55 protein-coding genes and 1 pseudogene (2 of these 56 only partly in view) are annotated in these 55,780 nt (G+C 71.6%); 25 read left to right on the top strand and 31 right to left on the bottom strand.

The window, feature by feature from the left end:
• Positions 1–11, bottom strand: the 5' end (the start) of a protein-coding gene (locus tag NQU54_RS07315) for a CoA transferase subunit A (RefSeq protein ID WP_372505814.1). The gene continues 853 nt to the left of window position 1, outside the view; 11 of the gene's 864 nt are visible here — the first part of the coding sequence; the start codon lies at positions 9–11; the stop codon falls past the left edge of the window.
• 6 nt (positions 12–17) lie between these two features.
• Positions 18–773, bottom strand: coding sequence for an enoyl-CoA hydratase family protein (locus NQU54_RS07320; protein ID WP_257630335.1), 756 nt, complete (start codon positions 771–773; stop codon positions 18–20).
• 78 nt (positions 774–851) lie between these two features.
• Between NQU54_RS07320 and NQU54_RS07325 the strand changes: the two genes are divergently transcribed.
• The 7 genes from NQU54_RS07325 (at position 852) to NQU54_RS07355 (ending at position 9,996) form a co-directional block, all read left to right on the top strand.
• Entirely contained in the window at positions 852–1,667 is an 816-nt protein-coding gene (locus NQU54_RS07325; protein WP_257630336.1) for an SDR family oxidoreductase, read from the top strand.
• Position 1,668: 1 nt separating this feature from the next.
• A complete protein-coding gene (locus NQU54_RS07330) occupies positions 1,669–2,583 on the top strand; it encodes an SDR family oxidoreductase (protein ID WP_257630337.1) in 915 nt (304 codons plus the stop codon).
• A gap of 132 nt (positions 2,584–2,715) precedes the next feature.
• Positions 2,716–3,894, top strand: coding sequence for a serine hydrolase domain-containing protein (locus NQU54_RS07335; RefSeq protein ID WP_257630338.1), 1,179 nt, complete (start codon positions 2,716–2,718; stop codon positions 3,892–3,894).
• A gap of 372 nt (positions 3,895–4,266) precedes the next feature.
• A complete protein-coding gene (locus NQU54_RS07340; RefSeq protein WP_257630339.1) occupies positions 4,267–5,844 on the top strand; it encodes a site-specific integrase in 1,578 nt (525 codons plus the stop codon).
• Between the two features lie 183 nt (positions 5,845–6,027).
• Positions 6,028–7,470 carry a hypothetical protein gene (locus NQU54_RS07345; RefSeq protein WP_257630340.1) on the top strand — a complete coding sequence of 481 codons (1,443 nt, stop codon included), beginning with the start codon at positions 6,028–6,030 and terminating at the stop codon, positions 7,468–7,470.
• Between the two features lie 134 nt (positions 7,471–7,604).
• Positions 7,605–9,779 carry an integrase gene (locus tag NQU54_RS07350; RefSeq protein ID WP_257630341.1) on the top strand — a complete coding sequence of 725 codons (2,175 nt, stop codon included), beginning with the start codon at positions 7,605–7,607 and terminating at the stop codon, positions 9,777–9,779.
• Positions 9,772–9,996, top strand: a complete 225-nt coding sequence (locus tag NQU54_RS07355; RefSeq protein ID WP_257630342.1) for a hypothetical protein — start codon at positions 9,772–9,774, stop codon at positions 9,994–9,996. Before NQU54_RS07350 ends, NQU54_RS07355 begins: the two co-directional genes overlap by 8 nt.
• An 87-nt stretch (positions 9,997–10,083) precedes the next feature.
• Here the strand turns inward: NQU54_RS07355 and NQU54_RS07360 are convergent, their stop codons facing one another.
• From NQU54_RS07360 to NQU54_RS07370, 3 genes are read right to left on the bottom strand one after another with little or no spacing between them, the layout of a single operon-like run.
• Positions 10,084–10,803 (bottom strand): GntR family transcriptional regulator, encoded by a 720-nt coding sequence (locus NQU54_RS07360; protein ID WP_257630343.1) that lies wholly within the window; start codon positions 10,801–10,803, stop codon positions 10,084–10,086.
• A gap of 20 nt (positions 10,804–10,823) precedes the next feature.
• The gene (locus tag NQU54_RS07365; protein ID WP_257630344.1) at positions 10,824–11,327 is read right to left on the bottom strand and encodes a flavin reductase family protein; all 504 of its coding nucleotides are present in this window, start codon (positions 11,325–11,327) and stop codon (positions 10,824–10,826) included.
• Positions 11,328–11,353: 26 nt separating this feature from the next.
• Complete coding sequence (locus NQU54_RS07370; protein WP_257630345.1) at positions 11,354–11,779, bottom strand: ester cyclase; 426 nt, start codon at positions 11,777–11,779, stop codon at positions 11,354–11,356.
• A 468-nt stretch (positions 11,780–12,247) separates the two neighbouring features.
• Here NQU54_RS07370 and NQU54_RS07375 point away from each other — a divergent pair, with 468 nt between their 5' ends.
• From NQU54_RS07375 to NQU54_RS07415, 9 genes are all read left to right on the top strand, one after another.
• Positions 12,248–12,874: an amino acid synthesis family protein gene (locus NQU54_RS07375; RefSeq protein ID WP_210567029.1), complete on the top strand. Its 627-nt coding sequence runs from the start codon at positions 12,248–12,250 to the stop codon at positions 12,872–12,874.
• Positions 12,871–13,422 carry an amino acid synthesis family protein gene (locus NQU54_RS07380; RefSeq protein ID WP_257630346.1) on the top strand — a complete coding sequence of 184 codons (552 nt, stop codon included), beginning with the start codon at positions 12,871–12,873 and terminating at the stop codon, positions 13,420–13,422. Before NQU54_RS07375 ends, NQU54_RS07380 begins: the two co-directional genes overlap by 4 nt.
• Before the next feature lie 6 nt (positions 13,423–13,428).
• A complete protein-coding gene (locus tag NQU54_RS07385) occupies positions 13,429–14,160 on the top strand; it encodes an alpha/beta fold hydrolase (RefSeq protein WP_257630347.1) in 732 nt (243 codons plus the stop codon).
• Positions 14,153–15,640, top strand: coding sequence for an aldehyde dehydrogenase (locus NQU54_RS07390; protein ID WP_257630348.1), 1,488 nt, complete (start codon positions 14,153–14,155; stop codon positions 15,638–15,640). The genes NQU54_RS07385 and NQU54_RS07390 overlap by 8 nt, the downstream gene beginning before the upstream one ends.
• 1 nt (position 15,641) lies before the next feature.
• Positions 15,642–15,923, top strand: coding sequence for a tautomerase family protein (locus NQU54_RS07395; RefSeq protein ID WP_257630349.1), 282 nt, complete (start codon positions 15,642–15,644; stop codon positions 15,921–15,923).
• Positions 15,920–16,066: an LLM class flavin-dependent oxidoreductase gene (locus tag NQU54_RS07400; RefSeq protein WP_257630350.1), complete on the top strand. Its 147-nt coding sequence runs from the start codon at positions 15,920–15,922 to the stop codon at positions 16,064–16,066. Before NQU54_RS07395 ends, NQU54_RS07400 begins: the two co-directional genes overlap by 4 nt.
• A 21-nt stretch (positions 16,067–16,087) precedes the next feature.
• Complete coding sequence (locus NQU54_RS07405; RefSeq protein ID WP_257630351.1) at positions 16,088–16,963, top strand: LLM class flavin-dependent oxidoreductase; 876 nt, start codon at positions 16,088–16,090, stop codon at positions 16,961–16,963.
• Positions 16,964–17,230: 267 nt separating this feature from the next.
• On the top strand, positions 17,231–18,670 hold the full coding sequence (locus tag NQU54_RS07410) for a purine-cytosine permease family protein (protein ID WP_257630352.1): 1,440 nt from the start codon (positions 17,231–17,233) through the stop codon (positions 18,668–18,670).
• Between the two features lie 586 nt (positions 18,671–19,256).
• The gene (locus tag NQU54_RS07415; RefSeq protein ID WP_257630353.1) at positions 19,257–19,823 is read left to right on the top strand and encodes a cysteine hydrolase family protein; all 567 of its coding nucleotides are present in this window, start codon (positions 19,257–19,259) and stop codon (positions 19,821–19,823) included.
• Here the strand turns inward: NQU54_RS07415 and NQU54_RS07420 are convergent.
• Positions 19,820–20,845, bottom strand: a complete 1,026-nt coding sequence (locus tag NQU54_RS07420; protein ID WP_257630354.1) for an SGNH/GDSL hydrolase family protein — start codon at positions 20,843–20,845, stop codon at positions 19,820–19,822. The genes NQU54_RS07415 and NQU54_RS07420 overlap by 4 nt on opposite strands.
• A gap of 182 nt (positions 20,846–21,027) precedes the next feature.
• Entirely contained in the window at positions 21,028–21,567 is a 540-nt protein-coding gene (locus tag NQU54_RS07425) for a hypothetical protein (protein WP_257630355.1), read from the bottom strand.
• Positions 21,568–21,629: 62 nt separating this feature from the next.
• On the opposite strand from NQU54_RS07425, the gene NQU54_RS07430 reads away from it, so the two are divergent.
• Entirely contained in the window at positions 21,630–22,403 is a 774-nt protein-coding gene (locus tag NQU54_RS07430) for a PE-PGRS family protein (RefSeq protein WP_257630356.1), read from the top strand.
• A 292-nt stretch (positions 22,404–22,695) separates the two neighbouring features.
• On the opposite strand, the gene NQU54_RS07435 is transcribed toward NQU54_RS07430, so the two are convergent.
• The gene (locus tag NQU54_RS07435) at positions 22,696–22,920 is read right to left on the bottom strand and encodes a zf-HC2 domain-containing protein (protein WP_257630357.1); all 225 of its coding nucleotides are present in this window, start codon (positions 22,918–22,920) and stop codon (positions 22,696–22,698) included.
• Between the two features lie 49 nt (positions 22,921–22,969).
• Here NQU54_RS07435 and NQU54_RS07440 point away from each other — a divergent pair, with 49 nt between their 5' ends.
• A complete protein-coding gene (locus tag NQU54_RS07440; RefSeq protein ID WP_257630358.1) occupies positions 22,970–23,596 on the top strand; it encodes a sigma-70 family RNA polymerase sigma factor in 627 nt (208 codons plus the stop codon).
• A gap of 246 nt (positions 23,597–23,842) precedes the next feature.
• Here NQU54_RS07440 and NQU54_RS07445 read toward each other — a convergent pair whose 3' ends face one another.
• Genes NQU54_RS07445 through NQU54_RS07455 form a run of 3 tightly spaced genes read right to left on the bottom strand, consistent with a single transcriptional unit; the run spans position 23,843 to position 27,029 of the window.
• Positions 23,843–24,367 (bottom strand): copper chaperone PCu(A)C, encoded by a 525-nt coding sequence (locus NQU54_RS07445; RefSeq protein WP_257630359.1) that lies wholly within the window; start codon positions 24,365–24,367, stop codon positions 23,843–23,845.
• The gene (locus NQU54_RS07450; protein ID WP_257630360.1) at positions 24,364–26,742 is read right to left on the bottom strand and encodes a heavy metal translocating P-type ATPase; all 2,379 of its coding nucleotides are present in this window, start codon (positions 26,740–26,742) and stop codon (positions 24,364–24,366) included. The genes NQU54_RS07445 and NQU54_RS07450 overlap by 4 nt, the downstream gene beginning before the upstream one ends.
• The gene (locus tag NQU54_RS07455; RefSeq protein ID WP_167505501.1) at positions 26,742–27,029 is read right to left on the bottom strand and encodes a hypothetical protein; all 288 of its coding nucleotides are present in this window, start codon (positions 27,027–27,029) and stop codon (positions 26,742–26,744) included. The genes NQU54_RS07450 and NQU54_RS07455 overlap by 1 nt, the downstream gene beginning before the upstream one ends.
• Before the next feature lie 354 nt (positions 27,030–27,383).
• Between NQU54_RS07455 and NQU54_RS07460 the strand changes: the two genes are divergently transcribed.
• Complete coding sequence (locus NQU54_RS07460) at positions 27,384–27,569, top strand: hypothetical protein (RefSeq protein ID WP_257630361.1); 186 nt, start codon at positions 27,384–27,386, stop codon at positions 27,567–27,569.
• A gap of 4 nt (positions 27,570–27,573) precedes the next feature.
• Here NQU54_RS07460 and NQU54_RS07465 read toward each other — a convergent pair whose 3' ends face one another.
• Together NQU54_RS07465 and NQU54_RS07470 are read right to left on the bottom strand one after the other, a co-directional pair.
• Positions 27,574–29,061: a sensor histidine kinase gene (locus tag NQU54_RS07465; RefSeq protein WP_237288166.1), complete on the bottom strand. Its 1,488-nt coding sequence runs from the start codon at positions 29,059–29,061 to the stop codon at positions 27,574–27,576.
• On the bottom strand, positions 29,058–29,792 hold the full coding sequence (locus NQU54_RS07470) for a response regulator transcription factor (protein WP_069860679.1): 735 nt from the start codon (positions 29,790–29,792) through the stop codon (positions 29,058–29,060). Before NQU54_RS07470 ends, NQU54_RS07465 begins: the two co-directional genes overlap by 4 nt.
• A 159-nt stretch (positions 29,793–29,951) precedes the next feature.
• On the opposite strand from NQU54_RS07470, the gene NQU54_RS07475 reads away from it, so the two are divergent.
• The 3 genes from NQU54_RS07475 (at position 29,952) to NQU54_RS07485 (ending at position 32,639) form a co-directional block, all read left to right on the top strand.
• Positions 29,952–31,316, top strand: a complete 1,365-nt coding sequence (locus tag NQU54_RS07475) for a ferredoxin reductase family protein (RefSeq protein ID WP_257630362.1) — start codon at positions 29,952–29,954, stop codon at positions 31,314–31,316.
• 62 nt (positions 31,317–31,378) lie between these two features.
• Complete coding sequence (locus NQU54_RS07480; protein WP_257630363.1) at positions 31,379–31,864, top strand: FMN-binding protein; 486 nt, start codon at positions 31,379–31,381, stop codon at positions 31,862–31,864.
• A 43-nt stretch (positions 31,865–31,907) separates the two neighbouring features.
• The gene (locus tag NQU54_RS07485) at positions 31,908–32,639 is read left to right on the top strand and encodes an FAD:protein FMN transferase (RefSeq protein WP_257630479.1); all 732 of its coding nucleotides are present in this window, start codon (positions 31,908–31,910) and stop codon (positions 32,637–32,639) included.
• An 18-nt stretch (positions 32,640–32,657) separates the two neighbouring features.
• Here NQU54_RS07485 and NQU54_RS07490 read toward each other — a convergent pair whose 3' ends face one another.
• Positions 32,658–35,237, bottom strand: coding sequence for a cation-translocating P-type ATPase (locus NQU54_RS07490; protein ID WP_257630364.1), 2,580 nt, complete (start codon positions 35,235–35,237; stop codon positions 32,658–32,660).
• Between the two features lie 233 nt (positions 35,238–35,470).
• Here NQU54_RS07490 and NQU54_RS07495 point away from each other — a divergent pair, with 233 nt between their 5' ends.
• Complete coding sequence (locus NQU54_RS07495; RefSeq protein ID WP_257630480.1) at positions 35,471–36,349, top strand: universal stress protein; 879 nt, start codon at positions 35,471–35,473, stop codon at positions 36,347–36,349.
• A gap of 85 nt (positions 36,350–36,434) precedes the next feature.
• Here NQU54_RS07495 and ppk2 read toward each other — a convergent pair whose 3' ends face one another.
• The 13 genes from ppk2 to NQU54_RS07560 all read right to left on the bottom strand — a co-directional run bounded on the left by ppk2 (position 36,435) and on the right by NQU54_RS07560 (position 49,133).
• Positions 36,435–37,316, bottom strand: coding sequence for a polyphosphate kinase 2 (gene ppk2 / locus NQU54_RS07500; protein WP_257630365.1), 882 nt, complete (start codon positions 37,314–37,316; stop codon positions 36,435–36,437).
• Between the two features lie 5 nt (positions 37,317–37,321).
• Positions 37,322–37,990, bottom strand: a complete 669-nt coding sequence (locus NQU54_RS07505) for a CBS domain-containing protein (RefSeq protein ID WP_257630366.1) — start codon at positions 37,988–37,990, stop codon at positions 37,322–37,324.
• Between the two features lie 93 nt (positions 37,991–38,083).
• Positions 38,084–39,073: a hydrogenase expression/formation protein HypE gene (gene hypE / locus NQU54_RS07510; protein ID WP_257630481.1), complete on the bottom strand. Its 990-nt coding sequence runs from the start codon at positions 39,071–39,073 to the stop codon at positions 38,084–38,086.
• A 64-nt stretch (positions 39,074–39,137) separates the two neighbouring features.
• On the bottom strand, positions 39,138–40,259 hold the full coding sequence (gene hypD / locus NQU54_RS07515) for a hydrogenase formation protein HypD (protein WP_257630367.1): 1,122 nt from the start codon (positions 40,257–40,259) through the stop codon (positions 39,138–39,140).
• Positions 40,256–40,555: a HypC/HybG/HupF family hydrogenase formation chaperone gene (locus tag NQU54_RS07520; RefSeq protein ID WP_069860689.1), complete on the bottom strand. Its 300-nt coding sequence runs from the start codon at positions 40,553–40,555 to the stop codon at positions 40,256–40,258. The genes hypD and NQU54_RS07520 overlap by 4 nt, the downstream gene beginning before the upstream one ends.
• 18 nt (positions 40,556–40,573) lie before the next feature.
• Complete coding sequence (gene hypF, locus NQU54_RS07525; protein ID WP_372505815.1) at positions 40,574–42,985, bottom strand: carbamoyltransferase HypF; 2,412 nt, start codon at positions 42,983–42,985, stop codon at positions 40,574–40,576.
• 108 nt (positions 42,986–43,093) lie between these two features.
• Positions 43,094–43,606, bottom strand: coding sequence for a hydrogenase maturation protease (locus tag NQU54_RS07530; RefSeq protein WP_257630369.1), 513 nt, complete (start codon positions 43,604–43,606; stop codon positions 43,094–43,096).
• On the bottom strand, positions 43,603–44,955 hold the full coding sequence (locus tag NQU54_RS07535; protein ID WP_257630370.1) for a Ni/Fe hydrogenase subunit alpha: 1,353 nt from the start codon (positions 44,953–44,955) through the stop codon (positions 43,603–43,605). The genes NQU54_RS07530 and NQU54_RS07535 overlap by 4 nt, the downstream gene beginning before the upstream one ends.
• Positions 44,952–45,794, bottom strand: a complete 843-nt coding sequence (locus NQU54_RS07540) for an NADH-quinone oxidoreductase subunit B family protein (protein ID WP_174883394.1) — start codon at positions 45,792–45,794, stop codon at positions 44,952–44,954. The genes NQU54_RS07535 and NQU54_RS07540 overlap by 4 nt, the downstream gene beginning before the upstream one ends.
• 1 nt (position 45,795) lies before the next feature.
• Positions 45,796–46,608, bottom strand: a complete 813-nt coding sequence (locus tag NQU54_RS07545; RefSeq protein ID WP_257630371.1) for an FAD/NAD(P)-binding protein — start codon at positions 46,606–46,608, stop codon at positions 45,796–45,798.
• Positions 46,605–47,060: a cyclic nucleotide-binding domain-containing protein gene (locus NQU54_RS07550; protein WP_079260162.1), complete on the bottom strand. Its 456-nt coding sequence runs from the start codon at positions 47,058–47,060 to the stop codon at positions 46,605–46,607. The genes NQU54_RS07545 and NQU54_RS07550 overlap by 4 nt, the downstream gene beginning before the upstream one ends.
• Positions 47,057–48,214, bottom strand: a complete 1,158-nt coding sequence (locus tag NQU54_RS07555; RefSeq protein WP_257630372.1) for a 4Fe-4S dicluster domain-containing protein — start codon at positions 48,212–48,214, stop codon at positions 47,057–47,059. Before NQU54_RS07555 ends, NQU54_RS07550 begins: the two co-directional genes overlap by 4 nt.
• 205 nt (positions 48,215–48,419) lie before the next feature.
• Complete coding sequence (locus NQU54_RS07560) at positions 48,420–49,133, bottom strand: SDR family NAD(P)-dependent oxidoreductase (RefSeq protein WP_100805213.1); 714 nt, start codon at positions 49,131–49,133, stop codon at positions 48,420–48,422.
• 174 nt (positions 49,134–49,307) lie between these two features.
• Between NQU54_RS07560 and NQU54_RS07565 the strand changes: the two genes are divergently transcribed.
• Positions 49,308–49,916: a TetR/AcrR family transcriptional regulator gene (locus tag NQU54_RS07565; RefSeq protein WP_257630373.1), complete on the top strand. Its 609-nt coding sequence runs from the start codon at positions 49,308–49,310 to the stop codon at positions 49,914–49,916.
• A gap of 168 nt (positions 49,917–50,084) precedes the next feature.
• Here NQU54_RS07565 and NQU54_RS07570 read toward each other — a convergent pair.
• A pseudogene (locus tag NQU54_RS07570) lies at positions 50,085–50,860 on the bottom strand (FadR/GntR family transcriptional regulator).
• 132 nt (positions 50,861–50,992) lie between these two features.
• Between NQU54_RS07570 and NQU54_RS07575 the strand changes: the two are divergent.
• On the top strand, positions 50,993–52,615 hold the full coding sequence (locus NQU54_RS07575) for a phytoene desaturase family protein (protein WP_257630374.1): 1,623 nt from the start codon (positions 50,993–50,995) through the stop codon (positions 52,613–52,615).
• Here the strand turns inward: NQU54_RS07575 and NQU54_RS07580 are convergent.
• The 3 genes from NQU54_RS07580 to egtC form a co-directional block, all read right to left on the bottom strand.
• The gene (locus NQU54_RS07580; RefSeq protein WP_257630375.1) at positions 52,605–53,828 is read right to left on the bottom strand and encodes a transglycosylase family protein; all 1,224 of its coding nucleotides are present in this window, start codon (positions 53,826–53,828) and stop codon (positions 52,605–52,607) included. The two genes, NQU54_RS07575 and NQU54_RS07580, sit on opposite strands and share 11 nt — an antisense overlap.
• Before the next feature lie 391 nt (positions 53,829–54,219).
• Positions 54,220–55,185 (bottom strand): L-histidine N(alpha)-methyltransferase, encoded by a 966-nt coding sequence (egtD, locus tag NQU54_RS07585; RefSeq protein WP_257630376.1) that lies wholly within the window; start codon positions 55,183–55,185, stop codon positions 54,220–54,222.
• Positions 55,182–55,780 carry the 3' portion of an ergothioneine biosynthesis protein EgtC gene (egtC, locus tag NQU54_RS07590; RefSeq protein WP_257630377.1) on the bottom strand. 157 nt of this gene lie beyond the right edge of the window, so 599 of the gene's 756 nt are visible here — the last part of the coding sequence; its start codon lies beyond the right edge, outside the window; the stop codon is at positions 55,182–55,184. Before egtC ends, egtD begins: the two co-directional genes overlap by 4 nt.

The following is a 55,780-nucleotide window of genomic DNA, read 5'->3' on the forward strand; positions in this document are numbered from 1 at the left end:
TTGTCGGCCAACGCCGCTCACCCCTTCCCGTTGCTTCCGGCGATGAACGCGTCGCGGTGCCCGTCCGACAGGCCCGCCAGATTGGCCTCGAAGGTGAAGCCCTGCTCGAAGCGGTAGCTGCGGCGCACATCGACCGGGTCGATGCCGTTGATGGCCGCCTTGGCCAGGCGCAGCAGCGCGCCGTCCTTGGCGGCGATCTCACCGGCCAGCTCCAGCGCCGCCTCCCGCAGCTCCGCGCGCGGCACGACCCGCCACACCGAGCCATGGCGGCGCAGCTCCTCGGCGGTCGCGGTGCGCGAGGTGTAGTACAGCGCGCGCATCAGATGCTGCGGCACCAGCCGGGCCAGATGGGTGGCAGCGCCCAGCGCGCCGCGGTCCAGCTCGGGCAGGCCGAACGTGGCGTCCTCGCTGGCCACGATCGCGTCGGCGTTCCCGGCGAGACCGATGCCGCCGCCCAGGCAGAAGCCGTGCACGGCGGCGACGACCGGGACCGGGCAGTCGTAGACGGCGGCGAACGCCTCGGAACATCCGTGGTTGGCGCCGATGAGCGCCGTATGGCCCTCGGCCGCCTGGATCTCCTTGATGTCCACGCCCGCGTTGAATCCACGGCCCTCGGCGGCCAGGACCACACAGCACACCGACGGGTCGGCGCCCGCGGTGCGCAGCGCCGCGGCCAGCTCGTACCAGCCCCGTACGGGGAGGGCGTTGACGGGTGGGAAGTCCATGGCGACCAGACGGACGCCGGTCGCCGGGGCGGAGGTGGAGACACCCATGAGCAGATCCGCTACCTTTCCACCAAACATTTGTTAGGTAGAAGGTAGCAGCGCTCATCGCGCAGCGGGAGGTGTCTCGTGGCCGTCACCATCGATCTCGCCGGGCGCGTGGCCGTCGTCACCGGCGGCACGCGGGGTGTAGGAGCGGGGATCACTCGGGCCCTGCTCACCGCCGGGGCCGAGGTGGTGATCTGTGCGCGCCGCCCACCCGACAAACCCATCGAGGTGGACGGGCGCACGGCGCGTTTCGAATCGCTCGACATCCGGGACGTGGACGCGGTCGCCGCGTTCTTCGCCGGGCTGCGCCGCTCCCACGGGCGGCTGGACCTGCTGGTCAACAACGCCGGAGGAAGCCCCTACGGACTGATCGCCGAGGCCGGGCAGCGCCGCGCCGCCCGTATCGTGGAACTCAATCTGATCGCCCCCATGACCGTCTCCCTGAGCGCCTACGAGCTGATGCGCCATCAGGAGGGCGGCGGCTCGATCGTGATGATCGGGAGCGTCAGCGGCACCCGGCCGTCCCCCGGCACCGGACCCTACGGAGCCGCCAAGGCGGGGCTGGAGAACCTCGCCCGCACCCTGGCCGTGGAATGGGCCCCCGCGATCCGGGTCAACACCCTCGTGCTCGGCATGGTCCGCACCGAACTGTCGCATCTGCACTACGGGGACGAGGAGGGCATCGCCGCCGTCGGCCGGACCGTGCCGCTCGGGCGGATGGCCGAGCCCGTCGAGGCCGGTGACGCCTGTGTGTTCCTCGCCTCCGGGCTGGCCGGGTACATCAGCGGCGCCAGCATCGCCATCCACGGAGGCGGGGAGCGCCCCGCGTTCCTCGACGCCGCCAACGTCAACCGGCCGACCCCCGGCGCCGGCCGGGCAGAACCACGGGAGGACTGAGATGAGCGGACTGTGCGACGGGCGCGTCACCGTCGTCACCGGAGCGGGCCGGGGCCTCGGGCGGGCGCATGCGCTCGCCTTCGCCGCCGAGGGCGCGAAGGTCGTCGTCAACGACCTCGGCGTGGCCCCGGACGGCGCCGGGGCGTCGGCGGGCCCGGCCCAGGAGGTGGTCGAGGAGATCCGGGCCGCGGGCGGGGAAGCGGTGGCGCACGGCGGGGACATCGCCACCACCGGCGGCGCCGCCTCCCTCATCGCCACCGCCCTCGACGCCTACGGCCGGCTCGACACCCTCGTCAACAACGCCGGATTCCTGCGCGACCGCATGCTCGTCAACCTCGGCGAGGACGACTGGGACGCGGTGATCCGAGTCCATCTCAAGGGTCACTTCCTGCCGCTGCGGCACGCCGCCGCCCACTGGCGCGCCGAGGCGAAGGCGGGCCGCGCACCGGCCGCCCGGGTGGTCAACACCAGTTCCGGGGCCGGGCTGCTGGGCAGCGTCGGACAGGGCAACTACTCCGCGGCCAAGGCCGGGATCCTCGGCCTGACCTCGGTGGCCGCCGCCGAGTTCGGCCGCTACGGAGTCCAGGTCAACGCGATCGCCCCGGCGGCCCGCACCCGGATGACGGAGGCCACGTTCGCCGGTGCCATGGCCGCGCCGGACGACCCGGACGCCTTCGACGCGATGGCTCCCGGCAATGTCTCACCGCTCGTCGTCTGGCTCGGCTCGGCCGCCTGCGCCGGTGTCACCGGCCGGGTCTTCGAGACGGAGGCCGGGCGGATCACCGTCATGGAGGGCTGGCGGCCGGGCCCGACCGCCGACCGGGGCGCCCGCTGGACCCCGGCCGAAGCGGGCGAGGCGGCGCGGAAACTCCTCGCCGGGGCCGAGCCGCCACGACCGGCCCATGGGGCTCCCTGATGGGCCGAGCGGCCCCCACGGGGTGGGGACAACCCCCGTAAGGCAGGGGCGGCAGCGGGATGGGAGCCCGGCGCGCACGGCGGCACGATGAACCACGAACGGCACAGGGGAACGAGGCGAGGAGCGAGGTTCGTGGGGATTCGGGTGAGGGCCGTGGCGCTGTGGGCGGGGATCGGCGCGGTGGCGGTGACGGCCACCGTGACCGTCGCCACGGCCCAGGGGCAGCCGGCCGGGCCGTCGGCGCCGTCCGGCTTCGAGGAGGCCGTCGGCCAGACGGTGCGGGACGGCTTCCCGGGCGCGGTGGCCTACGCACGGCGCGGCGACGACGAATGGCGGACGGCGGCCGGGGTCGCGGACAAGGCGACCGGCGAACGGGCCCGGCCGGAGCAGCGGTTCCGGGTCGCCAGCAACAGCAAGGCGTTCGTCGCGGCGGTCCTGCTCCAGCTGGAGGGCGAGGGGCGGCTCTCCCTCGACGACAGCGTGGAGAAGTGGCTGCCCGGCGTCGTCCAGGGGAACGGCAATGACGGTAAGGCCATCACCATCCGTCAGCTGCTCAACCACACCTCGGGGATCCACGACCCCACCACCGAAGCCTCCTTCTTCGCCCCCTATCTGGAGGACGGCGACCGGGCCCACATCATCACCCCCCGCGAGGTGATCGCCCGCTCGGTCCGGCACCAGCCCGAGTTCGCCCCGGGGAAGGGCTGGTCGTACTCCAACACCAACTATCTGCTCGCCGGGCTGGTGATCGAGGCGGTGACCCACCGCTCGGCGCCCGCCGAGATCCACCGCAGGATCCTCGCCCCGCTGGGGCTGAAGCACACCTCCTTCCCGGTGACCGACCCCGAGGTGCACGGCCCCCATCTGCACGGCTACGACCTGAAGGGCCGCGATATGACGCGGTTCAGCCCCTCCTACGACGGGACCGCCGGAGCCATGATCTCGACCGTCGACGATCTGGCCCGGTTCGAGCGGGCGCTCTTCGGCGGCACGCTGCTGCGCCCCGCCCAGCAGCGCGAGCTCACCACCCCGGTGGAGTTCCCCGACGCCCCCGCGTACGGACTCGGGGTGCAGCGCATGGAGGTGCCGTGCGACACCGGCGCGCGGCGGAAGGCCGACCCGCTGACCGCCTGGGAGACCGACGGCGCCGGACCCGGCTACACCAGCGTCTCCCTCACCACCGCCGACGGGGAGCGTCAACTCGTCCTCGCCGCCACCGTCTACGACCTCACGGCCGAGCTCGAGGGCGAGCCGCCCGTACCGCGGAGCAAGGGGCTGCTGAAGGCGCGGACGGCGGTCCTGGGCGACTGAGCGCCGTCCGATGGCGGACAGAGCGCCACCGGCATCGGCACACAGCCGGCCCGGCGCAGAAGGGTGGTGAAGCGAGAGGCGAGGACCGGATGGCCGGCGGCCGCGGGATGCAGACGGTCGGAGCCCTCGGGCTCCAGCATCAGCCGCGTACAGGCGGGGCCGAACACAGCGGGGCCGTGGAGGTGGTGCAGTCGTGTGTCGCCGTGGTCGCGCAGCAGCGTCACGGCGCGGCGGATATGTGCCCGGCACTCGCGCATCGTCAGCCCCGAAGGGCCCGGCACCTCCTCCCGCTCGGGCGCGGTGATCGTGGACATCACGGCAAACCATCCCTATTGAATCGGCGCGTTGAAGCCGATCTGACAGGGTGGCGCGATGAGCAAGTGGCGTGTGTTCTGGGTCCCCAAACCGGCACCGATCGCCCCGCCGCGCCTAGCTGTCCTGGCGGGATGGGCGGACCTGGCGGAACGCGAAGCGTCAACCGGGATCCGCCCGGGTGACCCGATTCTGCTGGCGCCGGACTACCGCATCGACGAACTCCTCAGCCTGTACACGCGCAGTAGCCCGTTCCGCAGGTACACGAAAGAGACGAAGCGGAACTACATCACGGACCTGTGCCTGTTCTTCAACTTCCTGTGGCGGCGCGGAAAGGTCTGGACGCAGGCAGCGGAGTCCGATGTCGACGACTTCCAGTTCTGGCGCCAGAGGTCCCCAGAGAACCCGGTGAGGGTGGGCGGGAACAAGTGGAACCGCGAACTGGCCGCGCTGATGAACCTGTACACCTGGGCGACGAAGCCGGGCAATCAGTTCCTGACGCGTAACCCTGTGCCGGTGCATCGGGTGGTGGGCCGCCACGGGCAGGTCGTCGACGTGCCGGACGGGAAGGCGAAGGACGCCCGGGGCAGCAACGTCCACTGGCTGACACCGCGGACGTTCCGTCTGTGGGTGAATGTCGGCCTGCGCGGGTACGTCGCTGACGGCCTACCCTCGCCGAGCTGGTTGGGCCGAATGGAAGGCCGCAACGTTGCTTTTGTGCGCTTATTGACCTCTTCGGGGATGCGGCGACTGGAGGGCGCCTCGCTGTTGACGTTCGAGGTGCCGTCACTGCGCCTGCAGGGTAGTCGTTACTACACGGGGCGCCTCGCGGCGGCAGTCACGCGTTCCAAGAAGGCCCGTACCTACTACGTCGAGGCCCAGGTGGTGGGCGATATCGAAAGCTACGTCGAGTCCTCACGCGCCGATGCCATTCGCGCGGCCCAGACCCGGGGCCGGTACAACGCAGTGCCGAGCTTGCGGCTGGTCACCCGGGCGAGCCGGGGACCGAAGCCGACGGTGTACTGGCGCGACCGCCAGGGCGTCAACGGCCGCATCGCGCTGACGGAGGCAACCGCGGACGAACGTATGACGTGGTACACCGAAGGCCCGGCGGGACTGGAGCCGTTGTGGCTGTGGCTGAACGAGATGGGGCTGCCGCTCCAGCCGCACTCTTGGAACAACGTCTTCACGGCAGCGAACCAGCGGTGCCGGGCAGTGCTGGATCCGGAGCCGGAGCGGCACCTGGACCCACACCACAGCCGGGCGCCGTACGCGACGCCGCATTCCTGCCGACACGGCTTCGCCCTCTACATGCTGGTGATCCTGCACCACTTGATGGACCAGCGGTTCGGTCTGAGCCCGCAGGAGCGGCGGGACTACCGGCTGCTGTACGGGGATCCATGGCGGATGGTGCAGGACCTGCTAGGTCATGCGTTCCTTGAGACGACCCGCGAGCGGTATCTGGCCCCAGTCGCCGACCTTCAGCTCCGGTCGCTGCTTACCACCGCACCCCTGTTCCGCGAAGGTGAACGGCCGGCGCTGGAGATGGATGAGGTGTTCGGGCGTCTGGCCCGGGAAGCCGAGGGTATCCAGGACATCGACACCAAGCTGCGGGTCGCCCCGCAGGCGGCGGGATGAGCCGGCGCGGGCGTACGGCGCCGCTGCCGACAACGACGGTGCGCAGGCCGCCGGTTCTGATGGACGACGGTCTCGTCGTCGAGCACCGTGACCGCACGGGCGCCGTCGCGGTCTACGACTTCCGTACCTTGCCGGTCGCGGACGCTCTGCGCCGGTCAAGACGTCGACCAGCTGACTGCGGGGATGTGGAAGCAGTGGAGGCTCAGCCGGCCGAACACCCGGCTCGGCTACAGCCAGGTCACCACCGTGCGGGGTCTGCTGCTGGACGACCCGCGACTGTCCGCAGTGGCACGGGAAGCGCTCGCCCGCCGCGTCCTGTCCCCCACTGCGAAGGAAGTGTCCTTACAGGATGCCGAGTTCGACGCGATCGTCACCACGGCGCGGCGGATGTTCCGTGCAGCGCATCTGAGGATCACAGACAACGCCGACCAGCTCGCCCAGTGGCGGTCGGGGACGTTCGCCCGCGGCAGCGAGGCATGGCTGCTGGGTGAGGCGCTGGACTGTCTGGCCCGGACCGGTGAGGCGCCCCACGACACCCGGGTTCGCCAGCGTGGCCGGGTGCTCGCCCGCTATGCGCGGGTGCTGGGCGGGGAGAGGCCCGAGCACACGTGGCAGCGGCTGTTCTTGACCCGGATGGAGACGGTCGCTCTGGGGGTGCTGCTGCTGGCCGAGCACGGCTGGAATCTGTCGGTGATCATCCGGTTGAAGGTGCCGCAAGCGGCCCCGGACGCTGGTGGCAACGGGCCGCGGATCTACCGGGTCGAGCTGGAGAAGCACAAGCGGGGCGCCGGACGGCACTTCGAGACCCGCAACCTCACTGACGACGGGGCCGCCTCCCCCGGTCGGCTCATCACGCAGGCGCTGGAAGCCACCGTGTTCGCCCGCGCGGCCGTGCACACGCTCAGCCCCGGCACGGACCGTTTCCTGATCTGGCGCTCCGCCAAGGCCCCGCTGAACGACCGAGCGCAAGACGCGACGGGCAAGAAGTCGGGCATTGGGGTGTTCGGGTTCGGCATTTCCGGCTGTACGGCCCATCGCTGGGCAACCCAACAGGGCTTTACCTCCTCGCCGTTCCACCGGGGCCGGCGGACAGTGAACACGCTGCACCGGCGCGCGCCCGGACAGAACAGCCAGGCCACCCACGACCGTGTCTACGCCCTGACCGATCCCCAGGTCCGCCAGGCCGCGATCCCGGTCATCGCCGAGGCAGCCGAAGCCGTCGTGTCCAAGGCCCACGCCACCGTGTTCGCCGCTGCCCTGCGCGAGGAAGCCGATCCGGGCGACCAGCAGACAGCCACCGCCGACTGTCATGACTACGGCAACAGTCCCTATATCGGCCCCGGCGCAGGCTGCACGGCCTCCTTCCTGCTGTGCCTGGCCTGCCCCAACGCCCGGATTCACCCCGCCCACCACAGCCGCCTGGCTCACCTGCACCACGCGCTAGGCAACCTGCGCACCGCCATCGAGCTTGGCCAGTGGCACAGCCAGTGGGCGGACGGGCACGCCCGCCTGGAACACCTCAAGGGCCAGCTCGGCACCGCTGTGTGGACCCGCGCCCTGGCCGACGTGACCATCGCCGACCGCGAGCTCATCGCCCTGCTACTCAACGGAGACCTCGACTCGTGACGGCCACCCCAGCCCCTGCTCCACCCCTCGTTCTTCCCGGCCCGGACACCCCCGTCATCCCCGCCCACCTGGTCATCGACGGCTACCCCGGCCTCATCGCGCGCTACGCGGCGCCGGCCTGGCCGCTGATCCCCATGAACGCCAACCCGGGTGTCACGCACAGCACCATCCACTGGCCTACGTTCCCCGACACGTTCCGGGAGGAGATGCGGCTGGCCGCCTGGACCTTGATCAACGGCGAACTGCCCGCGGTGTTCCTGCGTGAGCGGCATCCCACCTGGCGCTCGCGCCAGGCGCCCAAGGCCCTCTGCCAGACGATCAGGACATGGTGCCGACTGGCCGTGTGGCTCGCCGACCGGGGCATCAGCACGCTGAACGCCTGCACCTCGCAGGTGCTGGGTGAGTACGGGCGTCACGTGCGCGAAAGCGGGGCGGCCCGCACCACGGTGCATAGCGTGCTGTCGTCGCTGACCCGGCTGTGGGTCTTCGACCAGCTCAGCGGTCGTCCCAGCGGGATCAGCTGCCCACCGTGGGAGATGGAGGGGGTGGACGACTACCTGCCGTCGGCGACGCCGGGCGGCGAGAACGCCACCGAGGCGATCGCCGAGCAGACCATGGGCCCCTTGCTCGTATGGGCGATCCGCACAGTCGAGGAGTTCAGCGACGACATCCTGGCTGCCTGGGCGGAACGCAACCGTCTGCGTGAGCTGGCCGCCGCCAACATCGCCACGCCCGCCTCACGCTCTGCTCTTCGGGCCTTCATGGACCGCATCGACGCCGGCCAGCTGCCAATTCCGATCACCCGGTGGCTGGGCCGAACCACGATCGCGGGTGCTTATATTGCCGCTCTCACGGGTGCCTCCCTGGGGCAGGTCTACAGCGCCACCCGTGATCACGGGTGGCGGCAGGCTGCCCTGGAGCGGCCCGGCCCCTGCCCGCTGCATGTCCCGGTCACCGGCAAGCTCGACGGCGTCCCCTGGAGAGAGGCCGTCGATTACACCGAGGCAGGGTTCCTGATGCGCCAGTTGGGCACGGCGTGCTTCATCGTCATCGCCTATCTGACCGGGATGCGTCCCGGCGAGGTGGCCGGGTTGCGCAGCGGCTGCTGCCCCGCCCCAGAGCCGGACGGCGCGGGGCGCACAGGGCGGCACTTGATCACGAGCACCGTGTACAAGACCGCCCGCGATGAGGATGGCAACCACCGCTCCGAGGGCGAGATCCGCGATGTTCCCTGGGTGGCCATCGCCCCCGTCGTGAACGCCATCCGGGTTCTGGAACGCATGGTTCCCCAAGGTCAGCTGCTGTTCGACCACCACGCCCACGACCTGCGCGGCACCCGCCCCAACACTGGCTCCCTCACCGTCCACAGCCTGGGCGTCCGAGTGGAGGACTTCGTCACCTGGGTCAACCAGGAGGCAACTGCCCGCGGGCTGGCCCACGAGGTCATCCCGCCGGATCCGCACGGAAGGATCGGCACCGAACGGTTCCGCCGGAGCCTGGCCTGGCACATCGCCCGCCGCCCTGGCGGCCTGATCGCGCTCGCGATCCAGTACGGCCACCTGCGGACTTCCGTAGCGGCCGGATATGCCGCGCGCAGCCGGGACGGCATCCACGACCTCCTCGATATCGAGACGGCCCGCGCCACCATCGACACCGTTGCCGACCTGAATGCCGCGCTCGAGGACGGCCTCGGCATCTCCGGACCCGCCGCCCGCCGGGCCGTCAAGGCCGCGGCCACCGCGCCCCAGTACAGGCGCCGTCATCACAGCCCGGCAGGCCCGCCAGATCCTCGCCAACCCCAACCTGGTCGTCTACGACAATCCCCACACGCTGCTGATGTGCGTCTACAAACGCGACAAGGCCCTGTGTCATCGCGACCTCAAGGACACGCCCAGCCTCGACCAGTGTGTCCCCGCCTGCGCGAACATCGCCCGCACCGATCAGCACGCCGTCGGCCTCCGCCTCCGCGCCACCGCGCTGGACCAGCAGGCAGGCCACGTCCCCGGCCCGCTGGGCGAGCGACTGCGCGACAACGCCACCCAGCTGCGCGACCGCGCCAACGCCCACCACCGCACCCGCATCACCCTCCAGGACGGCACCGTATGAGCCCCGCACCCGACGAACGCGACCGTATTCGCGCGGCCATGGACCGCATCCTGCAGGGAACCGCGCAGCCACTCCACCGGCGCGCTGACGATCGTCGCCCTGGCCCAGGAAGCTGGCGTTCCCCGCAACGCGCTCACCCAGCGCCACCTCGACCTCAAGAACGACTTTTACGCGAAGGTCAGGGAACGCGGGCAGTTGCCTGACTCCGAGATCCGCCTGCGCCAGCAGATCGTCAAACTCAGGGAGCTTCGCGCTAAAGACGCCACCGAACTGACGCAGCTGCGAATCGACGTAGAGCATCTCGTTCGCGCCGTCAACCAGCTGACCGCGCACAACCGGCAGCTCCTCCTCGCTATATCCCAGTCCAACCCCCCGGTCCGGGCGCTGCCGCCCCATCCGCACCCGGTCCGAAGGTACTGAATCGGGCCCGCCTGCAGTACACCAACACTGTCTGGACTTTTGACCGTTGGCATGCCGGGAGGCGCACTCCAATGGACGGGTCCGGGATCAGGAACTTGCCGTGCCGAACTTCCCTTGCCCGCCGCTGATGGGCAGGCTTGCCAGTAGAGCGCGTCGGCTGGCCCTGACATGCTCCCGCATCACCTGCTCGGCACTGTCACCGTCTTTTGCCAGGATCAGCTCCAGAACGAGGTGATGTTCGCGGTCGGACTGGGTGGCGCGGCCTGGCTGGCTGAGCGAGGTGTTCACCAGCCGGGAGTACGCCAGCTGATTCATCAGCATCCGGTAGTGGGCCTCCAACTTGCTGTTGTCGGCGCCGGCTATGAGCAGGTCATGGAACTCCTGGACCAGCTCTGCGTACCGTTCCCGGTCGTCCCGCTCCACCGCTTCATCGGCCTCGCGCAGGTTTCGCTCGATCAGATCGATCTCCGGCACACGGCCGCGCTGGGCGAGCAGGCGGGCTGCGGCACCCTCGATGAGTTCCTTCATCTCGAAGAGTTCCGTGATCTCACGGCGGGAGGGGATGGTGACGAACGTCCCGACGCGGGGCCGGATCTCGACCAGCCCCTCGGTCTGCAGCTGCTTGAGGGCTTCGCGCACTGGAGTACGGCTCACGCCGAACTCGTCCGCGAGGGCGAGCTCTGAGAGCGGAGCTCCGGGTTCGATGTCGCCCTTGATGATGCGCCGGCGCATTTCGGCGATCACGGTGGCCTGCATCGACCCGTTCTTCGGTTCACTCTTCGCCCGATTCACCGAGTGCTCCTCCATCTCCCGTACTCCCCGCTGCATCATCCCAGAGGTGTGAGTGCGCCGCCGTCGAAGAACTTGCCCGCGCTGTAGACCATGGGGTGGCGCTCGGCGACTGCGGCGTGCACGACTCGGCAGATGAAGATCGTGTGCGTACTGGCCTGGAGTCGCTCGCGGATCTGCACTTCCATCTGCGCGCTGCTTCGAGCGATCAGCGGGCTGCCGAACGGGCCGCTCTCCCAGTCGAGGTCCTTGAACTTGTCAGCGGCTTTGCTCGCGAACGTGCCGACGACGTCGAGCTGGTCGATGGACAGGATGTTGATCGCGAGGTGGTCCGCCCGGAACAGACAGTCATGGGTGGACGAGGTGTGCTGGACGCACACCATCACCGTGGGAGGGTCGAGCGAGATGCTCGAGAACGCGTTGACGGCCAGCCCTCTGGGGGTCTCTCCATCCATCGTGGTCACGACCGTGACGCCGGTGACGAACTGCCGGTTGACCTGCTTCATCACGTCGATGTCGGGGGTCGGGGCAAGCGCGGCCATGAGGGTGCTCCTTGTCATTTTGATCGTCAGTCCTGTCCCACGCTGATGATGCCCAGCGCCGAGAGGAGCGCCCTGGGGTCCCACGTCACGTGCTCCTCGACGACCTGGTCCCTCTCGAAGCGGGCGAACGTGGCGCCGCTGACTTCGACGCGCCGCTTGGTGGGCGGGACGCCGAGGAACGAATTCACATGGGTTCCGCTGCTGTGCCAGCGGATCGCGGCCCCGTCGCCTTCGACCACGATGTCGTCGATGGCGGTGGTCAGGTCCGGGAACGCCGCCCGCGTGGTGACGATCGCCGCCTTGAAGGCGTCCCGGTTCTGCGGGTGCGGGTCCGTCCCGTGGCGCAGGTAGGCCGGGCTCAGCAACGCGTCGAGGGCGTCGACGTCGCCCTGCCCCCATGCCTGGGCCCATACCTTCTCGATGAGTTCTCGGCGGGCGTCGGTGTGCGCCATCTCTTCTCCTCTCACGGTGGCGGCAATGCGGAGTGCAGTTGGTCCGCCGGCAGGAGCCGGAGTGCCGGCACGCTGCCGGAGGCACCGGGCTGGACAGCGGAAGCGGAACCACGCTCGTCCTCTTCGCCGCCGCCCTCGGCTGTCCCGTTCATGGTGGCTTCTCCCCTTGCCCCGATGGCTGCGGGGCACAGTTTCGCACCCGCCCAAAGGTGAATGGATACGAAACCTCTTGGGACCACGAGGCGGACACCCGGCCCCGCACTGGCATACAAGAAGCAGTAAGACATGCCACAGGTGGAGCGTCAAGGGTTCGCGGGCGTCGGATCGCACCCCAACTTCACCGAACATATAAACCTGCAGTTCAGAGGGCATTTCGCGGTTGCCGACGCAGTCACGTGAAGGCCCAGCGAAAGCCCTTCGGCTCAAGCCCTTGACTGACTCGAAAGTGCGCACCTATCGTCCTGTGCCATGCAAGAGAGCTTGGAACAAACTGACGAGAGCATCGGTCTCCGCAAGCTCGTGCTCTACCGCGATGTCGTCTTCACCGAGGCAGGCGAGGTACCCGCACGGCCCGTGCAACGCGCCAGCGTCGCTGCGGTCATACGGAATCCATGGGTGGGCTCCGGCCCTTCTACCGACCTGTCCATGGAACAGGCTCGCTTCGCTCCGGTACTCGCGAAGCTGCTGACCGACCGGCTCATGGCATCCATGGGCGGTGTGCACAAGATCGAAGCGTTCGGCAAGGCTGCCATCGTCGGCACGGCGGGCGAAATCGAGCACGCCGGGGCACTCATCCACACCCCGTACTTCGGGAACCTGGTGAGAGAGTTCCTCCAGGGCGAGTCCATCATCTGTTTCGCCGACACGCGGGCCGAGGCCGGAGAGACACTCATCGTCCCCCTCTGGCACAAGACCCATGCCGCGACACGTAGCCACTACCAGACCATCAGCGCCCGCGTACCCGACGCGCCGCGTGCGGACGAGATCGTCGTCATCGCAGCCGCGTCGACGGGGCCCCGGCCGCACCCCCGTATCGGGGACCGCATGACCGACCCCGTCGTCACCACCGAAACCCTGGAGGTTGTCCCCTCATGAGCGTCCGCAAGATCGTGACCATCGTCGAAGAGATCCGCGCCGAGGGTGGCCGAGAGGTCAACCGCCCCGCTCGCATCGCTGTCGTCGCAGCGGTGATCGAGAACCCCTGGGCCGGTCAGGGCTTCGTCGAGGACCTCGGCCCCGGCATCGATTCGACCGCCTCCGACCTCGGCGCGCTGCTGGCTCCGGCGGTCCTCGACGCCCTCGGTGAGCCCGCGGAGGCGTACGGGAAGGCCGCCATCGTCGGCTTGGACGGCGAGATCGAGCACGGCTCGGGGCTGATCCACACCCTCAAGTTCGGCGATCACTTCCGCAAGGCGGCCAATGCGACCACCCTGCTGCCCGCGGTCGAGAAGCGCGGCCCCGCCGGCGTGGTCTTCGACATCCCGCTGAAGCACATCACCGACGCCACGATCCGCTCGCACCACCAGAGCTTCGAGGTCCGCATCAGCGACGCCCCGCACCCGAACGAGATCGTCATCGCACTCGCCGCCGCCGCTCAGGGACGCCCCCAGCAGCGCCTGGCGCCGCTCACGACCGAACAGTAGGTGCTCATGAGCAAGCCGACCGTGGTCCTGCTGCACGGCGTCGGACTCGACCACACCATGTGGGAGCCCACCGCCGCACTCCTGGCCGACCGCTTCACCGTGATCACCCCCGACCTGCCGGGCCACGGCACCCGCCCGCCGGTGAACGATCGTGTGATCCTCGCCGACCTTGCCGACGGGGTAGCCGGCGAGATCCCGGCCGGCTCACACCTGGTCGGATTCTCCCTCGGGGCGCTGGTCGCCCAGCACCTGGCACTACACCGCCCCGAGCTGGTGGCCACCCTGACCTCGGTCAGCTCGGTGTGCCGGCGCACGGCCGAGGAGCGGACCTCGGTCCTCGGCCGACTGCGCACCGCGGAAGCCGACTTCACTGCCAGCGCGGCCGCAAGCCTGAAGCGGTGGTACGACGGCACGGACGTCGACGCCGAGTGGGTGGCTCGCACCGAGGCCACGCTGCTCGCCAACGATATTGACTCCTTCCTCGGCTGCTATCGCGTGTTCGCCTCGGCGGACGCGGAACTCGGGTCGTACCTGGGCCGCATCTCCGTACCCGCACTTGCTGTGACAGGTGAGAACGATCCGGGCTCCACCCCCGAGATGACCCGGCGGCTCGCCGCGGCGCTTCCGGACTGCCGTGCGGTGGTCGTCCCCGAGGCGCGTCACATGCTGCCCGTCGAGCGTCCCCAGGCGCTCGTCGACTCCCTCACCACCTTCCTCGGAGAGTGTCCTCATGTCTGAGCTCACCACGTTGCGGCACTTCATCGGCGGGGAGTCCGTGGAGCCCGCGTCCGGCGAGTACTTCGAGAGCACCAACCCGGCTACCCGCGAGGTCCTCTACCGGGCCGCGCGCGGCGACGCGAGCGACATCGACCGGGCCGTCGCCGCCGCGAGGAGCGCCTTCGAGGACCCGCGCTGGCGCGACCTCAGCCAGACACGCCGGGGCCACCTGCTGCGCCGCCTCGGTGAGCTGATCGCCGAGAACGCCGAAGAGCTGGCCCGGATGGAGACGCGGGACAACGGCAAGCTGCTGCGTGAGATGCGGGGGCAGCTGGCCACCCTGCCGGAGTACTACCACTACTACGCGGGGCTCGCCGACAAGATCCACGGCGACTTCATCCCGACCTCCGACCGCCGGGTGCTGAACTACACGGCCCGGGAGCCGCTGGGCGTCGTCGGAGCGATCACGCCCTGGAACTCCCCGCTGACGCTGACCAGCAGCAAGCTGGCCCCGGCGCTCTGCGCCGGCAACACCGTCGTGATCAAGCCCTCCGAGTACACGTCGGCCACCGTCCTCAAGCTCGCCGAGCTGGCACTCGCCGCCGGGTTCCCGCCGGGCGCGGTGAACGTCGTCACCGGATTCGGGGCCGAGGCCGGGCAGGCCCTGGTCGACCACCGCGACCTGGCGAAGATCTCCTTCACCGGCAGCACCGCCACCGGGGCCCGCATCGCCGCGGCGACCGCGAGCCGGTTCATCGGCTCCACGCTCGAACTCGGCGGCAAGTCACCCAACATCGTGTTCGAGGACGCGAACATACCGAACGCCGCGATGGGTGTCGTCGCCGGCATCTTCGCCGCCGCCGGACAGACCTGCATCGCCGGCAGCCGCGTCTTCGCCCACCGGTCGGTCTACGACGAGCTGCTCGAGCGCGTCGCCGAACGCGCCAAGACCATCCGTATCGGCGACCCCCTGGACGAGCAGACCGAACTCGGCCCGCTGGCCTTCGCGGACCAGCGCGCCAAGGTGGCCGGATACGTCGACCTCGGACGCAGCGAGGGCGCCCGGGTGCTGACCGGTGGACACACCACCGACGGCGGGCTCGGCGGCTACTTCTACGAGCCCACCATCCTCGTGGACGTCGACAACAGCATGCGGGTCGTGCGTGAGGAGATCTTCGGCCCTGTCCTGGCCGTCATGCCGTTCGACACCGAGGACGAGGTCGTCCGCCTGGCCAACGACACGGACTACGGACTCGCCGCCGGCGTCTGGACCACGAACCTTGCCCGGGCACACCGGATGGCGGCGCGCCTCGACGCGGGGACCGTCTGGGTCAACACCTACCGGGCCATGTCCCCTATGTCCCCGCGGCAGGGCTTCAAGACCAGCGGCGTCGGCGTCGAGCACGGCACCGAGACCATCAAGGAGTACACGCGCCTCAAGAGCGTCTGGATCAACACGAGCGAGGAGCCCGTGGCCGATCCGTTCACCATGCGGAGCTGACATGCCACAGGTCGCCATCACCCTCGCCGAAGGCCGCACCCCGACCCAGATCCGGGACCTGCTGCACGAAGTCCACGCCGCGGTCCTGCGCACCACGAACACCCGCCCCGAACACATCCGTGTCGTCGTCCACGAGGTGCCCCGCTCCCACTGGGCCACCGGCGACGTCACCCTCACAGAGATGGACACCGCCGGCACGGGACCGTCCGGCGCGACCACCGACGGCAGCGGCCGGGACACGAGCCGACACCCGACCGGTCCGCAAGCCAAGGAGCAGTCATGAGGTATTCGTTGTTCGTGCACATGGAGCGTTGGGACGAGGAGGTCAGCCACCGCCAGCTCTTCGAGAATCTCACCGAACTCGCCCTGATGGCCGAGGCCGGCGGGTTCGGCACCGTGTGGATCGGCGAGCACCACGCGATGTAATACACCATCTCCCCCAGCCCCATGCCGCTTCTCGCCCACTTGGCGGCGAAGACCTCAACCATCCGCCTTGGCGCCGGGACCATCATCGCCCCGTTCTGGAACCCGATCCGGGCCGCCGGTGAGTGCGCACTGCTCGACGTCATCAGCAACGGCCGGATGGAAGTCGGCCTCGCCCGGGGCGCCTACCAGTTCGAGTTCGACCGGCTGGCCGGCGGCCTGTCGGCCCGCGACGGCGGGAAGCACCTGCGCGAGCTGGTCCCGGCTGTCCGGGCACTCTGGCAGGGTGACTACGCCCACGACGGCGAGATCTGGCAGTTCCCGACCTCGACCAGCGTCCCCAAGCCGGTGCAGCAGCCCAACCCGCCCATGTGGATCGCCGCCCGCGACCCCGATTCCCACGACTTCGCCGTCGCCCAAGGCTGCAACGTCATGGTCACCCCGCTGATGAAGGGGGACGAGGAAGTCGTCGACCTCAAGCGCAAGTTCGACACCGCGGTCACCAACCACCCCGAGGTGTCGCGTCCCGAGCTGATGGTGCTACGGCACACCCACGTCCACTCCCCGGACGAGCCCGAGGGATGGCGGCCGGCTGCGGAGGCGATCGGCCGGTTCTACCGGACCTTCGACGCCTGGTTCGGCAACAAGACCACCCCCCAGAACGGATTCCTCGCCCCCAGCCCGGAGTCGAAGTTCGAGAGCCGGCCCGAGTTCGAACCGGAGTCGCTGCACAGGACGGCGATGCTCGGCACCCCTGCCGAAATCATCGAACGACTGCGCACCTACGAAGAGCTCGGCGTCGACGAGTACAGCTTCTGGATCGACACCAGCCTGCCGCACGAGGAGAAGCGCAAGTCGCTGGAGCTGTTCATCAAGGAAGTCATGCCCGCGTTCCAGTAACACCAGACTGCCCGGCGCCTCCGTGGCCCAGGAAGGTCGCCGCGCACTGCGAGGCGACCACTCTCCGTTCGCCAGCTGTCGAACCGCAGCTTGTCGGGCTTCCTCGGGTCGCAGCCCGGCCGGGGCGCCGTCACCCGCAACCCCGCCCGGCTGGTCTACAGCCGAATTCGTCCGACATCTAGCGACGACCCGCCGTCGTGAGCCCCCTCGGCAGTCGCACTCTCACCCACTGAAGCAGCCTCCTTCCTCCGTCTCCAGGAGCACGCCATGACCCACGATGCCTCGGCACCGGTGTACGGCAGCGCGGTAACAAAGGTCGAACCCTTCGGGGTCGACCACATTCCCGAAACCGAGCGGCACGGAAAGCCCAGTTCGCAGTTCTTCGTCTGGTTCGCCGCCGGACTGAACTTCCCCATCATCCTGCTCGGATTCAGTGCCGCCTGGTTCGGACTGAGCTTCCCGGCCGCTGTCACCGCCATCGTCATCGGGGCGGCACTGGGCTCCCTGCTCATGGCCGTGATGTCCCGGATGGGCGTGCGGCTCGGTGTACCACAGCAGATTCAGGCCCGCGGACCGCTGGGCTTCTTCGGCAACTTCATTCCCGTCGCCTACATCAATGTCTTTGCCGGCATCGGCTGGGCGGCAGTCACCGTCATCCTCGGCGGCAAGGCGTTCGCCGGGCTGACCCATATGCCGTTCTGGCTGTGCGCCGGCCTGCTGACACTGATCGAGATGGTCGTCGCCGTCTTCGGCTACAACATGATCAACTTCCTGCAGAAGGCGCTGACTTACGTCCTGACGCCCCTGTTCGCGCTGATCACCGTGGTAGCCGTCGTACGCGGCGGAAGCATCTTCCACGCCAACCCCGACGCACAGGGGTACATCGGCTCCACCGGCGGCTTGGTCACCTTCGGCGGCTGGTTCCTGTCCTTCCTGGTGGCCTGGGCTCCCTTCGCATCAGACTACTCCCGCTACCTGCCGGACACCCCCGCGGTCATCACACGCACCGCCTGGTACACCGGCCTCGGCAACTTCGTCACCATCTGCTGGCTCGGCATCCTGGGCGTGGTCGTCGGCGGCAGCGCAACCAGCTCCGACTCGATCACCGCCCTGCACCAACTCGCCGGCCCATTCGCCCTTCCCGCCTTGCTCGCGGTCGGACTGTCAGCACTGGCGCAGAACTTCCTCAACGTCTACGGCGGCGCCATCTCCATCCAAACCCTGAAGGTGCCCGTCACCCGCAGCCAGGCAGTCATCGGCATCTGCGTGCTGGCGTACGCCCTCAGCCTGTGGGGCGAGTCCGGGACCGAGGCCAAGTTCAAGGTCTTCCTGAACCTCACCGCGTACTTCATCGCCCCCTTCGTCGCGGTGCTGTTGCTCGACTACTACCTGGGCGGCCGCTCCGACGCGAGCCGCATCCCCGAACTCTACGACCGCTCCCGCGTGCTGGACTGGGGCTTCGTAGCGTGGGCGGGCGGGGTCGCCGCATCCGTACCGTTCTGGCAGTCCGACTTCTACACCGGACCGTTCTCGGTGGCCCATCCGGGCGCCGGCGACCTCAGCATGTTCGTCGCAACCGGAGCAGGCGCGGCCTTGTACCTGCTGACCTACCGGCTCAAACCGCTGTGGGTGAAGGGCGCCGGCGAGACACGCCGCCCCTCAGGCGAACAGGACCGTTCCAGGACGATGGCTTCGCGCAATCACTGACGAAACGCCAACTGGGGGGGCGGCCGTACATTCGGGGCGCCGCCCGCCGCTGATGGACCCGTTGGTCAAGGAAGGCGTCTACTCCACGAACCTGATCGAGTCGAGGATGGCGTGGCTACCCCCGATCTGGGCGACGGCATGATGTTGGCCGACTGTGGATCCCTGGGCCGGTTCTGCGCAGGGTCCGGCAGAAAGCGAGCGGAGAAGTCCGCGATGACAAGGCTGCCCAGACGGGCCCCGCCGCCGGGCCTTCGATCGCCGCATACGGCGTGGCGCCACCTGGCGGTTTCAGTCATCCCCCACACCTCTTGTCCTTCCTTCGCTCGAGAGCAAAGAACATGCCGCACTCGCTTCCCCCATGGGCTCTGCAACGAGTCGCAGCCGCACTGGATACCCAACGCAAAGGAGGCTCGACTTCGGCGAACGCCGCCGAACTCGCCCGCTCCACAGGGCTGAGCAGGGGGCTGGCCAGACAATGCCTCCGCCACGTGCAGCAGACTCACCTTCGACCTCGCAACCATTGACACGCAGAAGCGATATTCATCGCGCCGTACCATACAAAGGCTCAGATCCGAGAAGGGCGCACATGAGCACGGACACCCTCACTCAGCCGTGGCTTGTCGTCATCGACATGCAAACAGCGTTCGCCGAACCTGACAGCGTCTGGGGCATTCCCGACTACGGCACGATCGAGCCGGTCGTCTCGGAGCTGTGCGAGCGGTTCGCCGGGCGCACGGTCATCACCCGTTTCGTTCCAGACCCTGAGGAACCAGGGCAGTGGGAGGCGTACTACGACCGGTGGCACTCCATGCGCTGCTCCGCGAACTCGCCCCTGTGGAACGTCACCATCCCGGTGCGCCCGGGCACACCGGTGGTAACCCTTCCGACATTCAGCAAGTGGGGTGACCAACTCGACCGCATAACCGCCGGCGCCCCGCTGACGATATGTGGGGTTGCCACGGACTGTTGCGTACTCTCCACCGCTCTCGGCGCTGTGGATGCGGGGCGCGCGGTGACGGTTGTCTCGGATGCATGCGCTGGTGTCAGCGAGGAGCATCACAGAGCTACTCTCGCGTTGCTGGATCTACTCTCCCCGATGATCGAGATCCACAGTGCTTCTGAACTCATTGGTAACACGGTTCGTTCCGGCTAAATCAGCCATCCCGGTGAGCAAATGCAACCCCTCACGCAAGGGGACAACTGAACCGTTCCGAGTTCGGTAGAGATCTCAGATGTTGGTTGCGACCTGGGGTTTCGTGGTTTCCCGGTAGTGGTTGTTTCTCGTACTCGACGGGTGGGGCCGCCACCGACGGCAGCGGCCGGGTGTCCGGCCAGATGGGCCAGCCGCCAGTCGGACGCTCTTGCCTCAACACGCGGCACTTGACAGGGAACGAACGGGGTCGTGGGATGGCCCTCGCGCACGGTGCGGACGAAACCGACGAGCGCCGAGACCAGCGCGTCGCGGTTGTGGCTGCCGAGCGCCTGGACGTTGGCCCCGACGCAGAGGGTGAGGAGATCGGCCGGCAGATCCCGCATCAGCCGCGCGGTCATGGGCTCCAGACAGCTGGACGCGCCCAGGGCCAGCGAGGTGAGATCCCATCCGGCCCGCCGGGCCACCAAGGCGGTCCAGGTCCGGCTGGGGGACGCGGCGCCCCGACCCTGTGAGATGGAGCTGCCGCAGTGGATCCAGCGCGGCTGCCACCCCGGGCCGTCATCCTCCAGGGCCGCGCCCGCCGCCACGGACAGTCCGCGCAACCGGAACTGATGGTAGAACGGCAGCCACAGCTCGACCGTCGCCATCCGACCCGGCAGCCCCTCGCACCGGAACTCCGCGTCCCCGCCGTGGGTTTCCAGCTCCACGGTGGTGGCCCGCCGCCCGTCGCACAGCACATCGAGGCGCGCCCGCTCCCCGGGCCCGTTCAGCCTGGGCGCGGGGTCGGCCTGGTAGCGGCAGACGAGGGAGGCGCTGTCGGTACGCAGCGCCACGCGCACTCCCGACGGCATCGCGGCCCGGCCCAGCCCGCCCTCCGGCAGATACAGCGCGGCCTCCGCACGCGGCAGCCGCCACGGCGCGGTCCACCCGGGGCCACGCTCCAGGGACACCGCGCCCCGGTAGCGCAGCCGGGGGTCGTCATGGCGGATGTCGAACGCGGCACGGGCGGGGCGGGTCTGCATGGCCGTGAGTCTGACATCCGCCTCCGACACGTCCGCTGAAGTGGTGCCTCCGCTGAATCCGATCAGCGGAGGCACCAGGCTTCGCGCTCCGCGTGGCGTCATCCGGCTCCGTCATGCGCGGATCGGACCGCACAAGCGGTCGCGACCGGGCCCGAGTTGCCGCCAGGCCCTACCGGACGGCCCTACCGGACGTGGACGAAGACCGGGTTCGAGTAGAACCACAGGTCCTCCCACGGGGACTCCTTGCCGTCGGCGAGCGGCTCGGCCTCGTCGGTGCTGGTGCCTCGGACGCGGGCGTACATATCGGTCTCCACATTGCGCAACGTGTGCTTGATGACGTAGTACTCGCCCTGCTTGCGCCAGTCCCGGGGGCCGAAACGGCCAACCACCCTGGTGGTCGGGTTGGTGTCCGCGTCGAGGTCGGCGGACGGCCCGGTGATCTCGCCGACGATCAGGTCGACGCGCCGGACCTCCGGGCGGTCACCATTGTGGTTCACGCCGTCCAGCGGCCGGAACCTGATCTCGATCTCCACGTCGGTGCGCTGTCGGCGGCTCACCGTGATGGTCTCTCCCACGGCGGCCTCCTTGCCCTGGCCGCCGGCGGTGAGGTCGAGGCTGGTGATCAGGTCGCCGGTGGTGACCCAGATCCGACGTGCCCGAGACGTACCGGCGCCGCCCCGGTCGGCGGGCGGCACCCGGACCCTGCGGGCAGGCCCGGTCACCGTGGATCTGGTCGCGGACTTCCGTGGCCCCGGGTGTCCCGCGCTCCTGCCCCGCTGAGACGATGAGCGGCATCATGCGTGCGGGGCAGATGCTCAAGACGGTGCGTGCCGCGGTGTTCGCGGTGGTCTGCGTGCTGCTCACCGCGTTGGGGCACGTGGTGATGTCCGGTGTTCCGGTGCCCTTGCCGACCTTGCTGGGCGCCTTGGCGGCGACGGCCGCCGTGGCATGGTGTTTCGCCGGCCGGGAGCGCGGTCCGGTCGTGGTGGGGCTGCTCACCGTGGGCACACAGGCGGCGCTGCACACCGCGTTCTCGATCGGCCAGGCTCTGGACGGCGGCGGGTCCCGGCCGTCACCGGCCCAGCGCTGGGCCGCCGCCCTGTTGTGCGGGCCGGAACGGGCCTCGCTCTCCGGGAGCGAGGCCGCGCGGGTGGCCCGGAGCGCTGGGCTGAGCGGGCATCTCCGCGACGCGGCCCCGGCCATGGCCGAGCATGGGCACCTTGGCGGCCGGATGGCCGGCCATATGGGCCGGATGCCGCATGCCATGGGGCACGACGCCATGCACGGAAACACGACCGGCATGGTGGCCGCGCACCTTCTGATCGCCGTCCTGAGCGCATGGTGGCTGTGGGGCGGCGAACGGGCCGCCTTCCGGCTGGCGCGCACGGCGGCCGCCCGGTGGTTCGCACCGCTGACGGTCGTCTTCGGCGTGGTGATTCCCGAGGCTCCGCCGTCCGTCGGCGCGGTACGGGAGAAGCCGCGTCGCACCGCCCGCGAACCGCTGCTCGCCCACGCCATCTCCCTGCGGGGTCCTCCGCCGCGACCGGCTGTCCGCTGACAGCCGGTCCACTTCCCGCCAGGGCGCGTCCGGACGCGCCATCGCGTCGCCGAGAGCCGCCGCGCCCTGGTCACTCATTGTGCCGGTGCCGTACGACACGGTGACCGGATCACGCGAAGGACTCCCGATGATGACTCCTGTCCGGATGCCGAGAGCATCCGTACCCGAAACCGCGCTCTTCCCCGAGAGGTGTCCGCGGCCGCGCCGATGCCCCGGGGCGCCCCGACCCCGTAGTGGGACGGCCGTCGGCCCGTTCGTCCGCCGTGCCGTCCGGGCCACGCATGTCCGAGTGTCAGAACGCCTGCCGTGGTGGCCCCGGCGCTTCCCCACCGGGGGCGGTCCCCGCGTCCCGCAGTCGCGCGACGTTCTCGTCGAGCCGCCGCGCCCGGGTCTCCCACAGCCGGCAGGCGGCACACTCCTCGAGATGGGCTGTCAGCTGTTCCACGGTGACGCCCGGGGGCAGTTCCTCACCGTCGAGGCGGGCGGAGACGGCCGTTCGGATCCGCGAGCAGAGCATGCCGCCATCCTCCCCGATAAGAGCGGTGACCGGCACGGGGAGGGCGGGCATGCGTGACGACGCCGCCGTGACGTCCTGGGCGCTCGCGGCCCGCGACGGTGACCCGGCCGCCGTCGAGGAGTTCGTCCGCGCCACCCGTCCGGACGTCCGCCGCTATGTGGCGCACCTGAGCGGTGATCCGCAAGCGGTGGACGATCTGGTGCAGGACACCTATCTGCGCGCTCTGCGCAGCCTCCCCCGATTCGAGGGCAGGTCGTCGGCGCGTACCTGGCTGCTCGCGATCGCGCGCCGGGTGGTGGCCGATCGGATCCGATGGCTGTCCACCCGTCCCAGGCCGGCCGGGACCGATGACTGGCAGGGGGCCGCGGAACGGAATCAGCCGCGCGGTGTACCGGGCTTCGAGGAGAGCGTCGTACTGGGCGAACTGCTCGCGGCGCTGCCCGAGCCCCGGCGGGAGGCGTTCGTGCTCACCCAGTTGCTGGGGCTGACCTACCCGGAGGCCGCCACCGTGGCGCGATGCCCGGTCGGCACGATCCGCTCCCGCGTGGCCAGGGCCCGGGAGACCCTGATCGCGCAGATCACCTCCGAGGAGGAGGAACCAGCCGGTACGGAACCGGCGGTGGCGGGCCGTACCGGCTCCCCCCGTCCACCGGTCACGGCCGAAGCCATGGCCTGACCGACGTCCGGCGGCGGACCCCCGGGTGCGGCGGCAGGCGATGCGATCGCCTGCCGCCGCACCCGGGCCCTCGGCTCTGCGTCGTGCCGGATTTTCCGTCGCCGCTGCCGGGCGCTCGCCGAACCGGGCGCCAGGGAGGGGGAGTCGCGGGTGCGGGGCGGTGTGGCCACGTCGCGGGCTGACGGTCGCCGCGCCCTGACGCCGGGCGTGCGGTCCGCCGCCCGGCGCTGTCGGCGGTACGCCCGGTCACCGGCCGGGGCGTACCGCCAGGGCCCGGGTGGTGATCGATGGGCTGTCCCGGAAGTGCAGCACGAGGGTGAGCCGGTCGCCCGGAGCTATCCGGGGCGGCGGTTTGAGCATCACGTCCACGGCGTCCGCGGTCATGCGGAGGGCCCCGCCCGCCGGTACGGTGACGGCGGAGATCATCTTCATGTGGCGCGCGCCCTTGCCGGTCGGGACGCTCCGGCTCAGCATGGCGCGCTGTCCGCCCGGTGCCGTGACGCCGGTCAGCTGATCGTCGCTGTCGCCGCGGTTGACGATGGTGAAGAAGGCCGCCGTCGCCTCGGGGTTCGTGGGCGCGAAGACACGTCCGTCGCGAACGCTCAGGGCGGCGGGGGCGCCCGCCCCGCCCGCGGCGGTCCACGCGAGGAGAGTGCCGAGGGTCAGCAGGCAGGCCAGCACCGGAACCGCCGCCGCGCGCAGCGCCCACCAGTGCGTACGGTCCGAACCGAGCGCGGCGATCCGCACCCCGCCAGCGGGTCGGGGAATCACGATGCCGTCTCCCATCCGGTCGCGGTGCGGGGCCGTCCGGAGCCGTGGCCGAAAGCGCGTGGCCGGGAGGGTTTCCAGGTGCGCAGGCGCAGGCTGTTGCCCACGACCAACAGCGAACTGGCCGACATGGCCGCGGCCGCGATCATCGGGTCGAGCCGGCCGACCGCGGCGAGCGGCAGGGTGACGAGGTTGTAGCCGAAGGCCCACACCAGATTGGTGCGAATGGTGGCCAGGGTGTGCCGGGCAAGCCGCACGGCGTCGGGAAGGGCCTGGAGGTCCTCGCGGACGAGGGTGACATCGGCGGCGCCGATCGCGGCGTCGGTCCCGCCGGCCATGGCGATGCCCAGGTCGGCGGCGGCCAGCGCGGCCGCGTCGTTGACACCGTCACCGACGACCGCCACCCGGCCGCCGTGGCCCTGGAGCGTGGCGACGAGCGCGGCCTTGTCCTCGGGCAGCGCCCCCGCGTGGACCTCGGTGATGCCCAGCCGCCCGGCGATGGACCGCGCGGTGGCCTCCCGGTCCCCGGTGGCCAGAATGGGGCGCAGCCCCAGCCGGCGCAGATGCTCGACCGCACGGTAGGCGTCGGAGCGCAGGGTGTCGCCCACGGAGATGACCGCTCGTGGGACGTCCCCGACGCGGACCAGTACCGCGGTGTGACCGGCGGTCTCGGCGGCGTGGACCGCCTCCCGCAGACGACCGGGGATCCCGCTCAGTTCTCCGGGCCGCACCACGGCCACTTCCTCGCCGTCCACCACGGCGCTCACCCCGGAGCCGGGCGCGGCGGCGAAACCGACCGGCCGTGGCAGTGGGCGTCCGTCCCCCTGACGGTGGGCATGGGCGACGATGGCGTGCGCCAGCGGATGATCGGACCTCTGCTCGACGGCGGCCGCCAGGCGCAGCACCTCGCCCGCGTCGGCATCGGCATCGGCATCGGCGGGCACGGTGACGGCGATGACGCTCGTCCGGCCACTGGTGAGGGTTCCGGTCTTGTCCAGGACCACGGTGTCGATGTGTTTCAGACGCTCCAGCGCCTGAACCCCGCTGACCAGGATGCCCAGCCGCGCCCCGCGCCCCGTCGCGGCCAGCAGCGCGGTGGGGGTGGCCAGGCCCAGCGCGCACGGGCAGGCGACGACCAGGACGGCGACCGCCGCGGTGATCGCGGCCTGCCGGTCGGCTCCGGCACCGAGCCAGAAGCCGAGCACCGTCACGGAGACGGACATCACGGCGGGCACGAAGACGGCCGCGACGGAGTCGGCGAGCCGCTGGACGGCCGCCTTGCCGGTCTGGGCGTCCTCCACCAGCCGGGTGATCCGGGCGAGTTGGGTGTCGGCGCCCACGGCGTCCGCCCGTACCTCCAGCAGACCACCGGAGTTCACCGCGCCGCCGATCACCGGCGAACCGGGCCCGGCCTCGATGGGGTGGCTCTCCCCGGTGACCAGGGAGAGGTCCAGGGCCGAGCTGCCCTCGACGACGGTGCCGTCGGTGGCCACCCGTTCCCCGGGCCGGACCAGGAACACATCGCCGACCGCCAGATCAGCCGCCGGAATGCGGCGCTCCACACCGCCGCGCCGCACCGCCACGTCCTTCGCCGCGAGTTCCGCCAGGGAGCGCAGCGCCGACCCGGTACCCCGGCGCGCCCTGCCCTCAAGCCACCGTCCCGCCAGGATGAACAGCGGTACGCCGACGGCCGCTTCCAGGTACACATGGGCCACGCCGTCGCTCGCGGAGGGCACCAGGCTCAGCGGCATGGTCATCCCCGGCTCACCCGCCCCGCCCAGAAACAGCGCGTACGAGGACCAGGCGAAGGACGCCGCGACACCGAGGGACACCAGGGTGTCCATCGTCGCCGTGCCGTGGCGCAACCCGCGCAGCGCGCGGTGGTGAAAGGGCCACGCTCCCCAGACGGCGACCGGCGCGGCCAGTACGAAGCACAGCCACTGCCAGTTGCGGAACTGCCATGCGGGCACCATCGACAGCACCAGCACCGGGGCGGCCAGCAGTGTGGTGACCAGGAGCCGGTCACGCTCCTGCCGTTCTTCCGCGCCGCCGCTCCCGGGTGGCCCGTCGGGCGGCCGCCGGTGCTCACCCGGCCGTATGGGGTCCGGCGGCCCGGCGGGGGGTTCGGCGGGCCGTGCCGTGTAGCCGGCGGACTCGACCACGGCCACGAGTCCGGCGACGGACACCGAGGCCGGATGGGAGACCTTGGCCCGGCCGGTGGCGAGATTCACCGTGGCGCTCACCCCTTCGAGGCGGCCGAGCTTCTTCTCGACCCGGCCCACGCACGCGGCACACGTCATGCCTCCCACCACCAGGACGGTGGAGACCGGATCGTCCGCGGGGACGGGGGAAGCGGTGGGTGATGGCCGATCCGCCATCACCGGCTCCCGCCCCGCTCGGCGCCCTCGACAGGATCACCTATGCCGCCCATACCGTGCATGCCGCCCATGCCACCGGGATCGGCAGGCCCGCTCCGGCCCGGTCCACCGCCGTCCGAGGGACGCATCCCGGGTGCCACCGGTCCCGCGAGCCCGCCCACCGCGTACGCCAGTGTGAACAGCAGGCCCAGCAGCACGACGAAGCCCGCGACCGGCCATGCGGGCCGCGGTCGTTCGCCGGCGGGGAGAGGTACGGGCCGGACCTGACCGGCCGTGGAGGAGGTCATCGTCGCTCCAAGTGTGGGCGGAATGGAAATCGCCGGGGAATTCGCACATGCCAGATCACTTCGATATACGAAACGCCCCCGGGACGGACCACGGTATAGCCACCACGGCATGCGGAATTCCCGCCCCTCGCGACGGAACCACCCCGCATTCCACGACGACTTCCTCAGCGGGCCCCCGGGATGGCGCCGAGTCACACCTGATGAGGCAGGAGAAACCACATACCTGAAGGGTCGTGGGCGAGGAGGTAAAAGTTCCCGGAGTCGGGCCGATATTCCCCTTGATGACAAATGGTTTTGGCGAACGATGGCTTTCGGGCAGCATGGCCGGGGACACGGCGCCCACTGCCGCTGCCCGTGAGCGGCTCCGCGCTCAACGCCGGAATCGCGCTGGGCCCCCTCGCCGCGGCGCCCTTCGTGCCGAACTCCTCGGCCGGGCTCTTCACCGCCGTCGCCGTGCTGTTCGCGGCCATCACCGAGGGCACGCCTCCGGGAGTCGGCCGGGGTCCGGCAGGGCACGTGGTCGCCCGACTGCGCTGGTGATCAGTCAGCCCGGATCGGGCGCCGTGGTGCGACGGGGGAGCCGGGCCCGGAAGACGGTGGCCCCCGGTCTGCTGGTCAGTGTGACCGTGCCGCCGTGTGCCGCGGTGACGGCGCGGACGATCGCCAGGCCCAGTCCGGTGCCGCCCGCGGTCCGCGCCCGCCCCGGGTCGGCGCGGGCGAACCGCTCGAACACCTCGTCCTGGAGCGATTCGGGCACCCCCGGCCCGTCGTCCGCCACGCTGAACTCCACCCAGTCCTCACCGGCCGGTGCCAGCCGGACCGTGATCCGCGTTCCGGCCGGGGTGTGGGTGCGGGCGTTGGCCAGCAGATTGCCCACCACCTGCTGGAGGCGGTGCTCGTCGCCGAGCACCGTCACCGGCTCCTCGGCCAGCTCCAGCCGCCAGCGATGGCCCGGCCCCGCCGCCCTCGCGTCGCCGGTCGCGTCGAGCACCAGCCGGGTCAGATCGACCGGTCTGCGGGCCAGCGGCCGTCCCGCGTCGAGCCGGGCGAGCAGCAGCAGATCGTCCACCAGGGTGGACATCCGCTCCGATTCGGCCTGGATCCGATCCAGCGCGTGCCGCACCTCCTCCGGCACCGGCCCCGGATGGCGCAGCGCCAATTCGGCGTGGCCCCGGACGGAGGCCACCGGCGTGCGCAGCTCATGGCTGGCGTCGGCGGCGAAGTGCCGCAGCCGCTCCTCGCTCGCCTGACGGCGGGCCAGCGCGTCCCCGACGTGGCCGAGCATCCGGTTGAGCGCGGTGCCCACCTGACCCACCTCGGTGCGCGGATCGGTGTCCGGCACCGGCGGCGGCATGGCCACCTCACCGCTGGCCAGCGGCAGCTCGGCCACCCCGGCGGCGGTCGTGGTCACCCGCCGCAGCGGCCGCAGCGACAGCCGTACCCACAGCGCCCCGGCCACCCCGGTGACCAGCAGCGCGCTGCCGAACACCATGGCCTCCACGATCTCCAGCCGGTGCACCGTCTCCTCCACCGGGCGCAGCGGCAGCCCGGTGATCAGGACATCGCCGTCGTCCCCGCGGACGGCGACCACGCGGTAGCCGCCGAGCGCGGACAGCCGCACGTCGTGGCCGCCGCCGTTCACCGGCACCTCCGCCAGGACCCGCCGGTCGGCGCCGGTCAGCGGTACGGCGGCGTCCGTCTGGTCGTGCACCACCGCGGCGTCCGTCGTCGTACCGCGCAGCAGCCGGGCGCCGAAGGTGCGGTCCGACTGGCCACGGGTGTCGGGCGCGTTGTCGGCGTCGGGGCGCCGCTCACCGTGTTCCAGACTGGCCGGGAACCGGCCACCGGCCGCCGTGAGCTGCTGGTCCACCCGGCGCACCAGAAACCCCTCCAGCGCGAACACCGTGGTCAGCCCCACTGCCAGACTCGCCACCGCCAGCAGCACCACGAGACCGGCGGTCAGCCGGGCGCGCAGCGTACGGGGCAGCCACCCGGACAGCCACCTGGTGAGCCTCGTGCGCGGCCGCGTCACGAAGCCTCCGCCTTCAGCACATAGCCGACCCCGCGCACCGTGTGGATCAGCGGCGCTCGCCCCGCGTCGATCTTCTTCCGCAGATAGCTGATGTACAGCTCGACCACATGGGCCTGGCCGCCGAAGTCATAGCTCCACACCCGGTCCAGGATCTGCGCCTTGGACAGCACCCGCCGGGGGTTGCGCATCAGGAACCGCAGCAGTTCGAACTCGGTGCGGGACAGCTCCACGGCCACACCTCCGCGGGTCACCTCCCGCGCCTGCTCGTCCATCACCAGATCCCCGACCACCAGCCGGTCGTCGCCCGGCTCCCGCGCCATCCCGGCCCGGCGCAGCAGCCCGCGCAGCCGGGCCAGCACCTCCTCCAGGCTGAACGGCTTGGTCACATAGTCGTCACCGCCGGCCGTGATGCCCGCGATCCGGTCCTCCACCGCGTCACGCGCGGTCAGGAAGAGCACGCACACATCCGGCAGCTCCGCTCGGACCGCGCGCAGCACCGTGAGCCCGTCGGTGTCCGGCAGCATCCAGTCGAGCACCACCGCGTCCGGGCGGAACGCCCGCGCGGCGTCCAGCGCGGACGCGCCGTCGGCGGTGGTACGGACCTCCCAGCCCTCGTAGCGCAGCGCCCCCGACAGCACCTCGGTCAGATCGGGCTCGTCGTCGACGACGAGCACGCGGACCCGGGCGCCGTCGGGCCGCAGCAGAAAACGGCCGGTGGAGTGCGTATCCATGATGGATCCAGCATCCCTCGCGGTGCGCGGTGCCGCGGTCCCCCCTTCCTTTGATTTTCCTCTGAGTTTCCTCTGAATCCGAAGGTGTCCGCCCGGGTTCAGAGGGTCCTCAGAGCTTCGCCCATGACGCTGACCGGGCACGCCGCCGAGAGGACAGCCATGACCAGCACCACGCCACCGGCCCCGGCCATGACCCGCCCGTCCCGGTCGGCACCGCGCCGGCCCAGCCCCGTCCCGCTGCTCGCGCGCCTGATCATCTGGGGCGGGGGCGCCGCCGTCCTGGCCCTGTGGTGGCGCGACACCCCTTCGGTCGTCGGGGCCGCCGGCTGGCTGACCGGAGCGGGGCGGATCACCGGGCTGCTCGCCGGTTACGCATGCGCGGTCCTCCTGCTGCTGATGGCGCGCGTACCGCTGCTGGACCGCGCCGTCGGCACCGACCGGCTGGCCCGCTGGCACGCCCTGGGCGGCCGCTACACGATCTCGCTGGTCTGCGCCCACGTGCTGCTGATCATCTGGGGGTACGCGCTGGAGTCGCACACCGGCCCGGTGAACCAGACCACCACTCTGGTCCTGCACTACCCGGACCTGCTCAAGGGGACGATCGGCTTCCTGCTGTTCCTCGTCACCGCGATCGTGTCCGCGCGCGCCGTGCGCCGTCGCGTCCCCTACGAGACCTGGCACCTGCTGCACTTCGCGACCTATCTCGCGGTCTTCCTGGCCTTCGGACACCAGCTCTCCAACGGGGCCGACTTCACCGGAAACCGGCCCGCCCGGATGGTCTGGTACACCCTCTACATCGCGGTGGCGGCGCTGCTGGCCTGGTACCGGTTCACCGTCCCGGTACACCGGGCGCTGCGCCACCGGCTGTATGTCACCGAGGTCCGGCCCGAGGCCCCGGGCGTCGTATCGGTGTATCTGTCGGGCAGCAGGCTGGCGGAGCTGCGCGCCGACCCCGGGCAGTTCTTCCGGTGGCGGTTCCTGACCCGCGGCCTGTGGTGGGCCGCCAATCCCTACTCCCTGTCGGCCGCACCGCACCCCGCGTATCTGCGGATCACCGTCAAGGCGTCCGGCGGTCACAGCGCGGCCCTCGCCCGTCTCCGGCCCGGCACCCGGGTACTCGCCGAGGGCCCGTACGGGGCCTTCACCGCACGCCACCGCCGTGCGCGCAAGACGCTCCTGCTGGGCGGCGGCGTCGGGATCACCCCGCTGCGGACCCTCTTCGAGACCCTGCCCGGCGAGGTGATCCTCGTCTACCGGGCCCGGCGCCCCGAGGACCTGGCGCTCCGCGCGGAGCTGGACGGCGTGGCCGCCGCGCGCGGGGCGGCCGTCCACTACGTCGTCGACGAGCCGGCCGCCTGGTCCTCCCCGCTGACCGCCGGGGCACTGCGCGATCTGGTGCCCGACCTCGCCGAACGCGATGTCTACCTGTGCGGCCCGCCGGGCATGGCGCAGGCCGCGCTGCGCGCCCTGCGCGCCGCGGGGGTGCCGCGCCGCCGTATCCACCACGAGTCATTCGCGCTCTGAGTCCGGTGCGCGCCGCATCCGAGTGCCCGATCCATTCCACCCGCACCCGAAGGAGACCCACCGTGCGCAAGGCCGCCGTCGCCACCGTCTCGACCGTGGCGGGCATCGTCCTGCTGCTCTCGCTCAAACCGCATCAGGACCCGGCCCCGGCCATGGCGGCATCGCCGCCGTCCTCCGGGCCGCCGGGTGCGTCGTCCTCCGCCTCGCCCGGCACCGGCCCGTCGGGCGCCTCGTCCCCCGCACCGACCGGGCACCAGCGCTCGGGCGGCGTCTCGGGCAGCTACACCGGTGGCGTGAGCGACACCGCGTACGGACCGGTCCAGGTGGCCGTCACGCTCTCGCACGGCCGGATCACCGCCGTCAAGGCGCTCCGGACACCGTACGACCGGCCCCGCTCCCGGCAGATCGCCGCCGACGCCGTACCGCGGCTGACCCAGGAGGCGCTGAGCGCCCAGAGTGCCCATATCGACGCGGTCTCCGGCGCCACCTACACCAGCGAGGGGTACACCCGGTCGCTCCAGAGCGCACTGGACCGGGCCGGTGTCTGACGCGTCCGCCCCCGCGCGCGGACTGCGCCATGTCGAGCACACCATGGGCACGGTGTTCTCCTTCGACCTCCGCGACCCGGTCACCCCGCCCGTCCGCCGGGCTCTGGAGGAGGCCGTGATCTGGCTGCACCAGGTGGACGAGGTCTTCTCGACCTACCGCTCCGGCAGCGTGATCAGCCGCCTGGGCCGTGGCGAGCCGGTCCCGGAGGGGTACGGGCCGGAGGTGGCCGAGGTGTTCGCGCTGTGCGAGGAGGTGGCGCACGCCACCGGCGGCTGGTTCACCCACACCCCCGGCGGCCGGCTCGACCCCTCCGGGATGGTCAAGGGCTGGGCGGTCGAGCGGGTCTCGCGGACGTTGCACGCTGCGGGCGCCCACAACACCTGCGTCAACGGCGGCGGAGACATCCAGGCGCGCGGGGAGGCCGCCCCCGGCACACCCTGGCGGATCGGCGTCGCCCACCCCGCCCGCCCGGGGAAGCTCGCCGCCGTGGTCACCGGAGGTGAGCTGGCCGTCGCCACCTCGGGGACGGGCGAGCGCGGCGCGCATGTGCTGGACCCGCACACCGGCCGCCCCGCCACCGGCCTGCTCTCGCTCACCATGACCGGCCGCCACCTCACCCGGACCGACGCCTACGCCACGGCCGCGTTCGCCATGGGGGACGGGGCCCGTGACTGGGTCGAGGCGCTGGAGGGCCACGAGGCGCTGGGGATCACGGCGGCGGGTGAGATCTGGCGCACCCCGGGCTTTCCCGCGGCAGCCTGGGCGGGGACCTGAGCCCGTGCCGCCACCCGGTCAGCCATGGGCCGGGCCGGGCGCCGTGCGGGTGGGCGGGGGACGCGCCGGGAAGAGCCGTCTCTGCACGTGCATCACGACATGCCCCAGGCCGGAGAGCACACCGGCGATCACGAGGTCGGCGGGTGGCAAGGGCTCCGTGCCCAACAGCGCGCGCAGCGGCGGGAGATAGACGCCTGCCGCTTGCAGGACCAGCGCCGTGCCCACGGCGAGCAGCAGGAACGGATTGGCGAGGCTGCCCGGGCGGGCCCGGGAGCCCAGCGCGACGCCGAGCTGGGTGGCGCCCAGGATCAGGAACATCATGGACTGCCACGGGCGGCCGGTCTCCCGCGCCCAGACTCCGGCGACCAGCGTGACGGCGGCGACGAAGACCCCCATGGCCAGGAGCCGGGGCCAGAGCCCGGCGCCCAGGACGCTCTCCTCGGGCGGGCGCGGTGAGTGGCGCATCACCCCCGGCTCCACGGGTTCGGCCCCCATCGCCACCCCGGGCAGCCCATGGGTGAGCAGGTTGATCCACAAGATCTGCGCGGGGAGCAGGGGCAGGGGCATGCCGAAGAACGGGCCGAGGAGCATGACCAGGATCTCCGCCGTTCCCCCGGCGAGGGCGTAGAGCAGGAAACGGCGCACGTTGGCGTAGACACGGCGGCCCTCCTCCACGGCGGAGACGACGGTGGCCAGGTTGTCGTCGGCGAGCACGAGGTCGGCCGCTTGGCGGGCCACCTCGGTGCCGCGCTGTCCCATGGCCACGCCGATGTCCGCGCGGCGCAGCGCGGGACCGTCGTTGACTCCGTCGCCGGTCATCGCCACCACCTGCCCCGAGGCGCGCCACGCCTGGACGATGTCCAGCTTCTGATCGGGCGTGGTCCGGGCGTAGACGCGCAAGGCGGTCAGCGGGCCCGCGGTGCCCTTACGGATCCGGTCGCCCGTGGTGACCTCGTCCTCCCGGGCCACAATGCCCGCACGCGCGGCCACCGCCCGTGCGGTGAGGGGGTGGTCGCCGGTGATGAGGACCGGGGTGATACCGGCCTGTTGGCACTCCGTGATGGTGGTTCGTGAGGTGTCGCGGGGCGGGTCGAGGATGCCGACGAGGCCGAGCAGCGAAAGCCCCGATTCCCAGGTGTCCGGGTTCCTCAGCCGTGTCTCGTCGTGGTCGGCCGAGGCCACGGCCAGGACCCGGTATCCGTCGCGGGCCAGGGTCTCGGCCTGATCGGCGGCCCGGGTCCGGGTGTCCGGGGGATCGGTGAGGACCGGCGGCCGGAGCATCACCTCGGGGGCTCCCTTGCACACGACCCGCAGTTCGCCGCCGGGTGCGCGGTGCACCGTCGTCATGCGCTTGCGTGCGCTGTCGAAGGGGATCTCGTCGACCCGTGGCAGTTCGCGTTCCAGCGCGGCCCGGTCCAGGCCGAGTCTGGCGCCCGCCGCGAGCAGGGCCGCCTCGGTGGGGTCACCCATCGCACGCCACCGTCCATCGCCGTCCGAAGGGGGCTCCAGCGCGGCGTCGTTGCACAGCATCGAGGCCCGGAGCAGCGCGGCCAGGTCCGGGGCGTCGCTCACGGCCACCGGGTGGCCGTCGCGTGCGACGCGGCCTTCGGGGCCGTAACCGATACCGCTGACGGTGGCCTCGCCCTGTGGTGTCCACAGCCTCTCCGCGGCCATCCTGCCCTCGGTCAGGGTGCCGGTCTTGTCGGTGGCGAGCACCGTGACCGAGCCCAGGGTCTCCACCGCGGGCAGCCGCCGGACGATGGCGTGCCGCTCCGCCATCCGCCGTGCCCCCAGGGCCAGGGCGAGGGTGACCACGGCGGGCAGCGACTCCGGTACGGCCGCGACGGCCAGGCTGATCGCGGCCACGACCATCAGCTCGACCGGCTGCCCGCGCACCAGACCCAGGGCGAGCACCACCGCGCACAGCGCGACGGTGACGGCCGCCAGCACCCTGCCGAACCGGGCCAGCCGCCGCTGGAGCGGGGTCAGTCCGGGCGCGGTTCCCATCAGGGCGGCGATCCGGCCGAGCGCACTGTCCGGGCCGGTGCCGGTGATCCGGACCCGACCGCGGCCGCGGACGACCACCGTGCCCGCCGACACCGTGGACAGCGGCCGGTCCGCGTCGGCGGCCTTCTCCACCGGGACGGACTCGCCCGTCAGCGCCGACTCGTCGATCAGGAGCAGGGCCGCGCCTGTGACCTCACCGTCGGCGGGCACGATGTCCCCCTCGCCCAGCAGGACCAGGTCTCCCGGCACCACATGGGCGGCCGGTACGGAACGCTCCTCGCCGTCGCGCATCACCCGGGCCGTGGGCGCGCTGAGGGCCGTCAGGGCGGCCACCGCCCGCTCCGCCCGTACCTCCTGGACGACACCGGCCACGGTGTTCACCACGATGACGAGCAGGATCACCGCGGCGTCGGGGAGATCTCCGGTGGTCAGGGTCAGCACGGCGGCCACGAGCAGCACCACGATCAGCGGATCGCGCAACTGTTGCAGCACACGGCGCCACACCGGAGTACGCCGTTCCCGGGCGACGACATTGGCCCCGCACTCCTCCAGCCGCCGCGCCGCCTCCTCCCGCGACAGCCCCGCGGTCACCGTGGGCCGTCCTCCGCTACGGGCCGCCCCGGCCGCCCTCGCCGGGCGGCCGGGACCCGCGAGGAGCCGAAGTGCCCGGTGGGGCGGGGGGCCGGCATGCCTTCATCGTGTGGCCGATCTCCCCGGCTCGCATCCGGTGCGGGACCGGCGGCGGGTCCGAGCCGGGGCGGTGTGCGCGTGGCCACGGGGTACCCGAAGCGGACGAGCCGACCGGAGGAAAGGCGGTGGGGACGATGGCGCTCCCGCTGGTCGTGGGTGTCGATGGATCGGAGTCCAGCTTGCAGGCCGTGGGCTGGGCCGTGGACGAGGCGGCACGCCATGGGCTCCCCCTGCACCTGGTCCACGCCTCCCGATGGGAACGGTACGAGGAGTGTCTCCCCTCGTTCGGTACCGACCGTCCCGCGGGGGAGCTGACGGCCGAGTACATTGTCGGCTCCTGCGCGGAACGCGCGACGCTGCGCGACCCCGAGGTGAAGGTGTCCGCCGAGGTCGTGGCCGAGGACACCGTGACGGCGCTGTTGGAGCAGGGCCGTGAGGCGTTCGCCGTGGTCACGGGGTCCCGTGGCAGAGGCGCGGTCGCGGAGACGGTGCTGGGGTCGGTCAGCCTGGCGGTGGCGGCGCGTGCCGTCTCCCCGGTGGCCGTGGTCCGGGGCGGGGAGAAGAACCGCGCAGGCGCCCTGCGGCGCGTGGTCCTCGCGGTCGGCGACCTGGTCGAAGGGTCGGCCGCCGTCCGGTTCGCCTTCCGCGAGGCACGGGCGCGGGACGCCGCACTGCACGCCGTACGCTCCTGGCGGCGCCCCGCGCGGCCCCGTATGGGCCAGTCGCCGCTGGAGCGTGAGACGAGCGGCCTGATCTACGAGGAGCAGGCGGCGAGCGTCCTCAGTGAGGTGCTGGACCAGGTCGAGCGCAAGCAGGACGACGTCGCGGTCCACCGCGAAGTCATCGAAGGGCCGGCGCACCGGGTCCTGCTGGATGTGTCGGAGCAGGCCGATCTGCTGGTCGTCGGCGCCCTCCGCCGCCGTGACTACACCGGGTTGCAACTCGGCCGGGTCAGCCACGCCGCACTCCACCGCTCCGCATGCCCGGTCGTGATCGTGCCCCAGCAGGTGTGAGCGCGGCACGGGCGGGCCCCGGTGAGCCACCGGACCGCGGATTTCTCAGCGCGGTGTCCCGGTGTGCGGATACGGCCCGCCGCCGTCATCCGTGTCCCTCTCCATCGGCCGTGTCCGCGTCGGGTGCCGGTGTACGGCCCGCTGACCGGAGCGCGGCCGCGTGGTCGGGCACGAAGGTCTGGAGGTGCTTGGGCGGCCTCTGGTAGCCGGTGGGCGCGGGGCGGGGCGGCAGCCGCAATTCCGGGAGCCGGACGTCGCCGTACGGAACGGTCGACAGCAGATGGGCGATCATGTTGATCCGGGCCGCGCGCTTGTCGTCGCTCTCGACGACGTACCACGGGGCCTCGGGGGTGTCGGTGTACGCGAACATCTCGTCCTTGGCGCGGGAGTACGCCTCCCAGCGGGTGACGGACTCCACGTCCATGGCGGAGATCTTCCAGCGCCGGGTGGGATCGCTCAGGCGGTGGCGGAAGCGCCGCTCCTGCTCGGCGTCGCTCACCGAGAACCAGTACTTGCGCAGCAGGATCCCGTCCTCGACCAGCATCCGCTCGAAGACCGGGCACTGGCGCAGGAAGCGCCGGTGCTCCTCCTCGGTGCAGAAACCCATGACGCGCTCGACGCCGGCCCGGTTGTACCAACTGCGGTCGAAGAGCACGATCTCCCCCGCGGCCGGAAGCTGCTCGACATAGCGCTGGAAGTACCACTGGCCGCGTTCGCGGTCCGTGGGCACGGGCAGGGCGACGGTACGTACGACGCGCGGGTTGAGGTGCGCGGTGACCCGTTTGATCGCGCCGCCCTTCCCGGCCGCGTCCCTGCCCTCGAAGACCACCACGACGCGCCGTCCCTCGGCCCGCACCCACTCCTGGAGCTTCACGAGTTCGATCTGAAGACGGCGCAGTTCCCTCTCGTACGGGGCGGACGGCAGTCGTCCCGGTCCGGTTTCGGCTGGTGGAGTATGGCGCGCCATCGGTCTCAGGCCGTGCGCTCCGCCTCGTCCGGGCCGACGCCCCGGAAGTGGCATTCCACGTCCACGACGCCCTCGACGGCCCGGGTGAGGCGCGCGGCCACGGGGATGCGCGCGGTGTCGCGGAGCCGCCCGCTGAGGGTGACGACCCCCTCGTCGACCCGGACGTGGATGCCGCCGTCACCGGGGAAGAGATAGGACACCACCGTGCGCCGGACCTCTTCCTCGATGTCCTGGTCCGAGCGGAGGAAGACCTTCAGCAGATCGCCCCGGCTGACGATTCCCAGCAGCTTGCCCTCGGTGTCGACCACGGGAAGCCGTTTTACCCCTCTGACGGCCATGATCCGGGCCGCCTCGGACAGCGTGGCGTCCGGGTGCACGGTGACCGCCGGGGAGCTCATCAGCTCCTCCGCCGTCAGTGCCCCCGCCTTCGCGAGGTCGGGGAGGCGCCGAAGCTGCTGGAGGCGGTCCGGATCGCTGTCCCGGAATTCCTCCTTGGGCAGCAGATCCGCCTCCGAGACGACGCCGATGACACGCCCCTCGCCCTCCAGCACCGGCATGGCGCTCACCCGCCACTCGCCCAGTGTCTGCACCACTTCCTTGAACGACGCGTCACGCCCGACGGCGACCACCGTCCGTGTCATCACATCACCCACGATGTGCGGAGTCTCGGACATGTGAGTACCTCCCTCCGCGCTGCGTTCCGGCGGCTTCTCCCCTCCCAGTGTCCGGCCCGCCGGCGCCCCCCGGCCACTCGGGGACCGCGCCGGTCAGCAGATCCGGGGCAGTTGCTCGCCGAGCGGCGGATCCACGATCCGGGTTCCGCCGAGTCCGGTACGGGCCACGACCATGCCGGGGTGTTCGGCCACGCACACGCCGATCACGGTCGCCTCATGTCCCAGCGGATGCGCGCGCATCGCCTCCAGGACCATCTCGGCGTGGGTCCTGGCCACGAAGGCCACCAGGCGGCCCTCGTTGGCCATGTACATCGGGTCGAGGCCGAGCAGGGCACAGGCGGTGGCGACCGCGTCCGGGACGGGCACCGCCGCCTCGTCCAGGGCGACACCGGTGCCGGAGGCCGTCGCGATCTCGTTGAGAGCGGCGGCCAGGCCGCCCCTCGTGGGGTCGCGCAGAACGTGGATATCGGGCGTGACGGCGAGCATCGCCCGGACCAGTCCGGCCAGCGGCGCGGTGTCGCTGACCAGCTCGGTGCCGAACGTCAGCCCTTCGCGGACGCTGAGGATGGCGATGCCGTGCTGTCCGATCGGCCCGCTCACGATGACCGCGTCACCGGGCCTGGCACGCCGCGGACGGATGTCCACCCCCTCGGGGATCAGCCCGATCCCCGCCGTGTTCACATACACACCGTCGCCGTGGCCGGAGTCGACCACCTTGGTGTCGCCGGTGACCACGGTGACGTCCGCCGCGCGGGCGGCCGCGCCCAGCGCCTGGGCCACCCGGCCGACGGTGCTCAGCTCCGTGCCCTCCTCCAGGATGAACGCGCAGGACAGGTACGCGGGAACGGCTCCGCTCATGGCCAGGTCGTTGACGGTGCCGTTGACCGCCAGATCCCCGATGCTCCCGCCGGGGAAGAACAGCGGGCGGACGACGTAGGAGTCGGTCGAGAAGGCCAGCCGGGCACCGCCGAGCGTGACAGCGGCCGAGTCGGTGAGTCCTTCCAGGGCCTCGCCACCGTAGGCCGGGAGGAAGAGGTGCCGGGTCAGCTCCGCGGAGAGCGCTCCTCCGCCACCGTGGCCCATCACCACCACCGGGTGGTCGCGCAGTGACGCAGGGCAGGACCAGCCGGCGGTGTCGGCGGTGATGTCAGTCAACGGAAGCCGTCTCCTCCGCGCGGGGCGTGGCAAGACGCCGGTACAGGTAGTAGGCGGCGCACGCGCCCTCACTGGAGACCATGGTCGCGCCGAGTGGTGTGCGCGGAGTGCAGACGGTGCCGAAGGCCGTGCACTCATGGGGTTTGATCAGCCCCTGGAGCACCTCTCCGGCGCGGCACACCGCGGGCTCGTCGGTGGCCGGGCCGGTGATCTCGAACCGGTGCTCGGCGTCGTGGTCCCGGTAGGCGTCCGAGAGCCGCCAGCCGCTGTCCGGAATGGTGCCGATGCCGCGCCAGGCGCGGTCGGTGGTGGTGAAGACCTCTCTCAGCACCTTCAGAGCGACCGGGTTGCCCTGCGGGCGCACGGCGCGTGGGTAGGCGTTCTCGACGCGGTGTTCCCCGCGCTCGAGTTGGCGGACCGCCCGCCGGATGCCTTCCAGGATGTCCAGCGGCTCGAATCCGGTGACCACGATGGGCACGTGATGGGCGTCGGCGAGGGCGGGGTACTCCAGGGTGCCCATCACACTGCACACATGCCCCGCGGCGAGGAACGCCTGGACGCGGCAGTTCGGCGATCGCATGATCGCCTCGATGGCCGGTGGCACCCGGACATGGGACACCAGCAGGCTGAAGTTCCGGACGCCGAGCCGTTTGGCCTGGTGAGCCGCCATGGCGATGGCGGGCGCCGTGGTCTCGAAGCCGACACCGAAGAACACCACCTGTCGGTCCGGGGTCTGCTGGGCGATCCGCAACGCGTCCAGCGGTGAGTAGACGACTCGGACATCACCGCCGTCGCTCTTGACCCGGAACAGATCACGGTCGCTTCCCGGCACCCGGAGCATGTCGCCGAACGAGCAGAAGACCACGCCCGGCCGGGAGGCGATCTCCAGCGCCTTGTCGATCATCTCCAGCGGGGTGACACAGACCGGACACCCCGGCCCATGGATCAACTCGATGTTCCCGGGCAGCAGTTGGTCGATGCCGTGCCGGATGATCGAGTGGGTCTGACCGCCGCAGACCTCCATCATGGCCCATGGCCGGGTGACCGTCCGGGCGATGTCGTCCAGGAGCCGTCGGGCGAGGCCGGGGTCCTGGAATTCGTCGATGTACTTCACCGGTTCTCCTCCTCGGGCGCCCTTTCCACCTCGGCCGCCGCACGCGCCCACACATCGCCGAACTCCTCGTCCAGCGCCCCGATCCGCTCGAAGAGCCGGAGCGTGGCCAGGGCGGACTCCTCGTCGAGCCGCTGGATGGCGAAGCCGACGTGGACGATCGCGTACTCACCGACCTCGATCTCCGGCAGATAGGCGAGGCAGACGTCCTTGACCACCCCGCCGAAATCGACCCGCGCCATCGGCGTACCGTCCCGCTCCTCGATGCCGACCACACGGCCGGGTACCGCCAGGCACATGCGCTCCTCCTCGGTTCCTCAGGTGTCGGCCATACGGGCGGCGACGACCGCCTGTCCCAGGGCCAGACCGCCGTCGCCGGGCGGGACCACCGTGTGTCCGAGGACGGTGAAGCCGTCTTCGGCCAGCCCGGCGGCGCACATCCCGTCCAGGAGGGCGTTGGCGAACACCCCGCCGGTCAGGACGACCGTCCGCACTCCCGTGCTCCGCCGTGCCTTCCGGCAGGCCGTGCGGACCGCACCGGCGATGGCCAGATGGAAGCGGGCGGCGATCAGCGGAACGGCCACACCCGCGCGGAGATCGGCCACGATCGCCGCCAGCAGCGGTGCGGGCTCCTCGAGCGCGAAGGCGTAACCGTCCCGCACCCCGTCGGCGGTCACGGCCGCGGCCTCCAGTTCCACGGCGGCCTGGGCCTCGTACCCCGCCCGGTGGCAGATGCCCACCAGCGAGGACACGGCGTCGAACAACCGCCCCATACTGGATGTCGGCACACACCCGATGCCCCGCGCCAACTGGCCTTCCAACAGGCGGAGTTCCTCAGGCGGGCAGGCGGCGACGCACGGCAGGTCGGGGGACCGGACGAGGCCCGCCGCACGCAGATGGGCCAGTGCCATCCGATACGGACGGCGCACCGCCGCGTCACCGCCGGGCAGGGGGACATACGCCAGATGCGCCAGGCGGCGGTAGCCCGCGTAGTCGACCAGCAGCACCTCGCCGCCCCATACGGCGCCGTCGTCGCCGTAGCCGGTGCCGTCGAAGGCGACACCGAGCACCGGCTCGTCCAGCCCGTGCTCCGCCATGGCGGAAGCGATATGGGCGTGGTGGTGCTGGACCAGGGTGAGCGGCCGGCCGGTACGCCGCGCCCATCGCGCGGACCGGTAGCCGGGGTGGCGGTCGGCGGCGACGCGGACCGGCTCGACGCGGGTGAGCGTCCGCAGATGGCTCTCGGCACGGTCGAAGGCGCGCTGGGCGGACGGGCTGTCCATGTCCCCGATGTGGGCGGACAGCCAGGCGCTGTCGCCCGCCGCCAGGCACAGGGTGTTCTTCAGGTCCCCGCCGACCGCGAGGACCGGATGGACGGCCACCGGAAGGTGGATGCGCGCCGGGGCGAAGCCGCGCGAGCGGCGGATCGGCAGTGGCGAACCGTCCGCGCGGACCCGCACCACCGAGTCGTCGCAGGCCACCACGATGGGCCGGTCGTGCCAGAGCCAGGCGTCGGCGAGCCCGTCCAGGCGGGCCATCGCCTCCCGGTCGTCGGTCACCAGCGGCTCGCCGGAGAGGTTTCCGCTGGTCACCACCAGGATGTCCGGACCGGGCGGGTCGCCGGGAAGGCCGAACAGAAGCCGGTGCGGCGGGGTGTAGGGCAGCATCACACCGATGTCCGGGCTCCCCGGACACACCCGCGGCGCGAGCGGGGTCGGGGATCGGCGGCGCAGCAGCACGATGGGGCGCGACCGACCCACCAGGACACGGCGCTCCGCCGGGCCGAGGTGGCCGAGCCGGGCGGCGGAGTCGGGGTCGGGGGTCATCACGGCGAACGGCTTGTCGCCACGGGCTTTGCGGCGTCGCAGTTCGCCCACGGCCCTCGGCGCGGTGGCGTCGCAGACCAGGTGGTAGCCGCCGAGGCCCTTGACCGCCAGGATCGCCCCGGCCGCCAGCATCCGCCGGGCCTCGGCCAGCGCGGCCCCACCCTCCCGTCGTACGGCGCCGGTGAGCCTCAGGCGTGGCCCGCAGGCCCAGCAGGCGATGGGTTGGGCGTGGAACCGCCGGTCGGACGGGTCCGTGTACTCCGCCGAGCAATCCGGGCACATCGGGAACGCCGCCATGGTGGTCGTGGCCCGGTCGTACGGCAGGGCGGTGGTGATGGTGAAGCGTGGACCGCAGTCGGTGCAGGTGATGAACGGGTGCCGATGGCGGCGGCCGGCCGGATCGGCCAGTTCGGTCAGGCAGGTGTCGCAGGTGGCGGCGTCGGGCGGGACCAGGGTGCGGCCGTGCCCCGTCACGGAGGGCACGATCGCGAAACCGGCGCCGCCGGTCGGGCGCAGTTCGGAGGTGGCCGCCGAGACGATGTCCGCCAGTGGGGGCGCGTCCGCCGTCAGCCGGTGGCAGAAGGCGGCCACCGCCTCGGGGCCGCCCTCGATCTCGATCCGCGCCCCGGCCGGTCCGTTGGCCACCTGACCGGACAGGCCCAGTTCGGTGGCCAGGGCGTGGACGAAGGGCCGGAAGCCGACTCCCTGGACCACACCACTGACCGACACCAGACGGCGGACCGGCCGCTGTTGGCCGACAGCGGTCACGCCGGCCCCGCCGTGGCGGAGCGGTGAGCGGGGACCGGCTGATCCATGGACGCGGCACTTCCATCCGGTGTGGTCATGAGCCTGTGCGGAGAGTCCGGGCCCGGCCGTGCGGCGGAAGCCATCTGGCCGGGGCATCGGCCATGCTAGGAACCGGGTCGGCCACCGTGGGAGACCACGCGCGGGCGGCGGCCTCCAACGCCCCGAACGGCTCAAGCCGGGCGCGACGCCGTGGCGGCCGTCCGGCTATGCGGTGTCCTGATGGGCGATCGGCCGGCCACCCGTGTGCCGGAGGCGGTCGTGAGCGTCGGCGATGGCCCCGGTCACCTGGCGGAGCAAGTGGGGGAGCGCGTCGGCCACGGGTGGGCTGAGCCCGCACCCGAGGCGGAAATCGGCCCCTTCGACGGCCTGCACGGTGAGCTCCCGGGGCATCCGGTCGAGCGCCGCGGCCAGGGCGAACGTCTCACCGGGCCCGAGGGCGTGGGTACTGGCGGAGCGTGCGGCGCAGCGTGCGGCCCGCTCCGCCGTCAGGGTGTGCAGCCGCCCCGGCCGGCCGGGATGCGCGTGCACCACCTCGACCACGACCACGGCGTCCTGAGGGCGCCACAGGCCGAGCATCCGCCCGGGCTCACCGTCGCTGTCGGCCAGCAGCGTGTCCTTCGGCGGGTCGGCGCGCAGCGCCTCGACGACGGCCGGGCCGGCTCCGTCGTCCCGGCGGAACGGATTGCCCACGCCGATGACCACCACCCGGCCCGTCATCCGCGCTCCACCGTCAGATCCAGGAAGTGCGCGGAACACGAGATGCACGGGTCGTGGTTGCGGACGGCCCGCTCGCACAGCGCGGTCAGCTCCTCGTCGCCGGCCGGCTCACCGGGTGCGTCCAGACGGGACTGCACCTGGCGGCGGAGGTCGTACTCGATGGCGGCCTGGTTCTGCGCGGTGGGTGGCACGATACGGGCGAGGGTGAGGGTGCCCTCGGCGTCCATGGCGTAGCGGTGGTAGAGCAGCCCGCGCGGCGCCTCGGTGGCCGCGCATCCGGTCGCAGGGCGCGGTGGCACCGCGGCGTACGGCCGGGAGGGCGGCTCGTAGGCGTCGATGATCCGCAGCGCCTCGGCCACGGCGTGGGCCACCTCGACGGCACGGACGACGATGCTCCGGAACGGGTTGCGGCACACCGCTCCGGTGGCCGGGTCGCCGAGCCCCGCCGCCCGCGCGGCGTCGAGGGCCGAGGGGTGGAGCCACCGTCCGCTGACCGCGTACCTGGCCAGTGAGCCGGTCAGATAGTGGTGGCCGTCCAGCTCGGACACCAGGGCGGTCGAGTGGGGGACCTGCCGTTCCACCACATGCCGCTCGAACTCCGCCACCGGAAACCCCCGCACCGGGGCGCCGTCCGAGTCGGCCCCCGCAGCCATGACGGCCGGGGTTCCGGAGTCGATGGCGTACCGGCCGGGGTCGCGCATCGCCAGCAGCGGGCCGTCGTAGTCGGCATCGGGGAAGTCGAAGCCGGCCACCCAGCGCACGGTCTCCAGCGCGTCGTCATGGGCCCGGCGCAGCCGCTCGGCCAGCGGGGCGAGTTCGGCCGGGGCGGGTACGCGGTAGAAGCCGCCGAGGCGGACGTTGATCGGGTGGATGGCGCGGCCGCCGAGCCGCTCCATGATGGCGTTGCCCGCCTGTTTGATCCGCAGGCCGCGTTCCACGGCCCCACGGTGCTCGCGGGCGAGTTCCACGGCGCTGGAGTGGCCGAAGAAGTCGGGGGCGTGCAGCAGATGGATGTGCAGGGACTGGCTCTCGATCCATTCGCCGTAGTAGAGCAGCCGCCGCAGTTCGGCGAGCGGTCCGTCGACCGTCACCCCGCAGGCCCGCTCGATGGCCTGGCATGCGGTCATCTGGTACGCGACCGGGCAGATTCCGCAGATCCGCGAGGTGATGTCGGGTGGCTCGCCATGGCCGCGACCGACGAGGAACGCCTCGAAGAAGCGCGGCGGCTCATAGATGCGCAACTGCGCCTCGGCCACCGTCCGGTCGTGCACGGTCAGATGGAGGGCGGCCTCGCCCTCGACCCGGGCGAGTGCGTCCAGCCGCAGGACGCGGGATCCGCGGTGGCTCATCGGCGTTCTTCCTCCGCCGGGGGCTCGGTGGACTCCTGGGCCGCGAGCCCGGGAACGGGGCCGTATTCGGGCGAGGCCGCGTTGAAGGTGCGGAAGACCCGCACGATGTCCCGCCCGGCCATGCCGTCGTGCCGCAGCTGGCGCACCATGGACTCCAGGTTGGGGTGGGCGACCGGCCCGAAGCAGCCGTAGCAGCCGCGTCCGTAGGCGGGACAGAGGGCACCGCATCCGGCGTGGGTGACCGGCCCCAGACAGGGGACGCCCCGCGCGACGGTGATACAGGTCGTGCCGCGCCGCTTGCACTCGAAGCAGACGCTGTGGCCGGGGATGTTCGGCTTCCGCCCGGCCAGAAAGGCGGTGATCACCTCCAGCAGCTGACCGCGGTCGATCGGGCAGCCGCGCAGCTCGAAGTCGACCGGTACATGCGCCGAGATGGGGGTGGAGGTGGCCAGCGTGGCGATGTACTCCGGACTGGCGTACACCGCGGCGCGGAACTCCTCGACGTCCGCGAAGTTGCGCAGGCCCTGGACGCCGCCCGCGGTGGCACAGGCCCCGATGGTGACCAGGCGGCGGGAGATCCGCCGGATGTGGTGGACGCGCCGCACATCCTCGGCCGTGGTGACGGACCCCTCCACCAGGGAGAGGTCGTACGGTCCGGTCCCCGCGAGCGTGGCCGGCTCCCGCGCGTCCTCCGCGGTGGACATCTCCAGGAAGTGCGCGATGCGCAGCCGGCCGGTGAGCGGCAGCAGTTCGTCCTCGCAGTCGAGCAGGGTCAGCTGGCAGCCGTCGCACGAGGCGAACTTCCACACGGCCAGGGAGGGGCGGTCGTCGGAGTCCATCTCACAGCTCCCGCACGGCGAGCAGGGGCCGGGTGCGGTCGTAGCCGACCACCGGGCCGTCCCGGCACAGCAGCAGCGGCCCGAGCTGACAGTGACCGCAGTGGCCGGTGCCGCAGCGCATGTTCCGCTCCAGCGACACCTGGACCCGCTGCGCGGGCAGACCGCGGTCGAGCAGCGCCCCGGCGGTGTGCCGGATCATCACCTCGGGGCCGCAGAGCAGCGCCTCGGTCCGATCCGGGCGCCAGTCGACCCGGTCCAGCAGGGTGGTGACCACGCCCACGCTGCCACGCCAGCCGGGACCGGGCCGGTCGACGGTCACCTCCACCCGCGCCGAGGCGCGCCGCCAGCGCTCCAGCTCCTCCCCGTAGAGCAGATCCTGGGGCGTGCGGGCCCCGATCAGCACGTTGAGCCGGCCGTAGTGCCCTGGGTGGTCGAGCACATGGCGCACCACCGGGCGCAGCGGGGCGAGCCCGATACCGCCGGCGACCACCAGGACGTCGGACCCTGCTGCCGCGCCGAGATCCCAGCCGACCCCGTAGGGGCCCCGCAGGCCGACCGCGTCCCCCGCCCTGAGCCGGCACAGCGCGCCGGTGACCGCGCCGACCGCGCGCACGGTGTGCGTCAGACGGTGGCCGTCACCGATCGCGCTGACCGAGATCGGCACCTCACCGGCGCCGAAGGCGTACACCATGGCGAACCGCCCGGGGGAGAACTCCGGCAGCGCCTGCCCCACCGGCGCCACCTCGAGCGACACACAGTCCGCGGTCTCCGCCGAGACGGCGGCCACCCGGTAGGGCAGGGGCACGGTGGTCACGACGGGACGCTTCCATGCGGCGTGTACAGGTCCAGCAACCGCAATCGGGTGGCCTGGAGCCGGTCGGCGATCAGCGCCGCACACCGCAGCATCAGCTCGTAGCCGAGCTCCGTGTCGGCCATGCACAGCTCACGCACCTCGGCCGCGGGAAACTCCCAGGTCCGCACCGCTCCCAACGCCCGAGCGCCCAGATGCCAGCGGTACGGCGGGAAGATCCACGACCAGCCGAGCTGCTGCCGCGGCCCGAGGGTCTCCACCACCTGGGCCCGGCGCCCGGGAACGTACACATCCAGGGCGACCTCGCCGGAGCGGATCAGCCAGAACCGGTCGGCGACGCCGCCCTCGTCGAACAGGGTGCTGCCCGCGCGGAAGTCCCGCTCGTCGGCGAGCGTGAACAGCCGGTCGCGCTGGACCTGCGGAAGGGTGTCCAGCAGCAGTGGCCACCCGGTCATCGTGGCTCCTCCTCCGCACGCCGGGTCCAGTCGTACAGGGCCGCGGCCTCCTCGGTGATGTCGATGGCGACCGGACACCAGACGACGCACCGGCCGCATCCCACACACCCCGACGACCCGAACTGGTCGTACCAGGTGCCCAGTTTGTGGGTGAGCCACTGCCGGTAGCGGCTGCGCGGCGAGGCGCGGACCGGGCCGCCCGGCAGATAGGAGAAGTCCAGGTCGAAGCAGACGTCCCAGACCCGCCAGCGCTCGGCGTGGTCCCCGGTCAGATCGGTGACATCCTCGGTCGTGGTGCAGAAGCAGGTGGGACACACCATGGTGCAGTTGCCGCAGGTCAGGCATCGGGAGGCGACGTCGTCCCAGCGGGGCGCCTCCAGCGTCCGGGCCATCAGCCGCCGCAGGTCGGTGTCCGGCATCGTGCGACCCATCCGCTCGGCGGCGGCCGCGACGGCGCCCGTGGCGGCCCGGCAGACGGCCTCGGAGGCCGGTTCCCCGGACAGCTCAGCCAGGATCTCGGCCCCCTCCGCGCTGCCACCGCGGATCCAGAACCGGTGCCCCTCGTCGTCGACCAGCTCGGTCAGCACCAGGTCATAGCCGGGCCCGGCCGCCGGTCCCGTGCCCATCGAGACGCAGAAACAGGTCCCACCGGGTTCGGTGCACTCGACCGCCACCAGAAACGCCCCGGACCTCCTGCCCCCGTAGACCGGGTCGCGGTGCGGCCCCGCAGTGAGCACGCGGTCCTGGACCGCGATGGCCCGCAGATCGCAGGAGCGGACACCGAGGAACGCGAAGCGGGGAGGCGTGGTGTCGTCCGCCTCGATGACCAGCTCTCCGCCCGCGCGTTCGGCCGTCCACTGGCGGACCCGGGCGGGGTGCAGAAACGTCTTCCACGATTGCGGACCGGCCGCGTTGGCGAAGGCCGCGCCATCCGTACGCGACCGCAGCCGATACTGCCCGGCATCGAGGTCCACACCCCATCCGTACGGCAGTTGAGCCGCGGATTCCAGCTCCGCCAGGACGATGGCGCCGTCCCGCACAGTGGGGCCGACCACCGTGTAACCGCGGGCCCGCAGAACGTCGACCAGAGCGGCCAACCCGTCCGTGCCGATCACGGCTCCCTCGGCCGAAGGAAGCGTCGACGCACTCACCACAGCCCACCTCGGTCATCGCCGGACACCAGGGCCCATCTGCGCACACATCCCGTCCCGAGCGCGGGAACTCCGGCCCCGACACGGCCGTGATCGGCCGAATGCGCGGGGCCCCACCGCTGTGTGGGCGTATCGGCGACGCCTCACGAAGCCCACAGGCCGGACCCGGTGAATGTCTCCCGGCCGGGGCCGAGCGCGGAACCGCGTGTCAGGGGCGGGAGTGGACGCCGATGCCTCCGGAGACGACGAGGTTGTCGCCGGTGATGTAGCCGGCGGCGTCCGAGGCGAGGAAGGCCACGGCTTCGGCGATATCGGCGGGAGCGCCGACGCGGCCGAGCGGGACGTCCCGAGCCCAGGATTCGAGCATGTCCCGGGAGACGCCCATCCTGCGGTAGACGGGGGTGTCGATCATTCCCGGGCTGACGGCGTTGACACGGATGCGGCGGGGGGCGAGTTCGAGCGCGAGGGACCGCATGAGGGGCAACAGCGCGCCCTTGGCGGCCGTCATGGCGGCTCCGACCCCTTCGCCGGCACCCACGGTGAACACGACGGAGGCGCCCTCGCCGAGGAGCGGGAGCGCCTTTTGCAGGGTGAAGAAGGTGCCCTTGACGTTGATGTCGAACAGGGCGTCGAAGGCGGCTTCGTCGGTTGACTCGATCGGGCCGGGGCGGGAGATGCCCGCGTTGAGGAAGAGCAGGTCGAGGGAGCCGAATTGGCGGCGTGCCTGCTCCACCGCACGGTCGATGTCCGGCAGGGACCGTGCGTCGGCCCGTACGACCGTGACGTCCTCGGGGAGTCCGGTGTCCGCGAGGCCGCTGACGCCGGTGACCATGACGCGGTGGCCGCGGGAGTGGAGCAGTTCGGCGGTCGCCTTGCCGATGCCGCTGGTTCCACCGGTGATCAAGGCTGTGGGTGCGGACATGATGCGCTCCTTGGCGTGGATCTGGGAGGTGGGGGTGATCGGTGAGCGGTTCCGGGCCGTGGGACGGCGGGCTGTGCCCCGCACCGATCGCTTTTGGCAGCGTACGACAGTCTGGCAGCGACTGCCAACCATGCTGTGAGTGCCGGTCTGGCAGTGCTGGGCTAACCTGGTGCTATGAAGCAGGAAGCCAAGACGGCGGCGGGCGCACCGGCCACGCTGTGGGACCGGACGCGTCAGCTGGCCTCCCAGGAGATCCTCGCGACGGCTCTGCGTTTGTTCACCGAGCAGGGCTATGACGAGACGACCATCGCCCAGATCGCCCGGGAGGCCGGTGTCTCCCAGCGCACCCTCTTCCGCTACTTCGGCACCAAGGAGGACCTCCTCGGCGGCGATCAGGACCGGTTCGGGCAAGTCCTGACGGACGCGGTCGGCGAACAGCCCGCCGACGTCGGTGTCTGGGAGGCCCTGCGCGCGGGGATCGCCGCCGTACAGGTCCTGCACGACAGCCGCGAACAGGCCCTGGAGCGGTTCCGTCTCCTGCACAACACCGCATCGCTGCGCGCCGGTTGGCTCGAGAAGCGGCTGCGGTTCCAGGAGGACCTGCTGCCGCTCGTCGAGGCGCGTATGGGCACCGCTGGCGGCGGCGCGGATCCGAGGGGCCGCGCGGTGCTCGCGACGGCGTTCGCATGCCTGGACGCCGCGTCGATGACGTGGGTCGCCAACGACGGCAAGGGCGACATCATGGACCTGTACGACGAGTGCCTGGCGGCGGTGCGCGGCTGAGGTCGCGCCCCGAAGGGGTGCGGGGCTGCGATCGATGTGAGGCTCCGCCGCGCGGGCGCGACCGGCCACGACGGCGCCGCGGACGATCGACGGCGGGTCAGGGCACTTCCGGCGGGGCGCTCAGCCCTGCGCTCGGTCCTCGGGACCAGGGCACCTCCGGTGGGGTGCTCAGCCCTGCGCTCGGTCCTCGGGACCGGCGAGAAGGGCTTCGATGTGGTGCCGCGCCATGACGTCCACCTGTACGTCGAGGTCCTTGCCGTAGGTGCGCAGGGCCAGCGTCAGGTGTTTTCGCATCCGCCGGCGGGCCAGCTCGACATCGCGCGCCTCGATGGCCTCCAGGATCTCCGGATGGTGCGGCACCCCGGGTTCGCCGATGGTGGGGTCGGAGTTCGACCGCAGCATCATCTCGAACATCATCCCGCTGATGGACGAGAGCATGATGCGCAGCACGGGGTTGCCGCTCGCCGTGGAAGGCCAGGTCGGCCCGTGCCTTGGCGACGACGTCCGAGGAGGACTCCAGCGCGACGTGCCGCCCGCATCGCCGCGAGGTCGTCCTCCGTCGCCCGCGTCGTCGCCAGCCGGACCGTCTCCACCTCCAGCGGCACCCGCGCCTCGATGAGCTGCCGCACGGTGGGACGTCCCGCCCGGTACAGCGCGTCGTACCCACGGACCTGCCCCGACGTCTGCTCGCGTACGAACGAACCGCGGCCGGGCGCGACCTCGATCAGCCGCTGTGCCTCCAGCCGCCGCAACGCCTCCCGCACCACATTCCGGCTGGATCCGAACTGAGTGGCCAGCTCGCGCTCGGACGGCAGCTTGGTCCCGACCGCGAGCGCACCCGAGCGGATGTCGTGCTCCAGCTGACGCGCGATGCGCTCGGTGAGGAGACCGCTCTGGCCGACGGATGGCACGCGGCCCGGCTGCGAGGACGGGACGGGCGGCATGATCAGCAGGATACAGGCGGTCCACCGACCATCCCGTCAGCAACTGCCCTGGAGGGCATCCTTCGCATATGATCTGCACTCAGATGAAAATGGGTGAAATCGCTCATCTTGCGAGGGAAGGAGGGGTACCGGATGGCCGAGGCGGATGCCGTCGTCGTCGGGTCCGGTGTCAACGGCCTCGTCGCCGCGGCGGAACTGGGTCTGGCCGGATGGTCCGTCGTCCTGGTGGAGCGCGAACAGGACATCGGCGGGTTCATCGCGACCGAGGAGCGCACCCTGCCCGGCTATCTCCATGACACCTACTCCTCATGGCATCCGTTGTTCGTCTCGGGCCCGGCGTTCGCCCGGCTGGGGGAGCTGTTGCGCCGGCATGGGCTGGAGTACCGCAACACCGATGAGTGGGTCACCGCCAGCGTGGCCGACGACGGCCGGGTCACGCTGGCGCACCGCGATCCGGAGCGCACCGCCGCGGGTTTCGCGCACGAAGCGGACAGGGGCGCGTATCTGGCCGCGCTCGGCCGGCTGGGCGGCAACATGGCGGCGATCGGCGGCCTGATGGGCGGTGAGCTCCGTTCGCCGGCCCTCTTCCGCCCCGCGGTGGCCCTGCTGCGCGGCGTCGGGCGGCAGGGCGTCGAGGAGTGGGTGCGCTCGGTGGCCACCAGCGGTCGTGGATACACCCGCGCAGGGTTCCGCGGGGACGAGGTGGACCATCTCTTCGCCCCGTGGCTGCTGCACGCGGGCCTGGCGCCGGACCATGCGTCGGGCGGGTTCCTGCTGCCGCTGCTCGCCGCCACCCTGCATGGAGCCGGGGTTCCGGTGGTGGCCGGGGGAGCGGGCCGGTTCCTCGACGCCTTCAGGTCGCTGCTGACAGCGACGGGCGTACGGGTGGAGACCGGCACCCGGGTCGACCGCGTCCTCGTCGAGCGGGGGCGTGCCGTAGGAGTGGCGGCCGGCGGCCGGCTCTTCCGCGCCCGTCGCGCGGTCCTCGCCTCGGTGACTCCCACCGCCCTGTACGGCACCCTCCTCCCGGAGGGTTCGGTCGACCCCGAAGTGCGGGACGAGGCGCGGCGATTCCGCTACGGCCGTGCCGCGATGCAGATCCATGTGGCGCTGTCCGGGCCGCCCGGCTGGCGCGACGCGCGGCTGAACACCGTCCCGCTCGTGCATCTGTCCGACGGTTCGGGCAGCACCGGTATCGCCTGCGCCGAGGCCGAGGCGGGTCTGCTGCCCCGGCGGCCCACGGTGGTCGTCGGGCAGCAGTACGTGCTGGATCCCGGCCGGGTGCCGCCCGGGGCCGCCGCTCTATGGCTCCAGTTGCAGGAGGTGCCGTTCGCCCCGCGCGCAGACGCGGCCGGTGAACTGGACACCGCTCAGGGCTGGACTCCGGCCCTGGCCCGGGGCTACGCCGACCGGGTGCTGAGCCGGATCGCCGGGCACGCCCCGGATCTGCCCGGCAAGGTTCTCGCCGTCGATGTCATCGCGCCCCCGGACCTCGCCCGGCGGAACCCCAACGCGGTCGACGGCGACCCGTACGGCGGTTCCGCCGAGCTCGACCAGAGCTTTGTCTGGCGTCCCCTGCCCACTTCCGGACGGCATGCGACCGGGATCCGCGGGCTCTGGCACATCGGTGCGTCCACTCATCCGGGGGCGGGGCTGGGCGGGGTTTCCGGGCACATGGTCGCCACCACGCTCACCAGAGGCGCACGGTTCGCCCGCCTGCCCCGGCTCGCACCCGGGCGCCGGATCAGAGGCTGACGCCGTGTGCCCGCAGATAGGCGAGGGGATTGATGTCCGAGCCGTAGCCGGGGCCGGTGCGGATCTCGAAGTGGAGATGCGGTCCGGTGGCGTTTCCCGTCGAGCCGGAACGGCCGATCTGCTGGCCGCCGTTGACGCTCTGCCCGGAGCGCACCGACAGCTGTGAGAGATGGGCGTACTGGCTGTACTTGCCGTCCGGATGCCGGATGACCACCTGATAGCCGTACGCGTCGCCCCAGCCCGCCGAGACCACCTGGCCCGAGCCCACGGCCTTGACCGAGGTGCCGATGCCCACGGGGAAGTCCACGCCCGTGTGATAGCCGCTGGACCAGCTGGAGCCGGCCGCACGGTAGGCGGTGCTCGGGCTTATGCCGCTGACGGGGGCGGTGAAGCCCGAGGAGACGACGTGCTTGGTGCTCCGCTCCCGGCTGGGCTGGGGCTTCTCGGCCTTCGGGCGCGGCGCGGGCTTCGGCTTGGCTTTCGGCTCGGCCTTGTGGTGTTCGGGTTCCGCCTTGGGCTTGGCGGTGGCCTTACCGCCCTTGAGGGAGAGCTTCTGACCGGGGTAGATCAGATCCGGATCGCCGCCGATCGTCTTGCGGTTGCTCTCGTAGAGCGCCTTCCAGCCGCCGGAGACGTCGTGGCTGTCGGCGATACCGGACAGCGAGTCGCCGCTGACGACCACATAGCGGCCGGACTTCGTGGAGGACTGTCCCGGCAGGCTGGTGGGCGTGGGCTTGTTCGCCGCCGCGGGCCGGGCCTTCTCGGGCCGCTGTGCCTTCTTGGCCGGGGCGGTGGACTCCTTGACGACCTTCGGCGCGGTCCGCGGGGCCGCGTCGTCCCGCGTCAGACCGGCCTTCGCCGAACACACCGGCCATGCGCCGGGACCCTGGCCGTCGAGCACCTTCTCCGCGATCGCGATCTGCTGGTCCTTGGTGGCCAGATCGGCCCGCACCGCATGGGCCGTGCCGCCGTACGCCTCCCATGTGCTCTGTGTGAACTGGAGCCCGCCGTAGAAGCCGTTGCCGGTGTTGATGTCCCAGTTGTCGGTGGACTCGCACTGGGCCACCTTGTCCCAGGTCTCGCCCGAGGCCGCGGACGCGCCCGCGGCGCCGATGAGTGGAAGGGCGATTCCGGCGCCGCCCGCCGTGACGCTCAGCGACGCACGGGAGATGCGGTTGGGCTTGTAACGGCGGTGGCGTCCCCGTAAGGGCATGGACGGCTCCTTCTCGTGCTGCCGGGTGCGGCGCGCTGCCGGGCGGGCCAAAGATAAGGGGGCCGATTTGGGCGCAACAAGAGGGAGTTCTCCTGGAACGAGGGCCGCAGCCCGCTGTGCTGCGACCCTGTTCCGCCGATGTGATGTGCATCACACCATTTCCGTCGGTGGTTCGAGCGGGACGCAGGGTGACCGGCCCGCCCCGGCGTACGCTCGGGCGCGGACGGTGTCCGTGCGCACCCAGCGCAGCCGCCGGCCGGGCCGCAGGGTGGCGCGGTGGTCCAGCCCGTGCCCGCCGTAAGGGCTCCGGCGGGCGGACAGGTGACCGTAAAGGAGCCGCCGCCCGGGTCCTGCGCCCCGGGCGGCGGCGTGCCGCGCGTCCCGCCGAGTATTACCGGCGCACGGCGAGCGACACCGCGAAGCGGCCCTCCGCATCGGTCCACCAGCGCCGCGACTCCATTCCCGCGGCGGCCAGTTCGGCCCGCACCTTCTCCTCCCGGAACTTGGCGGACACCTCCGTACGGACCTCCTCCCCGGCGGTGAAATGGACCGCGAGATCCATGGCCGGGATCTTCGCGGTGAGGTCCTTACGGGCCCTCAGCCGCATCTCGATCCACTCCTCCTCGGCGTTCCACACCGCCACATGGTCGAAATCGGAGGGGTCGAGGTCGGCGCCCAGCTCACGGTCGAGCACCGTCAGCACGTTCTTGTTGAACGCCGCGGTGACCCCCTGGACGTCGTCGTAGGCCGCGACCAGGGTGGCCTCGTCCTTGACCAGGTCGGTGCCGAGCAGCAGCGCGTCGCCTGGCGCGAGCAGCTCGCTCACCGAGGCGAAGAATGCCGCCCGCTCCGCCGGGAGCAGATTGCCGATCGTGCCGCCGAGGAAGGCCAGCAGCCTCGGCCCCGGGGTGTCGTCGGGCAGTGCCAGCCCGTTCATGAAGTCGGCCACCAGCGCGTGCACCGTCAGCCGTGGATGTTCGGCCAGCAGGGCCTGCCCGGCCAGCTCCAGCGCGCTCTCGCTCACGTCGACGGGTACGTAGACGCGCAGATCCGGCAGCGCCCGGATCAGGTGGCGCGTCTTCTCGGAGGAGCCGGAGCCCAGTTCGACGAGGGTGCGGGCCCCGGTGGCGTGGGCGATCTCCGCCGCGCGGGCGACGAGGATCTCCCGCTCGGCGCGGGTCGGGTAGTACTCGGGCAGCCGGGTGATCTCCTCGAACAGCGCGCTTCCCCGGGCGTCGTAGAACCACTTGGGCGGAAGCTGTTTGGGGGTGCTGGTCAGCCCGTCGGCCACATCGGCGCGCAGCGCGGCCGTGGTGGCATCGGCGGGCAGGGTGCGGGTGACGGTGAAGGGGCTCAACGGGAAGCCTCCTTGAGTGCGGTGAGCAGTACATCGGTGCGGGTGGCGGTGAGCAGGGTGCGGTCGGGGACCTCCGTCCAGCCCGGGTCCTGGTCGTACGGTTCGGAGGCGACCACCACGCCCCGGTCCGGTTCGGCCAGGTACCACAGCGTGTCGCCCCAGGCGGTGGCGGCGATGGTCTCCCCGTCCATGAGCAGCAGGTTGAGCCGGGAGCCGGGGGAGGCGCCGGCGAACCGCTCGACGGTCCCGGCCAGCGCCTCCGCGGGCTCGTGGCCAAGCCGCAGCCGGTGCAGCAACAGCGCCCAGACGAACGCCGAGTCGCACCGCGCCTCCAGGCCGAGCAGATCCGCCGGCGGCAGTGCGGCGGCGAGGTCCGCGACCGAGTGCGGCCAGTCGCGGATCGCCCCGTTGTGGCTGAACAGCCATGTCCCGGAGGCGAACGGCGAGGCCCCCGCCTCGCCGTCCGCGCTCGCCTCGGTGGCGTCCCGTACGGCGGCCATCAGCGCCCCGGTCCGCACCACGCGGGCGAGGTCGGCGAACGACAGATCGCCCCAGATGGGCCCGGCGCGGCGGTAGCGCGCGGGCACCGGGTCGC

It is taken from the genome of Streptomyces malaysiensis subsp. samsunensis, from assembly GCF_024519315.1.
Taxonomy (GTDB): domain Bacteria; phylum Actinomycetota; class Actinomycetes; order Streptomycetales; family Streptomycetaceae; genus Streptomyces; species Streptomyces malaysiensis.

Coding starts and splice junctions, on each gene's coding strand:
- NQU54_RS07320 (WP_257630335.1), bottom strand. CDS start 773: ATGGGTGTCTCCACCTCCGCCCCGGCGACCGGCGTCCGTCTGGTCGCC.
- NQU54_RS07330 (WP_257630337.1), top strand. CDS start 1,669: ATGAGCGGACTGTGCGACGGGCGCGTCACCGTCGTCACCGGAGCGGGC.
- NQU54_RS07340 (WP_257630339.1), top strand. CDS start 4,267: ATGAGCAAGTGGCGTGTGTTCTGGGTCCCCAAACCGGCACCGATCGCC.
- NQU54_RS07345 (WP_257630340.1), top strand. CDS start 6,028: ATGTGGAAGCAGTGGAGGCTCAGCCGGCCGAACACCCGGCTCGGCTAC.
- NQU54_RS07350 (WP_257630341.1), top strand. CDS start 7,605: ATGAACGCCAACCCGGGTGTCACGCACAGCACCATCCACTGGCCTACG.
- NQU54_RS07360 (WP_257630343.1), bottom strand. CDS start 10,803: ATGGAGGAGCACTCGGTGAATCGGGCGAAGAGTGAACCGAAGAACGGG.
- NQU54_RS07365 (WP_257630344.1), bottom strand. CDS start 11,327: ATGGCCGCGCTTGCCCCGACCCCCGACATCGACGTGATGAAGCAGGTC.
- NQU54_RS07370 (WP_257630345.1), bottom strand. CDS start 11,779: ATGGCGCACACCGACGCCCGCCGAGAACTCATCGAGAAGGTATGGGCC.
- NQU54_RS07375 (WP_210567029.1), top strand. CDS start 12,248: ATGCAAGAGAGCTTGGAACAAACTGACGAGAGCATCGGTCTCCGCAAG.
- NQU54_RS07380 (WP_257630346.1), top strand. CDS start 12,871: ATGAGCGTCCGCAAGATCGTGACCATCGTCGAAGAGATCCGCGCCGAG.
- NQU54_RS07385 (WP_257630347.1), top strand. CDS start 13,429: ATGAGCAAGCCGACCGTGGTCCTGCTGCACGGCGTCGGACTCGACCAC.
- NQU54_RS07390 (WP_257630348.1), top strand. CDS start 14,153: ATGTCTGAGCTCACCACGTTGCGGCACTTCATCGGCGGGGAGTCCGTG.
- NQU54_RS07395 (WP_257630349.1), top strand. CDS start 15,642: ATGCCACAGGTCGCCATCACCCTCGCCGAAGGCCGCACCCCGACCCAG.
- NQU54_RS07400 (WP_257630350.1), top strand. CDS start 15,920: ATGAGGTATTCGTTGTTCGTGCACATGGAGCGTTGGGACGAGGAGGTC.
- NQU54_RS07405 (WP_257630351.1), top strand. CDS start 16,088: ATGCCGCTTCTCGCCCACTTGGCGGCGAAGACCTCAACCATCCGCCTT.
- NQU54_RS07410 (WP_257630352.1), top strand. CDS start 17,231: ATGACCCACGATGCCTCGGCACCGGTGTACGGCAGCGCGGTAACAAAG.
- NQU54_RS07415 (WP_257630353.1), top strand. CDS start 19,257: ATGAGCACGGACACCCTCACTCAGCCGTGGCTTGTCGTCATCGACATG.
- NQU54_RS07420 (WP_257630354.1), bottom strand. CDS start 20,845: ATGCAGACCCGCCCCGCCCGTGCCGCGTTCGACATCCGCCATGACGAC.
- NQU54_RS07430 (WP_257630356.1), top strand. CDS start 21,630: ATGAGCGGCATCATGCGTGCGGGGCAGATGCTCAAGACGGTGCGTGCC.
- NQU54_RS07435 (WP_257630357.1), bottom strand. CDS start 22,920: ATGCTCTGCTCGCGGATCCGAACGGCCGTCTCCGCCCGCCTCGACGGT.
- NQU54_RS07440 (WP_257630358.1), top strand. CDS start 22,970: ATGCGTGACGACGCCGCCGTGACGTCCTGGGCGCTCGCGGCCCGCGAC.
- NQU54_RS07450 (WP_257630360.1), bottom strand. CDS start 26,742: ATGGCGGATCGGCCATCACCCACCGCTTCCCCCGTCCCCGCGGACGAT.
- NQU54_RS07455 (WP_167505501.1), bottom strand. CDS start 27,029: ATGACCTCCTCCACGGCCGGTCAGGTCCGGCCCGTACCTCTCCCCGCC.
- NQU54_RS07470 (WP_069860679.1), bottom strand. CDS start 29,792: ATGGATACGCACTCCACCGGCCGTTTTCTGCTGCGGCCCGACGGCGCC.
- NQU54_RS07475 (WP_257630362.1), top strand. CDS start 29,952: ATGACCAGCACCACGCCACCGGCCCCGGCCATGACCCGCCCGTCCCGG.
- NQU54_RS07485 (WP_257630479.1), top strand. CDS start 31,908: ATGGGCACGGTGTTCTCCTTCGACCTCCGCGACCCGGTCACCCCGCCC.
- NQU54_RS07495 (WP_257630480.1), top strand. CDS start 35,471: ATGGCGCTCCCGCTGGTCGTGGGTGTCGATGGATCGGAGTCCAGCTTG.
- ppk2 (WP_257630365.1), bottom strand. CDS start 37,316: ATGGCGCGCCATACTCCACCAGCCGAAACCGGACCGGGACGACTGCCG.
- NQU54_RS07505 (WP_257630366.1), bottom strand. CDS start 37,990: ATGTCCGAGACTCCGCACATCGTGGGTGATGTGATGACACGGACGGTG.
- hypE (WP_257630481.1), bottom strand. CDS start 39,073: ATGGGCCACGGTGGCGGAGGAGCGCTCTCCGCGGAGCTGACCCGGCAC.
- NQU54_RS07520 (WP_069860689.1), bottom strand. CDS start 40,555: ATGTGCCTGGCGGTACCCGGCCGTGTGGTCGGCATCGAGGAGCGGGAC.
- hypF (WP_372505815.1), bottom strand. CDS start 42,985: ATGCCCCGGCCAGATGGCTTCCGCCGCACGGCCGGGCCCGGACTCTCC.
- NQU54_RS07530 (WP_257630369.1), bottom strand. CDS start 43,606: ATGACGGGCCGGGTGGTGGTCATCGGCGTGGGCAATCCGTTCCGCCGG.
- NQU54_RS07535 (WP_257630370.1), bottom strand. CDS start 44,955: ATGAGCCACCGCGGATCCCGCGTCCTGCGGCTGGACGCACTCGCCCGG.
- NQU54_RS07540 (WP_174883394.1), bottom strand. CDS start 45,794: ATGGACTCCGACGACCGCCCCTCCCTGGCCGTGTGGAAGTTCGCCTCG.
- NQU54_RS07550 (WP_079260162.1), bottom strand. CDS start 47,060: ATGACCGGGTGGCCACTGCTGCTGGACACCCTTCCGCAGGTCCAGCGC.
- NQU54_RS07560 (WP_100805213.1), bottom strand. CDS start 49,133: ATGTCCGCACCCACAGCCTTGATCACCGGTGGAACCAGCGGCATCGGC.
- NQU54_RS07565 (WP_257630373.1), top strand. CDS start 49,308: ATGAAGCAGGAAGCCAAGACGGCGGCGGGCGCACCGGCCACGCTGTGG.
- NQU54_RS07575 (WP_257630374.1), top strand. CDS start 50,993: ATGGCCGAGGCGGATGCCGTCGTCGTCGGGTCCGGTGTCAACGGCCTC.
- NQU54_RS07580 (WP_257630375.1), bottom strand. CDS start 53,828: ATGCCCTTACGGGGACGCCACCGCCGTTACAAGCCCAACCGCATCTCC.